Here is a 57,671-nt window from a genome sequence, read left to right on the forward strand (position 1 = left end):
GCGACCCAACTGCTCGATCAGCACCTCTCCAACGCCAAGGCCTTCGTGCCAGCGTCACCCTGAACCTGCTCCGGAAGGTTATGCACCGTTTATTTCGATCGTGCTGCGTGTTCGAGCCGGGAATGTTTCGGCAGTTGCTCTTGCGATGGGGTCACGCACGGCCGTCACACCGCGAGTACATCCCGGACCCGTACCGGCGGCTCGTCTCGAAGGACTGGTTCGCGGCCAGCCCCGTGACCAGGGACCGGGCTCCATCGGCCGCGTCCGCGGCCCGGCCCAGCGGGTCTGGGGCATGCTTCCCGAAGAGGCCGGCGAGCATGCGTACGTCCCCGCCGCCGTGTCCGCCTCGCCGGGTGGCGACCTTCAGCTCGCGCGGCGGCTCCCAGAACCGGCGCAGCAGCAACTCGGTGTGCCCTGCCGTGTCGTCGGCCACCTCGCCGGTCCTTCGAGGTATTTCCGGCCCCACTGGGTTTTGGAACCTCGCAGGTTCACGGTCGGTTGAAACACCGTCATGTGGGAGTTACTCGCTTTGCTGCCGGTAGTGAGCGAGGTGCTGACGGGTCGTGCGGGCGATGGTGTGGTCTTCACCGAGTACGCGGACTTCGTCGGACAGGAGGTCGGTGAGGGCGGCGGCTGCGCGGGCTGGATTGCCTGACGCCCCCTGCCAGCAAGCGATGTTGTGGCGGGTGGCGAGGGTGTCGGGGTGCGCAGCCCCAAAAACGCGAATCAGGTCGGGAAGTAGCTGTTCGTAGGCCCGGGCCGCGCCAGCCGTGTCACCGGCCTGACCGTGCCAATAAGCGAGGTTGACGCGGGTACTGAGGGTGTCGGCGTGGTCTTCGCCCAGAATACGGACCTGGTGCGGTAAGAGATCCTTCAAGGCTGTGATGGCGCCGGTCGCGTCTCCGTATTCTTGCTGCCAGTGGGCAAGGTTCGTGCGGACGGCGAGTGTCTCGTCGTGATCGGGGCCGTGTACCCGCTCATACACGGGTAGCAGCTTTGCGAAGCTGCGGGCCGCGCTGGCTGGGTCTCCGGCCTCTCCACGCCAGTGGGCAAGGTCGGTGCGGGTGGCGAGGGTGTCAGGGTGTTCCAGCCCGCGAGAGGCTGCCTGGTCGGCCATGAGAGTGTGCAGGATACTGATTGCGTCGGCTGTATCCCCGGCCTGACCCAGCCACCGGCCGCGAGCGCGGCGCACGGTGAATGTCTCAGGGTGATCAGCTCCCAGTGCGCTCACCATCAGGGGAATGAGGTCGGCCAAGGCGGCCGCGGCGCCGACTGCGTCCCCGGCTTCGCCCTCCCAATGGGATACGGCGTAGCGCGTGGTGAGGGTGTCGGGATGCTCAAGTCCAAGCACCCGTTCGCGATCGGGCAGAAGGAGCTTGAGCTCGGTGGCGGCCGTTGCCGCTTCCCCGAGCTCGCCTCGGGCCCAGGCCAGCTCATGCCGGGTGGTGAGGGTGTCGGGATGGTCCGCCCCCAAGGCGCGGACTTGTCTGGGCAGCAGCTTTTCAAGCTCGCTGGCCGCTTCGGCCGGGTTCCCGGCCCGGCCCTGCCACACGCCCAAGTTGTGCCGAGTGTTCAGGAAGTGAGGATCGTCCGAGTCCATCAGGCAGACCATGTCTGCCAGCAGGTCCTTGAACTCCTCTACCGCTCCGGCAGCGTCTCCAGCCTGGCCTCGCCGGCGTGCGATCTCGTGGCGAACCACAAGAGTGCTGGCGTCACAGCGCCCGAAGACGCGGACCATGTCCGGCAGGAGGTCCTGCAGGATTCGGGCCGCGCCGTCCACATCTCCGGCCTGCCCCCGCCAGAAGGCCAGTCCCGCCCGGATGTTGAGAGTGACCGGATCGTCGGAGCCCAGAGCCCGCACCGCGGCGGGTAGAAGGTCGCCGAAGGCCTGCTCGGCGCCGGCCACGTCCCCGGCACGGCCCTGCCACCGGGCACGGTTCGCACGAGCAGCAAGAGCCTGCAGATGGCCGGAGCCCAGGCGCTTGACCGCGGCCTGCTCGAGGCGGGCAAAGTAGTCTCCGGCAGCCGTGAACTGTCCAGCTGCGCCGAGACTGAGTCCGTACCGAAAGAGCACCTCATGTCCTTCCGGGCTCCACAGAGCACTGGTGGCATCGCTGCTTTCCAGAGCCAGCGCAGAGGCCCGCAACCGCGACGTTTCCTGCTGGTCGCCTTGGACCTCTGGCCAGGCCGCAAGCAGGGCATCCGCAGCGGTGCGGGCAAGCCGAGCACGCTCACCAGTGGGGACGCGGTCACGAACAGCACGCTGCAGGAGCTGGTGGACGTGAACATCGCCGCCACTGGTGTGCTGGTTCACCAGGCTCAGCCGGTGCAGTGCCCGCAACGCTTTCATGGCCTCGCCCGCAGCGACGGGCACAGGCTGCTTTCGCCTGCGCCGTCGGGACCATCGCCATCGGTTCTTGTCTGCGGGCGCGCCACCGGAAGTCCTGGAGGACGCTCGTCGACCGCCGAGGTAGCTCAGGGCAGGCTCGCTGGTGAGGACGTCCTGAGGGATACCGTTGGAGTCCAGCATGGTGGTCAGGGCGAGCATGGGACGGGCCAGGCCCGAAGGATCCAGGGTGTCGGCGCGGTCGATCGACAGCGACCAGGCGGCGGCCAAGGGGATGGACTGGCCGTCGGGCAGGGAATCGGGGGCGATGTCAGCGAGCGTGGTGGCGCGGTCGGCCAGCAGACGGCGGTAGGTGGCTACGTCGTATCCGCTGTTGATGATGTAGGTGGTGGCCTGGGCCAGGGCAAGGGGCAGATACCCGAGGTCGGCTGCCAGGGCCTCCAACTCGGCGACGGTGGTGTCGCGGCCGTTCAGCGCGTCGGTGAGGTAGGTGAGGGCTTCGCCCCCGGCGAACAGGCCGACCTCGATGGTGCGACCGCCGTCCGCACGGAGGGCGGCGTCCCGGAGCCGGGTGGTCACCAGGGTGCGGCCGTGAGGGCTTGAGGGCGGCCACAGATCGCGTAAGTCGTCGGGGTCCGCAACATCGTCCAGAATGATGAGCCAACGGCACGGATGCGCTCCGGCTTTCGGACTGAGCCAGGCCAGAAAGGACCGGGCGGCGCTTTCCGCATCGTTAGGATCACCCCAGCACAGCTCGACACCGGCCTGCCTGTAGCCGGCCACGATGGCCTGCCGGCTGCTCGCCGTGATCCATACCAGAACATCCAGCTCACCGGACTCGCTCGCCCGCCCGGCGTAGTCGGCGGCGAGCTGCGTCTTGCCCACCCCGCCCATACCGACCAGGAACTGCGTGCGGACCGCGGTCCCGCCGCGCTCCGCCCACAGCGGATCCGTCTCGGCACGATACTGAAAGGGGGCTGCCTTCTTGGGGATGACGCCGACCTGGTGCGGCCAGGGAGCCGGCTCCTGAGGCGGTCGCTGCTGCCGCACATTCAGTGTGCCGATGTAGCCGGTATTGGCGACGGCGCCCCATCTGGCATGCGCGGGCGCGGTGCTGCTCACTGTGATGCCCAAGTCCGCCTCCCCGGGGGCGTGCCGCCGCTTGCCTGCCCACGCCAAGATGGTCCTCCCCACCCCACTGCTGTCCGTGTCTCGGCCGTCCCGGTCAGCTGTAGTCGATCCCGCTGACGGACTCGCTGCCGTCGCGAGCGAAAGCGTTGCCGGTGTCTTCTGCCTTCGCCGACCCACTACCGCGCCCCTGAGGACGCCGCACGCCGGTGACTGCCCTGCTCCCGCTGCGCGCGCGTGGTACGCCCGTGCGCCGGGCTACGTCATCAGCACGGCTGACCGGCTGCTGGAACAGTGCCCATACCAGCGCGGCGATGCCGGCAGCAGCCTGGATCGACGCCCCGGCCATCTGACCCGAATCGGGACTGTCGAGCAGCCAGATCAACGGCGTGGAGGCAATCCCTCCTACCGCCAGCACGATGACAACGACCTTCCACCCCTGCGTCACGGATCCCCCCTGCAGACCGATCGGCTAACAACCTACCCACTTGTATATTCTCGTAGGGGTTCGGCGCGAAACAGGAGAATGCCCGCAATGGGCGCCTCCGGTATTCGCAGCCATCCACCGCTCCGTCCTCGCCGTCGAGGCACTGCTCGGCGCCCTCCTCGCCGTCTGGGTCCTGTTCCACGCGCGGCGGGAGAACCAGAGGCGAAAGGCACGCAGCCTTGGTATCCCAGTTCCCCGCAGCCCGGTGGGCGCCAAGAACTACGTCCGTGTTGGTCACGCGGCATGTCGGTACTCGTGCAGGAGGCCGCCGAGGCGATCATGTCGATGGACATGGGGATGGGCGAACTGGTCGGGGCGGTGATCGGTTCGGGCGCTGGGCGGAGTGGCGCGGCCGCACAACGCGTCCGGGCCCTGCCGCGGGGCGGCCTCGCCCCACACTCGGTTCACCGGCACATCCGTCGGCACCGCTTTACCGGCGTCGACGAGCAACGCCGCCAGCACGTGTCGTTGTCGCGCGTGTCCGGTGGACACCGACGCCTCGTTCCGCCACACCGCGATGGGGCCCAGCACCCCGAACCGTACCGCCGTCCCCGTCCCCATACGGTTGATCATTTGACCAGTGGTTCTACCTGTCGCTGAACCAGCTGGTTCCAGCTCGATTCCAGACTTTCCCAAGGTTTCCGCAAGGTGGCCTCGACACGGTGGGACACCCAGCGACCAAGCAGCACCGACGGTTGGGTCCGGAAGCGGTGCACGATTTTCCAGATCACGTGTTATCCAGTACAGCAGGAGCAGCGGGCCGACATCCCGTCGGCGGGGGCATGCGGCGGACTTGTCGCGAGCCGCGCGCAGCGGGGTGGGCGGGCCAAACGGGGAGGCCGTCTCGTGGCAGATTTACTCGATGGAAGCCAGGTTCGGGAACCGGGCGACGAGATGGAGGCCGTGCCTGCCTCCACCACCGAAGCCCGGCCCAATTCCGTGCCGATCGAAGCCCTACGACTCGGTGAGTCACCGAGGTTGGTCGAGCCCGACCGGCAGCACGTCGAGACTCTGGCCCAGATGGATGAGCCGCTGCCGCCGATTCTGGTCCATTGGCCATCGATGACGGTCGTGGACGGCGCCCACCGCCTCATCGCTGCCCGTCTCCGCGACCAACAGGCCATTGAGGTCTGTTATGTGGAGGGCGACCGGGAATCGGTCTTCGTCGCCGCGGTCAAGGCCAACAGCGCACACGGCCTGCCACTGACACTCGCGGACCGCACGGCGGCAGCCGCTCGAATCGTCCGCTCGTACCCGGCCTGGTCGAACAGGGTGATCGCGGGCATCACCGCTCTCGCCGCGTCCACGGTGGGCGCGATCCGCGAGCGGGAATCCGCGGGAGAGCAACTCGGCAGCCGGGTCGGCCGGGACGGGCGGGTACGCCCGCTCAGCACGGCCGCTGCTCGTGAGCTGGCCGGTACGCTGCTCACCGAGCAGCCGGGTGCCTCGTTGCGGGAGATCGCCACGGCGGTCGGGCTGGCACCGGCCACCGTGCGCGACGTCCGGGAGCGGATGAAGCGTGGCCAGGGTGCCGCACCCGCGAAGGAGCTGGCGAAGGCGACGGGCGGCCGTGGGACCACGGCGGCCGTGACGGGGAAGGTCGTGGCGAGCCGCCGACTCCCCGGGTGGGACGGCCGGGACGTCGCCCAGCCGCTCCAGATCGTCGAACGACTTCGCCGGGATCCGTCGCTGCGATTCAACGAGGCTCGCCGTGAGCTGCTGCGGTGGCTGGGCTCGCATGCCACGGGCATCGCCGAGTGGCACGGATTCGCGAAACAAGTACCGCCGCACGCGACGGTCGCGGTGGCCGCCTTCGCCCGGGCTTGCGCCCGGAACTGGATCTCGTTCGCGGAAGAGTTGGAACGACGCTCGGCCTGACCTGGCTCAGGGGGTGTTCAACTGCTCGGAACGAACAGTTGAACACCCGCGCCCGGTAGGCGGCCGACGGGGTTCAGGCCGTGCCGTCAGCGGCGCGCTCGACGAGATCAGCGAGTTCTTGTTCCCGCGGGCAGGCGCGGAAGGCGGCGACCACCTTGGCCACCGTCTGGGGCGGCTGCTCCTGGCTGAGCTTGAACATGCTGTCGACGCCACGGATCTCCATCTGAGATCCGCCGATCCCGGGCAGCAACCGGTCGAAGTACTCCAGCGAGCCATTCATGTCCCAGCCGGTTCCGACCTCCCGTTCGAAGACGCGCACGGTGGCCCGTACGAGCTGCCGCAGTTCCTCGGGATCGGCGATCACCTTTATTACGCCGTGGACGTGCACCGAGCTGAAGTCCCAGGTGGGCGCGGCGCAGTCGATCCTGGAGCGGACGGCATCAGCAGCCTGCCGGTCCGTCAGCCGCTCAGCGAACTGCATGACCGACACCACAGCCAGCGTCCCCAGAGCAAGACCCGGCCCGCCCCGGGTTGGGAATGCTGCCGCGAAGTCAGGGTCCTGAAACAGCACACCCAGCTCGTCACGGACCCGCATCGCCAGACAGCCCTTGGGAAACGCCGCCCGAGCCACCCGAACGGTCGTCTCAGGGATCTCACGAGCGGGAACAGGACGCAGCGACACCGCGGAGCTCACCGCTGTAGTCCCATCGGCGTGCGACGAGCCTGCGGTGCCAGGCGAGTAAGGTCCCCGGAGCCATCGGAAACACCCGCGCCTAAAGGCTGTCCCGTAAATGATCTTTCACATGCTGGATGACCTGCTGGTTTCTGCGTCACCCGGCAAGGACGAGGTTGTGCAGGCGGGCGATGCCGAGCATGGTGTGGTGGACGCCGTCGTCCTTGAGGCGGCAGTCGCGGAGAATCTTCCAGGTCTTCATGCGGGCGAAGGCGTGCTCGACGCGGGCTCGGACCTTGCGATGGGAGCCGTTGTGTTCCTCTTTCCAGGCCGGGAGTTCGGCCTGGCCGCGTTCGCGGCGGTGAGGGATGACCAGGCCGGTGCCCTGGTAGCCGCCGTCGGCGATGACCGTGGTCTGGCCGACTGCAGCCTTGGCGCCGGAAAGTTCCCACGCCTTGCAGTCGTTGCGGTTGCCGGGCAGTGGCCGGCCGACGGCGACGACGGGCCGGGTGTCGGCGTCGATGACGACCTGGTGATTGGTGGAGTAGCGGTAGTCCTTGGACTGCTCGGCCACTTGGTGGTCGCGGGTGAGGACCAGGGTGCCGTCCACGATCAGCACGGTGTCCTTACGGAACCGCTTGCGTTGCTGGAGCGCGAGCAACGGCCCGAGGTGGTCGATGATGCGGTCGGCGGCGGACTTGGACCCCCCGAACAGCGGGGCCAGTTGTCGCAGTGTCAGGTTCATCCGCCAGTAGGCGGCAACCAGGAGCACACGGTCCTCCAGCGGCAGGCTCCACGGCCGGCGCTTGCGCACCGGATCCGCACCCTCACACCGCAGAGCGGTGATCAGCTTGCCGAACTGGCATGGCCTCAGCCCAGCGAACGGGGCTATCCAGGACGGCTCCGACGCCGTGGTCACACCAGACACGACAAGATCATCTCACCCGTGATCAGCAGTTACGGGACAGCCTTTAGCGCGATCGGGGTGTGAGCGAGGACAGCGCGGCAAACCACAGCCGGTCCGCTGGCTCATAACGCACCGCACCCGCGAGTTGCCGACGCAGCACAGCGTTTTCGTGTCGAAGCACCAGCAGTTCGGCGTCCTTATCTGCCTGTTTGCGTAACAGCACTGCCGGAACGGAGAGCAGCCTCCGCGTCACCTGATACACCAGCGAGACAGTCACCCGGGCATGATCCCAGCGTGCCCACGAGGTCCACCAGAGCCATTATGAGCTGCAGCGACATTTATGAACGGCACATGTCCGAGAGCGACGACTACGCCTTCCCGAAGACGACGCACGTGTTGATGCCGCCGAAGCCGAAGGCGTTGCTCAGCGCGTGGCGCGGCTGGGCCGCTACCGTGTGGGTGGGGGCCAGGCGCAGCGGGTCCGCCTGGGGGATGGGGGCCTTCAGGTTGGCGTTGGCATGCACGAAGCCGAGCCGCAGCTGCTGGACACAGGCCACCGCCTCGATGGCCGCGGCCGCGCCCAGGCAGTGGCCTGTGAGGGACTTGGTGGCGTTGACCCAGACTTCGGGCACGTGCTCCCCGAGCACCTCGCGCAGGGCCTCGGCCTCGGCCTCGTCGCCGAGCGGGGTGGATGTGGCATGGGCGCTCACGTAGTTCACCTGGGAAGCGTTAAGCCCGGCGTCGGCCAGAGCTCGCCGCATGACGCGGATCTCGTCCTCCCGGGAGGGGGACGTCAGCCGGCTGCCGTGGAGGAGGACCGCGCCGCCCAGCATGTGGGCCAGTGGCCGGGCGCGACGCGCGACCGCGTGGTGCGAGGACTCCAGCACCAGCGCTGCGGCCCCCTCGCCGTAGATGAATCCGTCGTGGCCGGTGTCGAAGGGGCGGCTGCGCTCGTGCGCGGGGTCCTGGCACCGCTTCGCCCCGAGCGCCCCGAGGTTGAACAACGCCATCAGTTCGACCGGGGACAGCTCGGTCATCGGGGCGATGACCAGGCACAGGTCCGCGTAGCCGTCGCGAACCATGCGGAACGCGGCGAGGAGGCCGACGTTGCCCGCGGCGGAGGCGCCGCCGGTGGTCAGGCCCTCGCCGAGGACGCCGAACAGCTCGCTCGCCGTGCCCAGCAGGTCGCTGTCCCATAGGTCGATGGCGTAACTCGGCCGCACGAAGGAGGGCGCGGCCCGGTACTTGCCGCCCATCTCCTGGTACAGCCGGTGCGCCTGGTTGCCGCCGGCGACGACAATGCCGGTGCGGGCGGCGTCGCGCGTGGGGGCAAGGCCTGCCTGCGACCAGGCCTCGGCGGCCGCGAGCAGGGAATACTGCTTCGAGCGGGTTGCCCGGCCGAGGAGGGGCCGCAGCCGGTCGCGCAGCTGCGGCTGTGCTCCGGTCAGACGCGTGTCGAGGATCTCGGAGGGTGCGCGCCGCGGGCGCGCCGCCACGCCCAGCGCGGGTGGCAGATCCTCCTCCGGCGGCTCGAACGTCACCCCCGAGACGCCGTCGTGCAGGGCCGCGGTGAACTCCTCGAGGTCGCTGCCCAGGGCGCATTGCACCCCCAACCCGGTGATGGCGACGCCTCGGCTCATGACGACAGGTCCGCCCGCAGAGCCTTGAGGCGGGACTGCTCGGTCCCGAAGGGCGTGATGACGGGGTAGGTGCGGTAGGAGGGGTGGCTGGTCTTCATGATGGCGGACAGTGTCGACGACGGTGTCAGGTCGATGTACCACGCCTCGCCCGCCGCCGGAACGGAGGCGAGGGCGTCGGTGAACGCTATGCGCCGCCGGAGGGCGCCCCAGCTGTCCTCGGGCTGCCTGGCCGTGACGACGTCGGCGGTGGTGGATGAGACGAGGAGCGGGTAGGAGGAGGTGCCGGGGGCCGCGTCGAACGCCAGGGGTGCGGCCAGCCGGGTGATCCGGTCGCGCAGCCCGTCCAGGGCGGAGGAGTGGAAGGCGAACCGCACGGGCAGAGTCACGGCCGTCATGCCGCGTTCCTTGAGAGTGCCGGCTGCGAGGCGCAGCCCGCGGGCCTCACCGCTCAATAGGAAGTGGCCGTCGTGGTTGATAGAGGCGATCTCGGTGTGCTGGTGCAGGGCGGGCAGTTCCTCGTAGACCCTGGGATCGCCGAGCACGGCGAGCATGCCGCCCGGCGGCAGGGATCCCTCCAGCTGGCGCGCCATCTCGATCACGAAGCCCAGAGCGGCGTCCACCGGTACGAGTCCCGCGATCGCCATGGCGGTGAATTCCCCGAGACTGGCGCCCACGACCACGTCCGGGCGGATGTCCTCCGAGCGGAGCAGCTCGCTGAGTGAGTACTCGACCATGAAGATGGCCGCACTCGACATCGCGAGATCGTCGAAGGGGTCCGTCAGGTCGCGTCCGCGGTCGTAGAGATAGCCGGTGACGGACCGCCCGTATCGGCTGGTGCACACGGCGTCCAGGCCGTCCATGCTGCGACGGAACTCGGTGTTCTCCTGGTAGAGGGACGAGGCCATGCCGTAGTACTGCGACCCCTGTCCGCCGAGAAGGTACACCAAGTTACGCACGTCTTGTCCCCCGGTTGATTTTTGCTTTCGTGAAGTCTCGTGCAAGCGGTGGCGGTTGGGTGGATGGACCGCTTCCCATCCGGATAATCGAACGGACATTACGTGAAGGGTGTTTTGCGGGTCAATGCATCCGAGCGATTTTCGAATTTTCTGGATAATTGTTCGATGGTGGCTGAGTCGGAGCGTGGCGCTGAAACGAATCTTCCATTCCGCCGCATAGAGGCGAAGCCCACGGTTCCGGCGTGATGAAACGAAATCGCTGGTTCCTCTTTTCTGGCTGGCTGGACATGAGGCGGAGACGAGGTGTTCCCGGCCGGTCTGAGGCTGCGGCGGCCCGATCTCAATCAAGTAACCGGGTTGTTCCCGGGTTGCGTTGGAAGCCTTTAGTGGGGTGAAATGGCGCGAAGTTGTCCGGGGGCGCCGGGGTTGCAGGCGGCTACGTCTTCTTCTGTACGCATGGAGGGGTCGTACGCCCGTTTGAATAACGTGGAGTTCGCCTCGTCGGTGTATCGACAGGTGGGCGCGCGTCCGCGCACTTCCGTACGTACTTGCGTGCGAATTAGTGCAGCTCAATCGGGGGAATTGATCATGCATCTGACCGGTATCCGTCTTCAACGCGCTGTTCCGCGGTTGCTCGTGCTGGTCGCAGCCGAACCGGAAGATCACCGTCCCGTACACCGCGCCATCACGGTCAGCGGCGGGGTACGGACTCACACGCCCTGACGGCCTTGCGTCCGGCGGACATCGACACCCGCTGTACGCGGAGAGCGGCGAATCGCCGCAGTTCCCGCGTCGCGCGGCCGGCCTGTGATCGCAATGAGTAGCGCACCCGCGAGCGGGTGGTGCTGAACGGCGCCTGCCCGGGGCAGGCATCCCAGCTTCCCAAGGGCGTGTGAAAGGACGGACAACCCATCATGGTGGCTTATCTCTTCCCGGGACAGGGATCCCAGAAGCTCGGCATGGGCGCCGAGCTCTTCGAGGATGCGAAGGAACTGACGGACATCGCCGACGAGATCCTGGGCTATTCGATCCGCTCGCTGTGCCTGGAGGATCCGGACAAGCGCCTCGACCTCACCCAGTGCACCCAGCCGGCCCTGTACGTCGTCAACGCGCTGAGCTACTACCGGTTGCTGAAGGAGGGTGAACCGCGGCCCGACTACGTCGCCGGCCACAGCCTCGGCGAGTACAACGCCCTCCTTGCCGCGCAGGCGTTCGACTTCGCGACCGGCCTGAAGATGGTGAAGAAGCGCGGCGAGCTGATGGGGCGGGCCGTCGGCGGAGGCATGGCCGCCGTCCTCGGCCTGGGCGAGAAGGAGGTCCGCGACGTGCTGAGGGACCACGGCTTCGACGCCATCGACGTGGCGAACCTCAACTCCCCCTCCCAGACCGTCATCTCCGGACTGCGCGCCGACATCGAGCGGGCCAAGGACGCCTTCCAGGCCGCCAAGGCACGTACATACAGCATCCTCCAGGTCAGCGGGGCCTTCCACTCCCGGTACATGTCCGCCGCCCAGCAGGAGTTCGCCGCGTACGTCGACGAGCTGGAGATCAGACCTCCGGCGATCCCCGTCATCGCCAACTCCACCGCGCGCCCTTACCGCCCGGACCGGGTCGCCGAGACCCTGGTGGCCCAGATCGCCTCAGCGGTCCGATGGAGCGAGAGTATCCGCTACCTGCTGGGCAACGACGAGGACGAATTTCTCCAGGTCGGGCCGGGCCGCGTGCTGACCAGCCTGATCCGCAGCATCCGCCGGGACTCCGAGCCGCTCATCGTTGGCGAGGGGGAGGAAGAGCAGGAGACGCGGTCCCCCGCCGACCCACCCGCTCCCGCCCAGGCGGCCACCCCCGCGCCGCCGGTCCAGCCCGCCCGGTCCTCCGTCCCGCCCGCTGCCGCGGGCCGGTTCGCGGTCTCCGCCGCCGACCTCGGCAGTGCCGGCTTCAAGCGGGACTACGGCCTGCGCTACGCCTGCGTCATCGGCGGCATGTACCGCGGCATCGCCTCCCGGGAAATGATCGCCGCCGTGGGGAGGGCAGGCATGCTCGGCTTCCTGGGCACCGCGGGCCAGCCCGCCGAGCGGGTCGAGGCCGACATCCGGTATCTCAAGCAACACCTGGCCGACGGTCAGCCCTTCGGCATGAACCTCGTCCACGACCCCGGCCACCCCGAGCGCGAGGACACCCTGGTCGACCTCTACCTCAAGCACGACGTCCGCACGGTCGAGGCCTCCGCCTTCATCACCATGACCCCGGCGGTGATCCGCTACCGGCTGACCGGGCTGCGCCGGGACTCCGCCGGCCAGGTCGTGCCCCGCAACCGCGTCATCGCGAAGGTCTCTCGCCCCGAGGTCGCCAAGGCGTTCCTCAGCCCTGCCCCCGCCCGCCTCGTGGACCAGCTGCTGGACCAGGGGCGGATCACGGCCGCCGAGGCGGAACTCTCCAGGGAGCTGCCCGTCGCCGACGACCTGTGCCTGGAGGCCGACTCCGGCGGCCACACCGACCAGGGCGTGGCCCTCACCCTGATGCCCGCCATGCGCCGGCTGCGCGACGACATGACGGCCCAGCACGGCTACCATCGACGGGCCCGCCTCGGTGCCGCGGGTGGCATCGGCACGCCGGACGCCGCCGCGGCCTGCTTCCTGATGGGCGCGGACTTCCTCACGACCGGCTCGATCAACCAGTGCACGGTCGAGGCCGGAACCAGCGAGCGGGTGAAGGACCTGCTCCAGGACATCAACATCCAGGACACCGGCTATGCCCCCGCCGGCGACATGTTCGAATACGGCGCGCGGGTTCAGGTCTTGAAGAAGGGCGTGCTGTTCCCCGCCCGGGCCAACAAACTCTACGAGCTCTACAAGCGGTACGAATCGCTGGAGCAGATCGACGCGGCGACGGCCGGGCAGATCCAGACCCGGTATTTCAAGAAGAGCTTCGGCGAGGTCTACGCCGAGGTCCGCGCCCACCATCCCCCGCAGGGGATCGAGAAGGCCGAGAGGGATCCCAAACACAAAATGGCCCTGGTCTTCAAGTGGTACTTCTCCCATTCCACACGCCAGGCGCTCAGCGGCTCGGACGAGGGCCGGGTGGACTTCCAGGTGCACTGTGGACCCGCGCTCGGCGCGTTCAACCAGTGGGTGAAGGGCACCGAATTCGAGAACTGGCGCCGACGACACGTCGCGGAGATCAACTACCGCATCCTGGAGGAGGCGGCGGTCCTCATGGGCCGAAAGCTGGCCGCGGTGGGAACAGACTGAATGGACCTCGAAACGATACGGGTACGGCGCCAGGGTCAGGTGTGCCGTGTGCGGTTCGACCGCCCCGAGCGCGACAACGCCATCAACGACGCGATGATTCGCGAATGCCACGAGACGCTGGACTCCTGTGAGCGGGACGGCTGCACCCTCGTGGTCTTCGAGGGATCGGCCGAGGTCTTCTGCGTCGGCGCGGACTTCACCGCCTTCGCCCCGCCCCCAGAGCCGGGCGCGCCGCGCCCCGACCCCGACACCCCGGACGCGCCTGGCGAGTACGATCCCGCCCCGCTGTACGACCTGTGGCTGCGGATGGCGACCGGTCCGTACATCACCCTCGTTCACGCCCGGGGCAGGACCAATGCCGGGGGAGTGGGCTTCGTGGCGGCCAGTGACATCGTCATCGCCGACACCACCGCCACCTTCGGCCTCTCGGAGCTGCTGTTCGGGCTGTACCCGGCGATGGTCATGCCGTTCCTGGCCCGGCGCGTCGGCTACCAGCGGGCCAACTACCTGACGCTGACGACCCGGACGGTCGGCGCCCGGCAGGCGGCCGAATGGGGCCTGGTCGACTGCTGTGCCGAACGCAGCGGGCCGCTCCTCGCCCAGCACCTCGGCCGGCTGAGCAAGCTCTCCGGGGACGGCATCGCCCGGTACAAGCGCTTCATGCACGCCGAGATCGCCCCGATCCGGCGCCACCGGGAAGCGGCGGTGTCCGCGAATCTGGAGATGTTCTCCGACGCCCGCAATCTCCAGCGCATCACTCGCTTCGTCGAACACGGCATCTACCCCTGGGAACACCACGGCCCGGACCGCGACTTTCGCGCGGATGAGGGAGCAGCATGAGCATCACCGCCCAGGGCTCCTCCCTCGGCACCGGCATGGCCATCGCCGTCACCGGCATCGGCTGCCGGCTGCCCGACGCCCGCGACCACCGGGAGTACGCCGCCAACCTGCTGGCCGGCCGCGCTTCCACCACCGAGATCTCGCCCGACCGCTGGGATCCCGACCGCTTCTACTCGCCCGATGTGGCCGAGCCGGGCAAGACGGTCAGCAAGTGGTGCGGCCAGCTGGCCGGCCCCTACGACTTCGACCACGCCTTCTTCCGCGTCTCACCGCGCGAGGCCGCCCTGATGGACCCGCAGCAGCGGCTGTTGCTGGAGGAGACCTGGCACTGTGTGGAGGACGCGGGGATCCCCCTGGACGCACTGCGCGCCGCGCGGACCGCCGTCTACGTCGGCGCCATGGCCCGGGACCACCTCCAGGAGGCGGCCAGGGACTACGGGGCCGTGGAGAGCCACTCCGGGCTCGGCGGTTACGACTGCCTGATGGCCAACCGGCTGTCGCACACCCTCGGCCTGCGGGGCCCCAGCGTATCCGTGGACGCCGCCTGCGCTTCCTCGCTGGTGGCCGTGCACATGGCGATGCAGGCGCTGCTCGGCGACGAGGCCGACTTCGCGCTGGCCGGTGGCGTCAGCCTCAACCTCCACCCGTGGAAGTACATCTCCTTCTCCAAGGCCCGCATGCTCAGCCCCACGGGACTCTGCCGCACGTTCTCCCAGGACGCCGACGGATACGTACCCGGCGACGGTGTGGGCATGGTGCTGCTCCGCAGGCTGGACGACGCGCTGCGCGCGGGGGACCACGTCTACGGCGTACTGACCGGCAGCGCCGTCAACCACGGCGGCAGCCGGGCCACCATCACCGCCCCCACGGTGGCCTCGCAGCGCGAGGTGGTCTCCGCCGCCCTGGCGCGCGCGGGAGCCGACCCGCGCACCATCACCTACATCGAGGCGCACGGCACGGGCACCTCGCTGGGCGACCCCATCGAGGTGGAGGCGCTCCGCCAGGTGTACGCCGCCGCCTCACCCGACCAGGGCTGGTGCCGGATCGGCTCCGTCAAGCCCAACATCGGGCACCTGGAGGCCGCGGCGGGCGTCGCCGGGCTCATCAAGGTGCTCATGATGACGGCCGAACGTCGGGTGCCGCCGAGCATTCACATCAGCGCCCTGAATCCCCTGATCAAGCTGGACGGCAGCCCCTTCCGGATCACGCGGCGGCCGGCCGACTGGCTGCCCCACGAGCCGGGCGCGGTGCTGCGGGCCGGCGTCAGCTCCTTCGGCATGGGCGGGGTGAACTGCCACGTGATCGTGGAGGAGTACGCGGGGGACCGCTCCCCGGGCGCCGCCCTGCCCACGCCACGGCCGAAGACCGCGGGGAAGAGCCGTGCCCGGACTCCGGCCCGGTACCCGTTCCTGCTGTCCGCCCGCTCTCCGGAGGCGCTCGACGGCCTGCTCGGCCGCTGGCGTGCCATGACCGCCGCACCCCGCCGGGAGCCCGGACCCACCGCGGACATCTGCCACACCCTCGCCGTCGGCCGGGACCATGCCCCGGTACGGGTCGGCGGACTGGTGAGCGGGATGGAGGACATCGCCGCCCTGGTCGCGGCGCCGGCCGTCGTCGAGGCGCCGCCCGTCGAACGGAGATGGCGGCTGGCCGTGGGCCCGCTGCGACCGCCGTCGCGGCAGCGGGTGCGCGAGCTGCTGGCCTCTCCGCTGTACGCCGACCTCGTTGCCGAGTTCCGCGCCGAGTCCGGCGACGCGGCGGCCGCGCTGCGCGCCCTGCGCCAGGGCGAACACGGACCGCGGGCCGAGGTGGTGTTCAGCCTGCTGACGGTGCGGGCGCTGCTGCGCATCGGCATGGCACCGGACGGCGTCACCGCCCACGGCCCCGGTGTCTGGCCGGCCCTCGCCGCCGTGGGCGCGCTGGACTGGCCGGCCGCCGTGGACCTCGCCGAGGGCGGCTCCTCGACGACCGCGACCGTCGAGCCGCGCGCCCCGCGTCTCCCCTTCACCGAACCGCTGACGGGCCGCACCTACCCCGCCCACCCCCTGGACACGGCCTATCTCGCCGATCTGCTGGAGGGTCTCGTCCTCAACGGCGAGGAGACCGCCGCGGTGTGGGCGAAGGCCGGCCGACTCGTCGACGGGCAGCACACCTTCCGCGGCCACCTGCGTGCCTGGAACCAAGAGCTGGAGCGGTGCGGCCGGACCGCGTGGCAGCTTCCCATGGACGGCGCGGCGTGGGCCACGCCGCCGGCCGCGGCGGATCGGCCCGCGGAGGTCTTCCGGGTCCTGGCGGCGCAGCACGCGCTCGACCTGCTGGACCGCAAGTGGAGCCTGCCGCGTGATCCCATGGTGCGCGACCCCCGGGCGCGGGAGGTACTGGAACTGCTGGCGGACGGGGTGCTGACCCGCGGGCATCTGCCGGCGCTGCTCGCCGACGGCCCCGGTGCCCGGGCGGCGGTCGTCTCCGACCTCCGGGCCCGCGCCGTCCCGCTCGCGCCGGACGGGGACTACACGATGCTGCGAGCCCGCGCGGGGATGCCGGCCGGACCGGAACTGCTGCGCGCCTGGGCCGCCACCACCGACCTCGGCGGCGCCGCGGAGGCCCCGCCGGAGACGGCGACGCTGTGGATCGGCGCACCGGGGACGACCGGACCCGCGGACGTGGTGATCGACGGCGGCCGGTCGTTCGCCGACCTGCTGGCCGAGTCGTTGCTGCGCCTGTGGCTGGGCGGCGTCGAGGTCGACTGGAGCCGGTACCACTCCGGGGCTCCCCGCCGTGCGCTGTCGCTGCCCACCACCGAGTTCCTCCGGTCCACGCACCGCGCCACCCGGCCCGAGGCCTCGCCTCCCCCCGAGGCCCCGCTCCCGGACGCGACCCCGCCGACCGATACGGGACACCGCCTGCTGGAGGCGACCGCCCGCTGGACGCGGGCCCAGGGCACGCCGTCACCGGCGCCGGACGGCCCCGTGCTGGTCGTGCTGCCCGACCGCCTGTGGGAGACGGCCAGGCCGGCGTGCGGCGGCGTGTTCCACGGCAGTGGGGTGCGGTACGTACGGCTCGCCGGGGAGTACCGGGACGACGGAGGCGTGTGGAGCCTCCGGCCCGACGCGGAGGAGGACTGGCAGCGGCTGTTCACCGCCCTGCACCGCGAGGGCCATGTGCCGCGGTCCGTCGTGCACGTGGTCATGCCCGACGGCGCCGCGGACGCGGGGCGTCGGCTGGCGGAGACCGTGCACGCCGCCTTCCACCTCGTCAGACAGCTGGTCTTGCGTGAGGGCGGCGAGCGCTGCCTGGTGCTCGGGGTCCGGCCCGCCGTGCCCGGAGTGACCGCCCCGCCCGAGGCCGCGGCGGTCACCGGGATGGCACGCTCGCTGCGCCGGGAGACCAGTCGGGTCAGGATGCGTTCGGTCGTCGCCGGCCGTGCCGTCGACGACCCTGTCCTGTGGCGGCTCGCCGCCCGCGAGTTCGCTCTCGATACCGCGGCGGACGCCGTGCGTTACGAGGACGGCGTGCGGCAGGAGGAGCGCTTCGAGGAGTCACCGTTCCCGGCCGGAGGCCAGTCGGGGCACGAGCCGCATCCCGCGATCCGCTCGGACGGGCTCTATCTCGTCACCGGGGGCGCCGGCGGCCTTGGCCGGCTGGTCGCCCGGCATCTGCTGCGGACCCCGGGGACGAGGGTGGTGCTCATCGGACGCTCGGCGCCCGGCGACCGTGAAAGTCGGCTTCACCAGCTCGTCGCCACTGCCCCGGGCCGAGTGGACTATCTCTCCGCGGAACTCAGCGACCAGGCGCGGACGGACGCGCTGGTCGCCGAGATCCGGCGTCGCCACGGTCGCCTGACCGGCGTGCTGCACGCTGCCGGAGTGCTCAGCGACCGCTTTCTGCGGAACAAGACGCTGCGACAGTTCCGAGACGTGCTGGCCCCGAAGACCCTCGGCACCCTCCACCTCGACCGGGCCACCCGCGAGGAGCGGCTGGACTTCTTCGCCCTGTTTTCGTCCGTCGTCGCGGTGGCCGGAAACGCCGGGCAGACGGACTACGCCGCCGCCAACGCCTATCTGGACGCGTACGCGGCCGACCGTGAGCGCCGGCGCGCCGCTGGCGAGGTATTCGGACGCACGATCAGCATCGGTTGGCCGCTGTGGCAGGACGGGGGCATGGCCGTCGCCGACGAGGTCACCACCGTCTTCCGGCGCGACCGGGGGCTCGCCCCGCTGCCCGCGGCCACGGGGCTGGCGGCCCTGGAGGAGTTGCTGGCCGGGCCGGGCGGGCACCGCGTCCTCGTCTACGGGGAACCGGGCGCCGCAGCGGGACTGCTGACGGGTGAGGAACGGCCCGTACCGACAGAGCCCGCTGCCACTCCAGCGGAGGCGGGGCAACTGGCGGTCCGGTACGCCGTGACGCTGTTCTCCAACCTGCTGGGCGTTCCCGAAGGACAGATCGACACCACCGTCGGCTTCGACGAGTACGGCATCGACTCGATCACGATCGGCCAGTTCAACGCACAGGTCGAGCGGGAGCTCGGCCCGATCCCGCACACCCTGCTCTTCGAGTGCCGCACTGTAGACCAGGTCGCCGAGGCCCTCGCGGGCTACCATCCCGCGGCGCTGGCGACACGCCACGCACAGCCGACCCCGCCACGTACCGAGACGCCGTACGCCCCCGCCGTCGGCAGTGACCTCGGCCGTGTCCCGGACCCCGGTCCGGCAGAGGGCGCGATAGCCGTCATCGGCATGGCCGGCCGCTATCCGATGGCCGACGACCTCGCTGCCTTCTGGGACAACCTGCGCCAGGGAAGAAACTGCGTCACGGAGGTCCCGCCCTCCCGCTGGGACGCGGGCGCCCGCATGGCCCCCGGCCCCGACGGAGACAAGGACACCTACTGTCGATGGGGCGCCTTCCTGGACGATGTGGATGCCTTCGACCCGTTGTTCTTCAGCATTTCGCCGCGCGAGGCGGAGCTGATGGACCCGCAGGAGCGGCTGTTCCTGCAGACCGCCTGGACGGCGTTCGAGGACGCCGGCCACCCACCCCGCCGCCTCGGCGACCCGGACGCGCCGCACGGCCGCTCGGTCGGTGTCTTCGTGGGGGTCACCACCCAGACCTACCAGCTGTGGGGCCCGGACCACTGGCGGGCCGGCGGCAGGGAGATTCCGACCTCCACCCAGTGGTCCATCGCCAACCGGGTCTCGTACTGGCTCGACCTGCGCGGTCCCAGCATGCCGGTGGACACTGCCTGCGCCGCCTCGCTCAACGCCGTTCACCTGGCCTGCGAGAGCCTGCGCCGCCGGGAGTGCCGGATGGCTCTCGTCGGAGGCGTCAACCTCTATCTGCATCCCAGCAAGTACGACTGGCTGTGCCAGATGAACATGCTCTCCCGGACGGGCCGCTGCCACACGTTCGGCGCCGACGCGGACGGTTTTGTGCCCGGGGAGGGAGTCGGCGCCCTGATCCTCAAGCCGCTGCGGGACGCGATCGCCGAAGGCGACCGGATCCATGCGGTGATCCGGGGCACGGCCGTCAACCACGGCGGCCGCACCAACGGCTTCACCGTCCCGAACCCCCGCGCCCAAGCCGATCTGGTCGGTGCCGCGCTGAGCGACGCCGACGTCACCCCCAGCACCGTCGGTTACGTCGAGACTCACGGCACCGGCACACCGCTGGGGGATCCGATCGAGATCGCCGGCCTGAACCGTGCCTTCGCGGACGGCGCGCCCGGCGACGCGACGCCGGGCGACTGCGCCCTCGGGTCGGTGAAGACCAACATCGGCCACCTCGAAGCGGCGGCCGGCATCGCCGGCCTCACGAAGGTGCTGCTCCAGCTCCGCCACCGCCGGCTCGTGCCCTCCCTCCACGCCGAACCCGTGAACCCCCGTATCGACCTGGCGTCCGGACCGTTCCGCATCCAGCGCCACACCACGGACTGGCCCGTCAGGACTGCGGCGGACGGCACCCCGCTGCCCCGGCGCGCGGGCGTCAGCGCCTTCGGCGCCGGTGGGTCCAACGCACATGTGATCGTCGAGGAGTACACCGGGCCGCAGGCCCCGCGGGGCGCCCCCGACGGGACGCACCTCGTCGTCGTCTCCGCCAAAAACGCCGAACGGCTGGGGGAGCACTGCGCTGCTCTGGCCGTCGCGGTGAAGGACGGCGCGGGCCATATACGGCTGTCCGAGGTGGCCTACCAGCTTCAGGTCAGGCGCCAGCCGCTGCCGGAGCGGCTGGCCGTGCTCGCCACCGACCTGCACCAGCTCGCCGACACCCTGACCGCCGCGGCCCAAGGAAGTCCACCCGCGGAGAACTGCTGGACCACCGACCGCGACCCACAGGCCGGCCGACCCCCGTCGGCGGCGTCGCGGGAGACGGTACAAGACGCCCTGCACGGCGGTGACCTGCCGGCACTCGCCGCCGCCTGGGTGTCGGGAGCCGACATCCCCTGGGAGGAACTGCACGACGGGCCGCTGCACCACGTCGAGTTGCCCGGATACCCGTTCGCCCGCGAACGCCACTGGATCCGTGGCGTCGAGGAAGCGGCGGTGACCTCCGCCATCACGGTCGGCGCGGCAGCGCCCCACCCGTCCATCGACAACCAGGAGCTGCGGGGTTTCGTCGAGAGCCTGTTGACGGCCGGGAACCACGCCAAGACGCTGCTCGACCTGTGGGCCGGGGGCGGGCCCGGAGACGCCACGACGGCGGCCCGGGGCCAGGCCGTCGAGGCCCGCCATCTGCACCCCCTGGTCCACGAGAACGTCTCGGACTTCCGCGAGGAGCGCTTCCGGTCCCGCTGGACGGGACAGGAGTTCCTCCTGCGCGACCACCTCGACCATGGCCGTGCCGGCCTGCCGGCCACGGCGTGGATCGAGGCCGCCCGGGTGGCGGTCGCTCTCGCCCACGGGCAGGACGCGGGGCACCTCGGCGTCCGCCTTTCAGACCTGACCTGGCACGAGAGCCACGTCCACCGGTCCGGCGACGACCGGCCGGTCAACATCTCCCTGGTGCAGGGCCCCGACGGGCTCGTCGACTTCGACTGCTACCAGCAGGAGCGGGTCGGCCGGGCCGAGGACGTCCGCCTGTACTGCCAGGGCCAAGCGGCCCTGGTCACCCCGGAGGAGCCCGACCACACCGACCCGGGGCGTTTCACCGACGGAACGGAAGCGTACTGGTCCGCCACGGACATCGAGGCCGCCCTGAGCCGGGCCGGTCTCCGTCTGGGAACCGCGTACCAGGCCCTGACGGCGGTGCGCCGCGGGGAAGCCCACCTGCTGGCCGAGCTGAGCCTGCCCGAGGCGCTGCGCCCGGCGGCCGGGCGGGCGGGGGAGTTCGCCGCCCACCCCGTCCTGCTGACCGCCGCGCTTCAGGCGGCCGCGGCATGGCCCGGCCGTGAGCGGTTCGCCGCCATGACACCGGTCGGCATCGACGAGGTGACCTTCCACGGCAGGTGCGAGGGCGATGCCTACGCGATCCTCACCGCGGGCAGCGCAGCCCAGGCCCTCGACCTCGACCTGCGCGACAGGGACGGCCGGCTGCTGGTCCGTCTGTCCGGCATCCGTTTCGCCCACAGAAAAGAGGGGGCATGCTGAGCAACCCGGACGTGACCATCCCGGACGACCTGCACCTGTTCACCGAGGACTGGGAGGAGGCACCGGCGGTGCCGGCCTCGCCGCCGCACCGGCACCGGTGTGCCGTTGTCTTCCTGTCCGACCCGGGTCGACAGGACGAGGTCCGGCGGCGGCTGACCGCCGATCACCCCGACCTCACCGTGGTCTGCGCCGCCCGGGGCACCGCGTACCGGCGGCTCGCCGCGGACCGCTACGAGGTCGGCGGCGATCTCGCGGAGGCGTACCGTGCCCTGCTGCGGGCCGTCACGGACGACCACGGGCCCATCGACGTCGTCGCCCACCTATGGGCCACCGAACACCGCGAGGGCCAGGACCTGCTCCGGGATCCGGACCCGCTCCGCGACCTGCTGCGGATCATCGCCCGGGAAGGCGGCCCGGAGGGGCGGGCACCGGGCAGGATCGTTCTCGGCGGCACGTTCACCGACGACCTGGAGCGCTGCGCCCTCGAATCCTGGCTGGGCTTCGAGCGGTCGGTCGGCCTCGTCGTGCCCGGCACCTCGCTCACGGTCCTCTGCCTGGACGGCACCACCCCGCACGCCCCCGAACTGCCGGACGTCCTGGCCGGGGAGTTGCGGGCGGAGGAACCGGTCGGCGCCCTCCACACCGGAGGCCGCCGGTACGTCCAGCGCGTACGCCCGGCCACCCTCCAGCCTTCCTCACCCGAGCCGGACCCGCTGCGCCACGGCGGCACATACCTGATCACCGGCGGGGCGGGCGGCCTGGGAACGGTCTTCGCGACCTGGCTCGCCCGCGCCTACCAGGCCCGGTTGGTGCTGCTGGGGCGCCGCCCCGCGGACGCCGCCGCGGTGCGGGAGCGGCTGGCTGCGCTGGAGGCGGCGGGCGCGGGCGGCACCCTGTACTGCCAGGCGGACGTGTGCGACGCGGCGGCCCTGACCGCGGCGGTCGGGACCGCGGCCGCTCGCTTCGGCCGGATCGACGGGGTGTTCCACGCCGCCGGAGTGGAGCAGCACGGCAGCATCGCCAACCGGGACGCGGTGACGTTCGCCCGCGTCCTCGGTCCGAAGGTCGCCGGCACGGTCAACCTGGAGAACGCCCTCGCCCAGGCCCTCACCGGGCCGGGCCGGGCCCCCGACTTCGTGTGCTACTTCTCGTCGAGCGCCGCCGTGCTGGGGGACTTCGGCAGCTGCGACTACGCTGTGGGCAACCGCTTCCAGGTCGGCTACGCCCGCCATCTGGCGCAGCGGGACCCCGCCGGGCCGAAGCGGCTGGCGATCAGCTGGCCGATGTGGCGGAGCGACGGCATGAATTTCGCCGACGCCGACACCGCCGACTTCTATCTGAGATCCAGCGGCCAGCGCTACCTGGAGCCCGCCGAGGGCACCGGCCTGTTCCGCCGCCTCGTCACACAGCCCGACGCCTCCTACCTGGTCCTGGCCGGGCAGGGCGAACGCATCCGCGCCGCGCTCCGCGCCGCCCCCGGCCGGCCGACGCGGCCTCGGCCCGAACCACGGCCAGGGACGGCCACCGCCGACCCGGCCCAGGAACTGCGGCGTGAGCTGAACGACATCGTCAGCCAGATCCTGCGCCTCCCCGTCGACAAGCTGGCATCGGACGAGAACCTGAGGGACTTCGGCTTCGACTCCATCACGCTGGTGGAGTTCGCGGGGGTCCTCTCCGAGCGGCTGGAGGTCGACTTCACCCCGGACCTGTTCTTCAGCTATCCCACCCTCCACACGCTGCACGAGTTCCTGCTCGGTCGCCACCACACACACCTGGCGGACCGCTATCGGGCACCATCCGCTACGGCTCCCCCCGAGGCGCCCGCGCCCGACCGCCGGCCGGCCCCGGCGCACGCCCGCCGCGGAGCGAGGCTCCGGACCCGGCGCGAGGACGCGAGCCGGTTCGCCACCGCCCGGCCGCGGCCGGACCGGCGCGACACCCCGCCGACGCCCGCCTCCTCCGACGAGCGGTTCGCCATCATCGGGATGAGCGGGCGCTTCCCCGCCGCCCACACCGTCGAGGAACTGTGGGCCCTGCTGGCCGAGGGCCGCAGCGCCATCGGGCCGGTGCCGCGCGAGCGGCACGAGTGGTGGGCCGATGGCAAGGAGCGGCGCATCGGCTGGCTGCCCGGCATCGCCGAGTTCGACCCGCTGTTCTTCGAGATCGCGCCCAGCGAAGCGGCGACCATGGACCCCCGGCAGCGGCTGCTGCTGGAGGAGATGTGGAAGGCCCTGGAGGACGCCGGCTGCGCGCGCGAGCAGCTCGCCACCGAAAAGGTGGGAGTGTTCGTCGGCGTCGAAGAGGGCGACTACCGGCTGCTGGCCGCCACCGAGGAGGGCATCACCTCCAACCACAACGCGGTGCTCGCCGCTCGTCTGTCCTACTTTTTGAACCTGACCGGCCCCGGCATCGCGATCAACACCGCCTGTTCCTCCGGCCTGGTGGCCCTCCACGAGGCGTGCCTGAGCCTGCGCCACGGCGACTGCGACACCGCCATCGTGGCCAGCGCCAATCTCATGGCCACGCCCCGCGAGTTCGACGCCATGGTCGGCGCGGGCATGCTCTCCCCCCAAGGGGTCTGCCGCGCCTTCGACCGGCGGGCGGACGGCATGGTGCCAGGTGAGGCCGTCGCCGCGATCGTGCTGAAGCGGCGCGGGCGCGCCGAGCGGGACGGCCACCGCGTCTACGCCGACATCCTCGCCACCGGCATCAACAACGACGGCAGGACCAACGGCATCACCGCCCCCAGCGGACACGCCCAGACGCGCCTGCTCCAGGAGGTCTACCAGCGCGCGGGTATCTCCCCGGACTCCCTGGGCCACCTGGTGACCCACGGTACCGGCACCCGCCTCGGCGACCCCGTCGAGATCAATGCGCTGGCAGAGGCGTTCCGGCCGCACACCGCGCGCACCGGCTTCTGCGCGCTGACCTCCACCAAGCCCAACGTCGGCCACGCCCTGGCCGCCTCCGGCCTGGTCAGCCTGATCGGCTTGGTCCTGGGGATGCGCCACGAGACCATCCCGCCGAGCATCAACTGCGAGGAGATCAGCGACTTCGTCAACTGGGCCGACAGCCCTTTTTACGTCAACCACCAGCCGCGCCCCTGGCCGGAGGACGGGGGCCTGCCGCGCCGCGGCGCGGTCAGCGCGTTCGGCTTCAGCGGCACCAACGCCCACGTGGTGGTCGAGAGCCGTGACACGGCCCGCGGCGACCTCGCACGCCTCGGCGCCCAGCCCGCCCCGCCCTGGCACCTGCTGGTGTGCTCCGCCAGGACCGAGGCGGCACTCACCCGCCAACTGCGCCGGCTGGCCGACCACCTGGCGGCGCTGCCCGGCGACGCGGGGCCCGGGCTGATGGCCTCGGTGAGCCACACCCTGATCGCCGGGCGGCACCACTTCGCGCGGCGGTGCGCGGTGGTCGTGCGCGACCGTGAGCAGGCGGTCGCCGCGCTGCTCCGGGCGGCGGACGGGCAGGACGGCCCGGAGGTGGTGCGCGGCACCGTGCCGCGCGAGTACCCCCTGGACGCCGCCGGGACCCGCGCCCTGCGGGAGCTGGTGGCCGAGGCCGCCGATGGCCAGGAGAGGGAGCTTCTGACCGAGCTGGCCAGGAGCTACTGCCGCGGCCATGAGCCGGCCGCGTTCGCGGGGCTGTGGGGGGATACCCCGCCGGAGCGCATGAGCCTGCCCCCCTACGCGTTCGACAACGCCGAATACTGGGTCTCCGCCGGGGGCGCCGATGCCGCCGCACGTCTGCACCCGCTGGTCCACCGCAACGTCTCCGACGTGACCTGCCAGCGCTTCGCCTCGACCTTCACTGGCCGGGAGAACTGGTTCGGCCGTTCCGCCGGCGGGGTCATGGCGCCCGGGGCACTGCTCGAACTGGCCCGGGCGGCCGTGGTGCTGGGCCTGGGCCTGGGCGGGCGAGCCGTCGCGCTGCACGACGTGAGATGGCACGAGCCGGTCACCCTGGCCGACCAGGGCCGCGCGCCCGATCTCGACCTGCACATCGACCTGCGGCAGGCCGGTGACGGCACGGTCGACTGGGCGGTGTACGTCGACGAGGGCGACGGCGATTCGTACCTTGCCTGCGACGGCGGGGCCGCCCCCGTACCCCCCTCGACCGAGGCGGGACGCCCCGATGCGCTCGACCTGCCCGCGCTGCGGGCGGAAGCCGGCCCGGGACGTCTGTTGCTGGAGCTGGACCCGGTGCCGGACGAGGCGCCCGGCGACGAGCTGGTCCTGCGGCCGGAGCAGTTGGACGCCTGCCTCGCCGTGGTGCGCGGGCACCTGGGCTGGGGAGAGGAGGGCGGCGAGGTGACGGCGGTCGCCGAGGCCGGCTTCGCCGCCCCCGCGCAGCCCGCGCGCTGGGCCCTCGTCACCTCACCCGAGGACGGGGCCGCGGGCACCCGCTCGCTCACCGTCGAACTGGCGGCGGCCGACGGCACCGTCGTCGCCCGCCTCCGCGAGCCGGTCCTGAGCCGGGAGTGGGCACGCCCGCGGCCGGAGCCCGCGACCGACCGGGCGCCCGGCGAGGGCCGACGCCCGCGTATGCGGGGATGGACGGTGCCGCAGTGCCTGGCCTGGGAGCTCGCCGACGCGGCCGGCCAGGTGCTCGGGCTCCCGGCCGAGGAACTGGACGCCGAGGAGAACCTGGCGAACTACGGCATCGACTCGCTCAACATCGCCAAGTTCGCCACGCAGCTGAGCGGTCGGCTGGGCCTCACTGTCACACCCGACCTCTTCTTCAGCCATCCGACGCTGAAGCGTCTGGAGACCCACCTGCTCACGGCCCATGCCGAGCGGATGGACGCCCGCTACCGAGCGGGCTCGGCGGCCCCCTCGGCGCCCCCCGCCGCCGTGCGAGAACGCAAGCGCCGCTCCGACCGCTTCGCCGACGGCGCGCCGGGGCGGCCGGCCGGGCCCGCGGTCGGCGCCCCGGACGAGCCGATCGCCATTGTCGGCATGAGCGGGCGCTTCCCCGACGCGCGGACCGTCGCCGAGCTGTGGTCCATCCTCTCCGAGGGCCGCAGCGTCGTTCGCGAGGTGCCCGAGGAGCGCCGCCCGTGGTGGAACGGCGGCGACCGGGCCGGCTCGCGGCAGCTGCACAAGTTCGGCTGCGTTCCCGGGATCGCGGAGTTCGACCCGCTGTTCTTCGAGATCTCCCCGCGTGAGGCCGAGCTGATGGACCCGCGGCAGCGGCTGTTGCTCCAGGAGATGTGGCGAGCGTTGGAGGACGCCGGATACGGACACCGGACGGTCACCGAGGAGAACGTTGGGATCTTCGTCGGTGTCGAGGAGGGCGACTACCGCTATCTGGTCGACCAGGAGGCCACCGTGACCTCCAACAGCACCTCGATCCTGGCCTCACGGCTGGCGTACTTCCTGAACCTGTCCGGTCCGAGCATGGCGATCAACACCTCCTGCTCGTCGGGGCTGGTGGCACTGCACGAGGCGTGCCTGAGCCTGCGCTACGGCGACTGCGACACCGCGATCGTCGCCGGGGCCGGCCTCATGGCGTCCGACCACGACTGCGCCGCCATGGAGAAGGCCAATATGCTCTCCCCGGACCGGACGTGCTACGCGTTCGATCGGCGGGCCAACGGCCTGGTTCCGGGCGAGGCGGTGGCGGTGCTGGTGCTGAAGAAGCAGCGCGCGGCCGAGCGGGACGGCCACCCCGTCCATGCGACGATCCTCGGCAGCGGGGTCAACTACGACGGCAGGACCAACGGCATCACCGCGCCCAGTGGCGAGGCCCAGTCCCGTCTCCTGAGCTCGGTCTACGACCGGCACGGGATATCCCCGGACACGCTCGACTACGTGGTCGCCCATGGCACCGGCACCCGGCTGGGCGATCCCATCGAGACCAACGCCCTGGTCGAGGCGTTCCGCTCGCGCACCGACCGCACCGGATTCTGTGCGCTGACCTCGGTCAAGCCCAACATCGGGCACACCATGGCCGCGTCCGGACTGGTCAATCTCATCTGTCTGGTGACGGCGATGGAACAGAAGACCATCCCGCCGAGCATCAACTGCCGAGAACTCAGCGACTACATCGAGTGGGAGAAGAGTCCCTTCTTCGTCAACCGCGAGGCCCTGCCCTGGCCCGCCACGCCCGGGCGGCCCCGCCGTGGCGCTGTCAGCTCCTTCGGCATGAGCGGCACCAACGCCCACGTCGTGCTCCAGGCGTACGGCGCGGAGCGCGAGGACGAGGAGCGCCCGACCGGTCGAGCCACCCCGAGCCACCACCTGCTCCTGGTGTCCGCCAAGACCGAGGAGGCGCTGACGGAGCTGCTGAACGGCCTGGCCGACCACCTGGCCGACCACCCGACGGCGCGGCCGGCCGGCGATGCCGGCGCCCGGTTCCTGGCCTCGGTCAGTCGCACACTGATGACCGGCCGGCACCACTTCGCCCACCGCTGCGCCGTGGTCGTCGAGGACGGCGACGACGCGGTGCGGATGCTCCGGGAGGCCGCGGCGGGCGCGAAGATCCCCAACCTCGTCCGCGGGACGGTGAGCCGTGACTTCACCCCCAATGCCACGATCGGAAAGCTGATCGAGGGCCTGGTGCGCGCCGGCCGGACGGTACGGCACGACGCCGTCACATACCCGGACCATCTCACCGCTCTGGCCGAGTTCTACTGCCAGGGATATCCCCCCGAGTTCGAGGACCTGTGGGACAGTCGGCCGCGCCTCGTCGGCCTGCCTGGGTATCCGTTCGCTGCTGAGCACTACTGGGCCCCGGCCGACCCCCGGCGCGCCCCGGCGCTGGCGCATGCGCACACCTCGGACCGCAACGTCATCCACCGCTTCAGCTCGCAGTTCACCGGCCGAGAAGCCTTTCTGAACGACCTGCTGATTCCCATCGAGAACACCACTCGTTGAGCAGCGGCACTTTTAGCAGGAGGAATCGATCCACATGTTCGACGGAATGGACGCCTCGCGTATCAAGGTGCTGCCCGAGGCCGCTCAGCTTGAAATGGTGCGCGCCGCCGCGCTCCTCGCCGCTGAGGAGCGGGGGGACGCTTGGGGCGACGCGGGGCCCCTCGTCCGCCTGACGAACGTGGCGTGGCACAAGCCGGTCGTCGTCGGACCCGGCCAGCAGGTGCATGTGGACCTGCTGGCCGGGTCCGACGGCGGCGCCAACGACTGGGCTGTGTTCGCCGACGCCGGCGAGGACGCCGGCAGCAGCGGGACCGTGACCGTACTGCATGACGCCGTCCCTGAGTACGTGGACGTGGAGGCGTACGGGTCCGGCCGACGGTCCGGGGCGCTGCTGGTCGACCTCGGCGGGCCGGCCTCCTCCTCCTCCTCCTCCGACGGGCGCCCCGACGCCGTGGTGATCCCCGGGCAGCTCGCCGTGGGCCTGTCGGCCGTGGCACAGGACGCCGGGTGGGACGGGCGCGAGGTCCGGCTGCTGGCGGCGGACGAGGTGACGTATGCCGACTCCTCCCGCCACGAGGCGGTGTGGGGCGCGGTCGACATCGCCCACGACCCGGCGGGGCGGCGGGAGGCGACGCTCTCCGTCGACCTGGTGGACCAGCAGGGGGCGAGTCTGGTCCGCTTCCGCGGCCTGCGGATCTCCGCCGAGGGCCACCAGCCGGTGACCGCCCCGGCCGACGCGACGGCCACGGCAACGGACACCGTACAGACGGTGGAGACGGTGGCGGAGGTCCCCGCGGGTCCGGGGCGGCGGTCGGAGATGGCCGGCTGGTCGGTGGCGGAGTGCCTGGAGTGGGAGCTGAAGGACGTCGTCTTCCAGCTCCTGAAGCTGCCGGTGGACAAGCTCGACGAGGCCGCGAATCTCCAGGACTACGGCTTCGACTCCATCAGTCTGGTGGAGTTCGCCGGGGTGCTGGCCGAGCGGCTGGGCGTCGACCTGACCCCGGACGTGTTCTTCAGCTACCCGACGCTGGCCGGCCTGGGCGGCCATTTGCTGCGGACACAGGCCGAGACGCTGGAGGCGTTCTACCGGGAGGGATCGACCGTCACCCGGACGGTCGCCCGCTCCGCCACCCAGCCGGTCGCGCCGCGGCCGGTTTCGCCGAGCACCACGCCGAGTGCCGGGCGGGGGCGGCCGGAGGCCCGTCGGCGGGTGGCGCGGGTGAGCACCTCGGACGCGGCGGTGGACACCGGCGCCACCGGTCCGGAGCCGGTGGGGATCGTGGGGATGAGTGGTCGGTTTCCGGGGGCGCGGTCGGTGGGGGAGTTATGGGGGATTTTGGCGGAGGGGCGGTGTGTGGTCGGTGAGGTGTCGGGTGAGCGGGGTGCGGTGTGGGGTTCGGGGCGGTGGATGGGGGCGGTGCCGGGGGTGGCGGAGTTCGATCCGTTGTTCTTTGAGATCTCTCCGCGTGAGGCGGAGGTCATGGATCCGCGGCAGCGGTTGTTGTTGCAGGAGATGTGGCGGGCGTTGGAGGACGCGGGATATGGGCCGGAGCAGCTGAGCCGGGAGAAGGTTGGTGTCTTCGTCGGTGTCGAGGAGGGCGATTTCGGCGGCCTCGTCGGCGAGGAGGGTGGTGTCACGTCCAACAGCAACGCCATTCTGGCGTCGCGGTTGGCGTATTTCCTGAATCTGTCCGGGCCGAGTATGGCGATCAATACGTCGTGTTCGTCGGGGCTGGTGGCGTTGCACGAGGCGTGTTTGAGTCTGCGCTACGGCGACTGTGACACCGCGATCGTCGCCGGTGCGAACGTGCTGGCCGATCCCCGCAGCTACGACGGGATGGCCAAGGCCGGGATGTTGTCCGAGGGCGGGGTGTGTCGGGCGTTCGACCGGCGGGCGGATGGCATGGTGCCGGGTGAGGCCGTGGCGGTGCTGGTGCTGAAGAAGCAGCGTGGGGCGGAGCTGGATGGGCACCGTGTTTACGCCACGGTGCTGGGCAGCGGGATCAATTATGACGGGAAGACGAACGGGATCACCGCGCCGAGTGGGGTGGCGCAGGTTCGGTTGCTGAAGGAGGTGTATGAGCGGGCGGGGGTGTCGCCGGAGTCGGTGGAGTATGTGGTGGCGCATGGCACGGGCACCCGGCTTGGGGATCCGATCGAGATCAACGCGTTGGTGGAGGCGTTCGGGAACACCACCGAGCACACGGGCTTTTGCGCACTGACCTCGGTCAAGCCGAACATCGGGCACACTCAGGCGGCTTCGGGGCTGGTGAGTGTGATGGCGTTGGCGTTGGCGATGAAGCAGGAGCTGATCCCGCCGAGCATCAACTGCGAGGAGCTGAGCGACTACATCCGCTGGGAGGACAGTCCGTTCTTCGTCAACCGTGAGCCGCGTCCGTGGCCACAGGGGCCGGACGGCGCGCCGCGTCGTGGCGGGGTGAGCGCGTTTGGGTTCAGCGGCACCAACGCCCATGTCGTCCTCGAAGCCCACGGCACGGCCCGGGAGGACCGCGAGGCGGTCGAGGCTGAGCCCGCGGCCCCGGCGTATCTGCTGCCGGTGTCCGCCAAGACCGACCAGGCCCTGACCCAGGCCCTGACCGTACTGGCCGACCACCTCGACACCCAGACCGACGCCGGGCCCGGTTACCTGGCCTCCACCAGCCATACCCTCATGACCGGCCGACACCACTTCACCCACCGCTGTGCCCTGGTCGTGCGGGATCGTGAGGACGCCGTGCGTCTGCTGCGGCAGGCCGCGCAGGGGGAGAAGCCCCGCAAGGTCTACCGCGCCACCGTCACCCGCGACTTCACTCCCAACAGCCTGGTCGGCGACCTCATCGCCGAGGCGCCGCGCAGCCGGCAGGACGGCACGCGGTACCAGGAACTGCTTCTGGCGCTCGCCGATCTGTACTGCCAGGGCTACGACCCCCGCCTCCAGGACCTCTTCGACCAGCCGCCCACTCGCGTCAGCCTGCCCACCTACGCCTTCGCGCGACAGATCTGCCGGCTGCCGGAGAGCCCGGCCGGCGCTGCGGCGGCGGTGGCCAGACGGCTCCACCCGCTGGTCCACGAGAACACCTCCAGCCTGAGCGAGCAGCGCTACAGCTCCCTGTTCACCGGTGCGGAGCCCTTCCTCACCGACCACGTCGTGCACGGCCGGAAGACCTTCCCCGCCGCCGCCTACCTGGAGATGGCCCGCGAGGCGGTCCAGCAGGCGGCCCGCGGGGCCGACGCCGAGGCCGTCCGGACGCGGCTGGTGAACGTGCGCTGGGTGCGGCCCCTGTCCGTCGACAAGGAGCCGGTCCCGGGCGGGATCGCCCTCATACCGGAGCCGAACGGCGACATCGGCTTCGAGATCTTCTCCGGCGAGGACGACGCGGACATCCACTGCCAGGGTGATGCCGTGCTCGTCCCGCCGGCCCAGGCGGACGCCGCCCCCGTCATCGACGTGCCGTCGCTCCGCGCCACGTGCACACGCATCCTCAGCGGCAGGGAGTGCTACGAACTCTTCGCCCTCGCCGACCTGCGCTATGGGCCGACCCATCGCACCATCACCGAACTCGGCCTCGGCGCCGACCTCGTCGTCGCCCGTCTCGCCCTGCCCGACGCGGACGACGGCTACGTCCTCCACCCGGGCCTCCTCGACGGAGCCTTCCAGGCCACGGCCGGGTTCATGGCCGTGGAGGGCATCTCGGCCAAGCTGCCGGTCGCCCTGGACGAGGCGGAGATCTTCGCCCCGGCCGGGACCCCGGCCTGGGCCGTGGTGCGCAGACTTCCGTCGTCCGGCTCGTGGGTGAGCCGCTACGACATCGACGTGTGCGACGACACGGGCCGGATCCGCGCCCGGCTCCGGGGCTTCACCACCAGCCTGAGCAGCCGTGACATGCAGGATCAGGGGTCGGCCGCCCCCGTGACGGGGATGTGGGAGGCGGCGTGGTCCGAACGTCCCCGGGCCGCCGCCGGAACGGGCGAGCCCCGGACATGGGCCCAGCGCCATGTGATCCTCTGCGACGCCGGAACGGCCCCCGCGCCCGACGCCTTCGGCACCGGGCCGGGCGTCCACGTCAGCGCGCTGACCGCCGTCGGCGAGGACACCGCGCAGCGGTTCACCGGCCTCGCCGAGCAGCTCTTCACCGAGGTGCGGGAGATCCTGGCCGCCCGGCCGACCCACGACGTGCTGCTCCAGGTCGTCGTTCCCGGCAGCCCCGAGCACCGTGTGTACGGCGGGCTCTCCGGGCTGCTGAAGACCGCTCAGCTGGAGAACCCCAAGCTCACCCCGCAGCTCATCGCCATGGACCCGCCGTTCGACGCCCCGGCGGCCGTCGCCCGTGTCGACGCCGAGGCGTCCGGCCCGGAGGTGACCCCCGAGGTCCACTACATCGGGGAACGCCGCCTGGTGCCCGAGTGGAGGACACTGTCGGAGCCGGCGGAAGCAGCGGACACGACCCCGGCGCCGCCGTGGCGTACGGACGGCACCTACCTGCTCACCGGCGGCGCGGGCGGGCTCGGACTGATCTTCGCTGAGGAGATCGCCCGCCGGGCCCCCGCCGCGACGATCGTGCTCACCGGCCGGTCGCCGCGGGAAGCCCGCATCGACGCGGCCGTCGCGCGCCTGGCCGGGATGGGCGCCCGGGTGTTGTACCGCAGCCTCGACGTCACCGACCGCGCCGCGGTGACCGGGGCCGTAGCCGAGATCACCGCGAACGGCGGCAGATTGCACGGCATCCTGCACTGCGCGGGCGTCCTTCGCGACGACTACCTCATCCGCAAGCCGCTCGACGACCTGCGCCAGGTGCTGGCGCCGAAGGTCACCGGCCTGGTTGTCCTCGACGAGGCCACCGCCGAGCTGGACCTGGACTTCCTGGTCTGCTTCGCCTCCACCTCCGGCAGCATGGGCAACCCCGGGCAGTCCGACTACGCACTCGGCAACGCCTTCATGGACCGCTTCGCGGCCCACCGCTCCGACCAGGTGCGGGCCGGGCTGCGGCGGGGCCGGACGCTCGCCATCGACTGGCCCCTGTGGCGGGATGGCGGCATGGGCGTGGACGACCAGGTCGTCTCCCAACTCGAGGCGCGCAGCGGCCTGGTGCCCATGCCCCGGGAGGCCGGTGTCGAGGTGTTCTACCGCGCGATGCGAAGCGGCGCCGCGCAGACGCTGTGCCTGACAGCCCGGGACGCGCGGCGGCTCCAGGCCGCCACCGACCGGCTCGCCGCCCATCCGGCCTCGGCCCCGGCGGCCGCCGAGCCGGCCGTCGGCGCCGTGCCGGAGAGCTCGCGCGTCGTCACCCACCTGACGGACGTCGTGGCCCGGGTGATGAAGCTGCCCGCCGAGGCCATAGACGCCGAGGCGTCGCTGGACGAGTACGGGATCGACTCGATCAGCGTCATGCTGCTCACCGACGCACTGGAGGAGGACTTCGGCACGCTACCGAAGACGCTGTTCTTCGAGTACCGGACCCTGGCGGAGCTGAGCCAGTACCTCCTGGAGTCCCACCCCGCCGAGGTGGCGCGGCTGGCCGGCGTACCCACCCCGGTCGCCGCCCCCGTCCCCGCCGCCCCCGCCATCGAGTCGGCCGCCCCCGAGCCGGCCGCCGGGCGCCGCCGGGGCCGCTCCCGCTTCCTGCCCGCGACCACCGACCCGGCCGCGGTCGCGGCGGCGACGGGGTCGCCCGACATCGCCGTCATCGGGCTGGCCGGCCGCTACCCGCAGGCCCCCGACCTCGACACGTTCTGGGACAACCTGCTCAACGGCCGCGACAGCGTCACCGAGATCCCGGCCGACCGCTGGGACCACCGCGCCTACTACCAGGACCGCGTCTACTGCCGGTGGGGCGGCTTCCTCGACGGCGTCGACCGCTTCGACCCGCTGTTCTTCAACATCTCGCCCCGCGACGCCGAGCTGATGGACCCGCAGGAGCGGCTGTTTCTGGAGTGCTCCTACGCCGCCCTCCAGGACGCCGGGTACACCCCGCAGGACCTCGACGGCGGCGACGGCACCACCACACGCGCGGGCGTGTTCGTCGGGGTCATGACCTCCGACTACCAGTTCTTCGGGCTGGAGCGGCAGGCCGCCGGCACACCCGTCGCCACCAGCGGCCACTTCGCGTCGATGGCCAACCGGGTCTCGTACCACCTCGACTTCCACGGCCCCTCGCTGTCCGTCGACACCATGTGCTCCTCCTCCTTGACGGCGATCAGCCTGGCATGCGAGAGCATCCGCCGTGGCGAGAGCGACGTGGCGCTCGCGGGCGGGGTCAACCTCACCCTGCACCCGAACAAGTTCCTGCATCTGTCACAGAACAAGTTCGCGTCCAGCAACGGTCGCTGCGAGTCCTTCGGCGACGAGGGCGACGGCTACGTCCCGGCCGAGGGCGTCGGCGCGGTCCTGCTGAAGCCGCTGGACCGGGCGGTGCGCGACGGCGACCACATCTACGGCGTGATCAAGGGCACCGCCCTCAACCACGGCGGCCGGACCAACGGCTACACCGTCCCCAACCCCAACGCCCAGGGCATCGTCATCGGCGCGGCGCTGCGCCAGGCCGGGGTCGACCCGCGGGCGGTCAGCTACGTGGAGGCCCACGGCACGGGTACCAAACTCGGCGACCCGATCGAGATCCGGGGCCTGGGCCAGGCGTTCGACGGCGTGGAGGAGCGGGGAGCCTGCGCCATCGGCTCGGTGAAGTCGAACATCGGCCACGCCGAGGCCGCGGCCGGCATCGTCGGGCTCACCAAGATCCTTCTGCAGATGCGGCACGGCATGCTCGTGCCGTCCCTCCACTCCGACGTCCTCAACCCTTTCATCGACTTCGATGACAGACCGTTCGCGGTGCAGCAGACCGCCGCCGAATGGGGCCGGCCGGTCGTCGAGGTCGACGGACAGCTGCGGGAGTACCCCCGCATCGCCGGACTGTCCTCCTTCGGCGCCGGCGGCTCCAACGCCCACCTCGTCATCGAGGAGTACCGGCAGTCCGCCGCCGCGGCAGGCGGGCGCGCGGCCGGGCACACCGGCCCGGCGGCCGTCCTCCTGTCCGCCAAGACCGAGGAGCGGCTGCGCGCCTCGGCCGAACGCCTGCTGGCTGCGGTGCACAGCGGGCGCTACGAGGACGCCGACCTGCCGTCGATCGGCTACACGCTCCAGGTCGGGCGCGAGGCGATGCCCCACCGGCTCGGCTTCCTGGCCCAGGACCTGGCTGAGGCGTCCCGGAAGCTGGCCGCCTACCTGGACGGCTCGGGCGAGACCGCGAACGTCGTCGCCGGCCAGGCCGGACCGAACGGCGGCGGCGAGGGCGCCGAGGCCGACGGCGCCCACGGGCAGCTGGAGACCCTCATCAGGTCGTGGGTCAAGGGCGTGGACGTCGCCTGGGGCCGACTGTACGAGGGGGAGGGCGGCACACCGGGACGGATCAGTCTGCCCGTCTATCCCTTCGCCGAGGAGTCCTACTGGCTCACGGGCGGCGACCGGCAGCCAGGCCGGGCAGGCGGCCGCGTCGCCCGCCTGCACCCGCTGGTGCACGAGAACACTTCGGACCTGACCTGCCAGCGCTTCAGCTCGCGGCTGCCGGACGCGCCGACGCCGGCCGCCCAGCTGGAGATGGCGCGCGCGGCGGTCCTGCTGGCCACCCCTGGTGCCGAGGAGAGCATGCACCCGGTGCGGCTGACCGGTGTCGCCTGGCACGGCACCCCGGCGCGGGGTGCGGACGGGCTGACCGTCCATGTGTCGCTGCTCCCCGCCTCGGGCGGAAACGTGGAGTGGACGGTGTACGCCGATCAGCGGGGCGGGCCCGACGAGGAGCCGGTGGCCGGCGAGGGCGTCGCAACCGTCCTCCCGGCCACGGCGGACGCCGCCGAGCGGATCGACCGGGACACGGTGGCCGATCGGGTGATCGAGCTGACCGCCTTGGCTCCCGCCGGGACAGGCCACCCGGTGATGGCGCTCGTGCGCGCGCTGGAAGCCTGCCTCCCGGCGGGGGAGGGCGTGCGCGCGGCGCGCGAGGTCCTCTTCACCCCGGTCACCTCGCCGGAACAGGCCCCGGCCTGGGCGGTGGTCGACCGACGCGCGGCGGACCTGGATATCGCCGTGTGCGCCGCCGACGGCACCGTGCTGCTGCGTGTGCGCGGCCTGGCGTACGGCACCGACGTGCCGGATGAGACGGCCGGGGCGGTGCACGCCGCCGAGGTGGCCGCGGGTCCGGGGCGGCGGTCGGAGATGGCCGGCTGGTCGGTGGCGGAGTGCCTGGAGTGGGAGCTGAAGGACGTCATCGGCCAGATCCTGAAGCTGCCCCTGGACAGGATCGAGGACGGAGTCAACCTCCAGGACTACGGCTTCGACTCCATCAGCCTGGTGGAGTTCGCCGGGGTGCTTGCCGAGCGGCTGGGCGTCGAGCTGACCCCGGATGTGTTCTTCAGCTATCCGACGGTGGCGGGTCTGGTCGGCCACTTGCTGGAGGCGCACGCCGAGACGCTGGAGGCGTTCTACCGCGAAGGCGGGAGTGAGGGCACCGGTGCGGGCGCTGTGAAGCGGTCCTCGGCCGGGGTGGTGGCGCGTCGTCGGGCGGTGTCCGGGCGGGTCCTGGCTCGAGGTGTGATGCGCGGTGTGGAGGCCGGTCCGGAGCCGGTGGGGATCGTGGGGATGAGTGGTCGGTTTCCGGGGGCGCGGTCGGTGGGGGAGTTGTGGGGGATTTTGGCGGAGGGGCGGTGTGTGGTCGGTGAGGTGTCGGGTGAGCGGGGTGCGGTGTGGGGTTCGGGGCGGTGGATGGGGGCGGTGCCGGGGGTGGCGGAGTTCGATCCGTTGTTCTTTGAGATCTCTCCGCGTGAGGCGGAGGTCATGGATCCGCGGCAGCGGTTGTTGTTGCAGGAGATGTGGCGGGCGTTGGAGGACGCGGGATATGGGCCGGAGCAGCTGAGCCGGGAGAAGGTTGGTGTCTTCGTCGGTGTCGAGGAGGGTGATTTCGGCGGCCTCGTCGGCGAGGAGGGTGGTGTCACGTCCAACAGCAACGCCATTCTGGCGTCGCGGTTGGCGTATTTCCTGAATCTGTCCGGGCCGAGTATGGCGATCAATACGTCGTGTTCGTCGGGGCTGGTGGCGTTGCACGAGGCGTGTTTGAGTCTGCGCTACGGCGACTGTGACACCGCGATCGTCGCCGGCGCGAATGTTCTCTCGCATCCGGGTAGTTATGACGCTTTGGCGCGGGCCGGGATGTTGTCCGAGGGCGGGGTGTGTCGGGCGTTCGACCGGCGGGCGGATGGCATGGTGCCGGGTGAGGCCGTGGCGGTGCTGGTGCTGAAGAAGCAGCGTGGGGCGGAGCTGGACGGGCACCGTGTTTACGCCACGGTGCTGGGCAGCGGGATCAATTATGACGGGAAGACGAACGGGATCACGGCGCCGAGTGGGGTGGCGCAGGTTCGGTTGCTGAGGGAGGTGTATGAGCGGGCGGGGGTGTCGCCGGAGTCGGTGGAGTATGTGGTGGCGCATGGCACCGGAACCCGGCTTGGGGATCCGATTGAGATCAACGCGTTGGTGGAGGCGTTCGGGGAGGATGCGGAGCGGACCGGGTTCTGTGCGCTGACGTCGATCAAGCCGAACATCGGGCACACTCAGGCGGCTTCGGGGCTGGTGAGTGTGATGGCGTTGGCGTTGGCGATGAAGCAGGAGCTGATCCCGCCGAGCATCAACTGCGAGGAGCTGAGCGACTACATCCGCTGGGAGGACAGTCCGTTCTTCGTCAACCGTGAGCCGCGTCCGTGGCCGGAGCGGCCGGACGGCGGACCGCGTCGTGGCGGGGTGAGCGCGTTTGGGTTCAGCGGCACCAACGCCCATGTCGTCCTCGAAGCCCACGGCACGGCCCGGGAGGACCGCGAGGCGGTCGAGGCTCAGCCCGCGGCCCCGGCGTATCTGCTGCCGGTGTCCGCCAAGACCGACCAGGCCCTGACCCAGGCCCTGACCGTACTGGCCGACCACCTCGACACCCAGACCGACGCCGGACCCGGTTACCTGGCCTCCACCAGCCACACCCTCATGACCGGCCGACACCACCTCACCCACCGCTGTGCCCTGGTCGTGCGGGATCGTGAGGACGCCGTGCGTCTGCTGCGGCAGGCCGCGCAGGGGGAGAAGCCCCGCAAGGTCTACCGCGCCACCGTCACCCGCGACTTCACTCCCAACAGCCTGGTCGGCGACCTCATCGCCGAGGCGCCGCGCAGCCGGCAGGACCACAGCCGCTACCAGGATCTGCTTCTGGCGCTCGCCGACTTCTACTGCCAGGGCTACGACCTCAGCGTCGAGGGACTCTTCGACCAGCCGCCCATCCGCGTCGGCCTGCCCACCCACCCCTTCGCCAGGGAGCTCTACTGGCCCTCGGAGGCGAGCCTCACCTGGCGGGAACTCTCCCGGTCCGAGGTCGTGCTCGATGAGGTCGACGAGGTTGATGGGGCCCCCGAGCCGACGCAGGTCGCCGAGGTGGCCGCGGGTCCGGGGCGGCGGTCGGAGATGGCCGGCTGGTCGGTGGCGGAGTGCCTGGAGTGGGAGCTGAAGGATTCGGTCTCCCAGCTGTTGAAGCTGCCGGTGGACAAGCTCGACGAGGCCGCGAATCTTCAGGACTACGGCTTCGACTCCATCAGCCTGGTGGAGTTCGCAGGGGTGCTTGCGGAGCGGTTGCGCATCGAGCTGACGCCGGATGTGTTCTTCAGCTATCCGACGCTGGCCGGCCTGGGCGGCCATCTGCTGGAGGCGCACGCCGAGACGCTGGAGGCGTTCTACCGCGAAGGCGGTGTTGGTGCTGTGAAGCGGTCGGCGGCCAGGGCGGTGGCGCGTCGTCGGGCCGTGTCCCGGCGGGCCGTGGATCGGAGTACGGAGGCCGGTCCGGAGCCGGTGGGGATCGTGGGGATGAGTGGTCGGTTCCCGGGGGCGCGGACCGTGGGGGAGTTGTGGGGGATTCTGGCGGAGGGGCGGTGTGTGGTCGGAGAGGCGCCGGTCGATCGGCGTCCGGAGTGGGGTTCGGGGCGGCGGATCGGGGCGATTCCGGGGGTGGCGGAGTTCGATCCGTTGTTCTTTGAGATCTCTCCGCGTGAGGCGGAGGTCATGGATCCGCGGCAGCGGCTGCTGCTCCAGGAGATGTGGCGGGCGCTGGAGGACGCCGGATACGGGCCGGAGCAGCTGAGCCGGGAGAAGGTCGGTGTCTTCGTCGGCGTCGAGGAGGGGGACTATGTCTTCCTCACCGGCGAGGAGGGCAGCGTCACATCCAACGCCAACTCGATTCTCGCGTCACGGCTGGCCTACTTCCTGAATCTGTCCGGGCCGAGTATGGCGATCAATACGTCGTGTTCGTCGGGGCTGGTGGCGTTGCACGAGGCGTGTTTGAGTCTGCGCTACGGCGACTGTGACACCGCGATCGTCGCCGGTGCCAATGTTCTCTCGCATCCGGGTAGTTATGACGCTTTGGCGCGGGCCGGGATGTTGTCCGAGGGCGGGGTGTGTCGGGCGTTCGACCGGCGGGCGGATGGCATGGTGCCGGGTGAGGCCGTGGCGGTGCTGGTGCTGAAGAAGCAGCGTGGGGCGGAGCTGGATGGGCACCGTGTTTACGCCACGGTGCTGGGCAGCGGGATCAATTATGACGGGAAGACGAACGGGATCACCGCGCCGAGTGGGGTGGCGCAGGTTCGGTTGCTGAAGGAGGTGTATGAGCGGGCGGGGGTGTCGCCGGAGTCGGTGGAGTATGTGGTGGCGCATGGCACGGGCACCCGGCTTGGGGATCCGATCGAGATCAACGCGTTGGTGGAGGCGTTCGGGGACGCCACCGAGCACACGGGCTTTTGCGCACTGACCTCGGTCAAGCCGAACATCGGGCACACTCAGGCGGCTTCGGGGCTGGTGAGTGTGATGGCGTTGGCGTTGGCGATGAAGCAGGAGCTGATCCCGCCGAGCATCAACTGCGAGGAGCTGAGCGACTACATCCGCTGGGAGGACAGCCCGTTCTTCGTCAACCGTGAGCCGCGTCCGTGGCCACAGGGGCCGGACGGCGGACCGCGTCGTGGCGGGGTGAGCGCGTTTGGGTTCAGCGGCACCAACGCCCATGTCGTCCTCGAAGCCCACGGCACGGCCCGGGAAGACCAGGAGATCGTCGAGCCTCAGGCCCCCGCCCCGGCGTATCTGCTGCCGGTGTCCGCCAAGACCGACCAGGCCCTGACCCAGGCCCTGACCGCGCTGGCCGACCACCTCGACACCCACACCGACGCCGGACCCGGCCACCTGGCCTCTACCAGCCACACCCTCATGACCGGCCGACACCACCTCACCCATCGCTGCGCCCTGGTCGTGCGGGATCGGGAAGACGCGGTGCGTCTGCTACGCCAAGCCGCGCAGGGGGAGAAGCCCCGCAAGGTCTACCGCGCCACCGTCACCCGCGACTTCACCCCCAACGCCGCCGTGGACAAGGTTGTGCAAGAGATGATCGACGAGGCGGCGGGCAGCGGCCAGGACGTCGGCCGTCACCAGGAACTGCTCCTCGCGCTGGCCGACTTCTACTGCCAGGGCTACGACCCCCGCCTCCAGGACCTCTTCGACCAGGCGCCCATCCACATCAGCCTGCCCACCCAACCCTTCGCGGCACGGGATTGCTGGGTCGGCGGCCACCGGGCCCGGATGGCGGCGGCGTCCGCCGTGTCACCGGCGACGCCGCCGGAGCCTGCCGCCGTCGAACGGCCGGTGGAGCAGCCGGTGTCCATCGCGCCGGTCCCCATCGCGCAACCGGTCCCGACCGGGCGAGCGGTGGCCCAGGGACAGGGCGGCGTGGTGGGCCTGCGCCCGGTGGCCGAGATGGCCGCCGACATGGCCCGTAAGGACTCGTCCTCGGGCACGGCACCGCGGCGGATCACCCTCCAGCCGCTTCCCGAGCCGACGCCCGAGTCAGCGCCTGGGCCGGCGTCCGTTTCCGAGCCCTCGCCCGCCGCCGGTGCCGCGAAGGAGCTGGTGGGTGCGTTGCGGGAGAGTCTGGCTCGGGAGTTGTTCGTCGAGGTGGAGGACATCGATGCCGGGCGCAGCTTTACGGAGTTGGGTTTGGATTCGGTTGTGGGTGTGGAGTGGGTTCGTGCGGTGAATCAGGAGTTCGGTACGTCGGTCAGTGCGACGAAGATCTATCAGTATCCGAATGTCTATGAGTTCGCGGAATTCCTCGCCGGTGAACTTCCCCTGACCGGGCCCGCGAAGGAATCGGAGCCCGGGCCCGTGGCGGCAGCGGCGCCTGCCCGTGTGGCGGAGGGACTGGTGGGTGCGTTGCGGGAGAGTCTGGCTCGGGAGTTGTTCGTCGAGGTGGAGGACATCGATGCCGGGCGCAGCTTTACGGAGTTGGGTTTGGATTCGGTTGTGGGTGTGGAGTGGGTTCGTGCGGTGAATCAGGAGTTCGGTACGTCGGTCGGTACGACGAAGATTTATCAGTATCCGAATGTCTATGAGTTCGCGGAATTCCTCGCCGGTGAGCTTCCCCCGCCGGCCGATGACGCCGACCTCGACGAGGTGCTCGCCAAGGTCTACGAGGGCGAGATCGATGTCTGGCAGGCCGAGGCCCGCCTGTCCGCACAGGCGAAGGAGGCATGACCGATGAACCGCCAGGAGATCCTGGCCGCGCTGCGCGAGAAGCGGCTGACCCCGGAAGAGGCCCGCAGGCTGCTGCGGGGCGAGGCCGTCGCTTCCCCCGCTCCCGCGCCCGTCGCCACCCCCGCCCCCGCACCCGTCGCGGAGAAGACACCTGCCCGGAAGAAGGCACCTGCCCCGGAGAAGAAAGAGGGGAACGTCCAGCCCTCCCCGATCGCGATCGTGGGCATGTCGGGCCGGTACGCCTCCGCCGAGGACCTGGAGCAGTACTGGCGGCTGCTGGACGAGGGACGTGACGCCGTCCGTCAGATCCCGCCCTCGCGCTGGCCGATGGAAAAGTACTACGACCCGACGGTCGGCAAGGAGCGCTCCATCTACTGCCAGTGGATGGGCCTGCTCGACGACATCGACTGCTTCGACTCCTTCTTCTTCGAGATCTCCCCCTCCGAGGCGGAGATGATGGACCCCCAGCACCGCATCTGCCTGGAGGAGGCCTACCGCGCCTTCGAGGACGCCGGGTACCCACGGCAGCGCCTGGACGGCAGCAACTGCGGCGTCTACTTGGGCTTGACGAGCAGCGATTACTACACTCTCTGCCACCGAACGCTCGAGCGGCGGCAGGGCGATGACCTCCCCAGCGTGACCAGCGTCAGCAACGCCATCGCCGCCGGGCGGCTCGCGTACTACCTCAATCTGAAGGGCCCCGCCCTGACGGTTGACACGGCCTGTTCCTCCTCGCTGGTCAGCGTGCATCTCGGCGTGCAGGCCCTGCAGCGCGGGGAGGTCGACATGGCGCTCGCCGGCGGCGTTTCCCTGTATCTGAGCCCGGAGTCGTACATGCACATGTGCGCGGCCGGCATGCTGTCTCCGGACGGCCGGTGCAAGTCCTTCGACAACGGTGCCGACGGCTTCGTGCCGGGCGAGGGCGCGGGGGCCGTGGTCCTCAAGCGCCTGGCCGACGCGGAGCGCGACGGAGACCAGATCCACGGCGTGATCACCGCGAGCGGGATCAACCAGGACGGCAGGACCAACGGCATCACCGCGCCCAACCTCGGCAGCCAGATCGAGCTGGTCCGGGCGGTCTACGAACGTCATGGCATCGACCCGGAGACGATCGGCTACGCCGAGCTCCACGGCACTGGGACCAAGTTGGGCGACCCGATCGAGCTGGAGGCGCTGGCCACCGCGTTCCGAAACTGGACGGACCGGCGGAATTTCTGCGCGATGGGCTCGGTGAAGTCCAACATCGGCCATATGTCCGCGGCGGCCGGCGTCGCCGGGCTGCACAAGATCCTGCTGTCCCTGCGGCACCGCAGGCTCGTGCCGACGCTCCACGTCCGCTCACCCAATGAGCACTTCGACTTCGAGAGTTCGCCTTTTCTGCTGAGCACCGAGTCTCGGGAGTGGCAGCCCTCGCCGGGTGCGCCCCGGCGGGCCTGCCTGAGTTCCTTCGGCTTCAGCGGCACGAACGCGCACGTCGTCGTGGACGAGTACGTCCCGGTCGCCGCGCGGCGCCCCAGGCCCCGAAGCGGCGGTGACCGGGAGCGCACCTTTGTACTGTCGGCCAAGGCGGAACCGCGGCTGCGGGAGTACGCGGGGCGGCTGGCCGCCCACCTCACCGCGCACCCGGAAGCGGACCTGGACGATGTGGCCTACACCTTGCAGACCGGCAGGGAGGCGATGCGGGAACGCCTGGCCATCACCGCGCGGGACCGGGAGCGGCTCATCGACGCCCTGGACCGTTTCGCCCGGCTCGGCGAGATCGGCCCGGATGTGCGGCGCGGGCGCGCCACGGGGCGGTCGGCGGACGGTGGGTGGGCCGAGGGCGCGTCCGTGGACTGGTCGCGGGAGTGGGAGGCCCTGTCGCCGCGCCGGATACCACTGCCGACGTACCCGTTCGAGAAGAAGCGCCACTGGTATCCGCAACCGGTCACCGACGACACCACCGAGGGCGCCGAGGAGCCGATGGGCAGCGGCGGGGCCGCGCTCCACCCGTTGGTGCACGAGAACGTCTCGGACTTCACGCGCCAGCGCTTCCGCTCGGCCTTCACCGGTCGGGAGTTCTTCCTCGCCGACCACCGCGTCGGCGGCCACCCGGTGCTGCCCGGTGCCGCCGTGGTGGAAATGGCGCGCGCGGCGGGCGAGCTGTCCGCCCACCAGCCGGTCACCCGGATCAGCGAGGTCGTCTGGTCTCGGCCGGTCACGGACCCGACCGTCGAGATCGCCCTCTTCCCGGCGGCCGATTCCGACGCCGATTCCGACGCTGACTTCACGGCCGGCTTCGAGGTCCGGGACGGGAACGGAACGGCGTGCGCCGAGGGCAAGCTGGGCTTCGGGCCGGCCACCCGGCCGCCGTCCCTGGACATCGCGGCCATCCGCGACCGCTGCGAAGCCCGCCTCGACCACGCGGTGCTCTACCCCGACACGCCCTCCCACCAGGACTCCGGAGTACGGTACGGCCCCGCGTTCCAGACCCTCCGCGACCTGTCGTACAGCCCCACCGAGGCCCTCGCCACTCTGCGACTGGACTCGGAACGGAGCGGGTTCGTCCTGCATCCGGCCCTGCTCGACGGCGCCTGGCAGGCCATCCGGCCCTTGCTGGGCTCGGAGGGGCGAGTCCACCTGCCCTTCGCGGTGGACAGCATCCGCTGCTTCGCGCCCCTCCCCTCCCCGGCATACGCCCACATCCGCCCGGCGGGGGCCGACGCCCCCGGCAGCCGGTCGTTCGACGTCACGATCACGGATGCGCACGGCACTGTGGCCGCCGAGATCGCAGGGTTCACGGTCAGGCCGATGGGCCGGCCGGAGCGGGCGGAACCCGTCTTCCTCACTCAGCGCTGGGACGAGGTTCCGGCCCGGCACCACGGCGACGACGCCGGCCGGGCCCGCACCCTGGTGCTGTTCGCCGACGAGGAACCAGACGCCGACATCGCCGCCGACATCGCCGCCGACATCCAGGTCGGCGCGGGTACGGGCTTCACCGTCGACGAGACCGGGACCCGGTTCACCCTCCGGCCGGCCGAGCCGGACGACTACGCCCTCCTGCTGGACGAGCTGCGGCGCCGTGACCGGCTCCCGGACCGGATCGTCCTGGTGGGCGCGGAGCCGGGCGACGGCCCTCACGCTGTGCACGCCCTGGCCCACGCCCTGGCGGTCGGCGGACCCCGGTGGCCGGTGGACCTGCTGTACGTCTACCCGGTGACGGATCAAGAGCCCCGCCCCGAGCACCGCGCCATGGGCGGCTACCTGCGGTGCCTGGCGAAAGAAGACCGGTTCGTCACCGCCCGGACGGTGGGTGTCACGGCCGGATCCGATGTCGCCGGCCTCCTCCGCCGGGAGTTCGCCGCCGACCCGGCCGAGGCACCGGACATCTGGTGGGACGGTGGGACCCGCCGGGAGCTGCGGACAGCGGAGGCCGCCGCGAGCGCGGTCGGCGAACCGCCCTTCCGCAAGGGCGGGGTGTACCTGATCACCGGCGGTCTGGGGGGCCTCGGCCTGGTCTTCGCGCGGTACCTCAGCCGTGAGTACGAGGCGCGCCTCGTCCTGGCCGGACGCCGCGAGCCGAACGGCACCCCGCTCCCAGGCCGGGAGACTCTGTATGTCCGGGCGGACGTCTCCCGTCGCCGGGACGTCGACGCGCTCGTCGCGCGGGCGAAGGAGCGCTTCGGGCGGATCGACGGTGTGATCCACTCCGCGGGCACGTTGCGGGACGCGCTGATCCGCAACAAGTCCGCCGAGGACATGGCCGCCGTACTGGGCCCCAAGGTCGCGGGCACGCGCCATCTCGACGAGGCGCTGCGCGACGAGCCGCTGGACGTCTTCGTGCTCTTCTCGTCGATGTCCGCGGTACTCGGCAACGTGGGCCAGAGCGACTACTGCTTCGCCAACGCCTACCAGGATGCCTTCGCCGGGGCGCGCGAGCGGCAGCGGCGGGACGGCCGGCGCTCGGGCCGGACCCTGTCCATCGGCTGGCCGTTCTGGACCGACGGCGGCATGACGATTCAGCCGGACGCCGCCCGTCGGCTCCGGGAGCAGCTCGGCATCGCGCCGCTCGCGGCGGAGGAGGGCTGCCGGGCCCTGGAACGCGCCCTGCGGCTGCCGGAGCCGCACGTCGTGTACGCCGGCGGAGACGCGGCGGCGATCCGCCGCACCTTCGGCATCGAGCGTCCGGCGCCGGCAAAGGCCCCGGCCACGCCAAGCGGGTCCGCGCCGAGCGAGTCCGTGCGGAACGAGTACCGGTCGGGCGAGTCCGCGTCGAGCGCGGGCCTGAAGGAGCAGATGGGCGCGTACCTCACGCGGATCATCAGCGAACGCACGAAGAGCGACGCGGACAAGATCGACCCCACGGACGACTTCGAGCTCTTCGGCATTGACTCGATCATCATGATGAGCCTGACCCGGCGGATGGAGGAGGACTTCGGGGAGCTTCCCAAGACCCTGTTCTTCGAGTACGCGAACATCGACGAACTCGCCGCCTACTTCGTGGCCAACCGCGCGGAGGACCTCCGGCGCCTCTTCAGGATCTCGGAGGAGAATCAGGAGGGCCCCGCCTCCCCTGTGAAGAGCGCGGAGAGGGGCACAGAGAGCGGCACAGAGAGCACAAGCAGCCCGGAGAGCGCGGCTCCTCGTTTCCGGGAAGGGGCAGGCCCGGGGAAGGAAGCCCCTCGCCCCACTCCGGCCGCCCCCGCCACCCACGACATCGCCATCATCGGCATCAGCGGCCGCTACCCCGACGCCGACGACTTACCGCAGTTCTGGGACAACCTGGCCGCGGGGACGGACGCCATCCGCGAGGTCCCCGAGGACCGCTGGGACCACACCCGGCACTTCGCCCCCGGGGGCAGGACCCCCGGCAAGGCCTACGCCAAGTGGGGCGGCTTCCTTCGCGGCGTCGACCGGTTCGACCCCCTCTTCTTCAGCATCTCCCCGAGTGAGGCCGACTTCCTCGACCCCCAGGCCCGCCTCTTCCTCCAGACGGCCTGGCACGCGGTCGAGGACGCCGGCTACACCCGCGTCGGCCTGGCCGACCAGACCGTCGGGGTCTACGTGGGCGTCATGTACGGGATGTACGAGCTGTTTCAGGGGGAGATCCGAGGTGAGCCGGTGCCGGTGCCGTCCTCGTTCGCGTCGATCGCCAACCGCGTGTCGTACTTCATGAATCTACGCGGACCGAGTATGGCCGTCGACACGATGTGCTCCTCATCGACGACCACCATCCACCTGGGCTGCGAGAGCATCCGCAGGGGCGAGAGCGACGTGGTCATCGCGGGCGGGGTCAACCTGACCATCCACCCCAACAAGCTGATCCTGCTCAGCCAGGGCAACTTCGCCTCGACCGACGGCCGGTGCCGCAGCTTCGGGGAGGGCGGCGACGGGTATGTGCCAGGCGAGGGCGTGGGCGCGGTTGTGCTGAAGTCCTTGGACCGCGCGCTCGCGGACGGGGACCACATCCACGCGGTCATCAAGGGCAGCGCGATCAACGCCGGCGGCAAGACCAGCGGCTTCACGGTGCCCAATCCGAACGCCCAGGCCGAGCTGATCCGGGCCGGTCTCGCGGACGCAGGGGTCGACGCGCGGACCATCTCCTACATCGAGGCCCACGGCACGGGCACCACCCTCGGCGACCCGATCGAGGTGACCGCGCTCACCAACGCCTTCCGCGCACACACACCGGACACCGGGTTCTGCGCGATCGGCTCGGTGAAGTCCAACATCGGCCATCTGGAGTCGGCGGCCGGCATCGCGGCCCTGACGAAGGTCGTTCTCCAGCTGAAGCACCGGCAGCTGGTGCCGTCCCTGCACTCGACCACCCTCAACCCGTACATCGACTTCGCGCACAGCCCATTCGTGGTCCAGCGGGAGCCGGCCCCCTGGGTTTCGCCGGGAGGCCACCCGCGGCGAGCGGGGATCAGCTCGTTCGGCGCGGGCGGGGCCAACGCCCACCTCGTCGTCGAGGAGTTCGTCGAGGAGTCCGTCGAGGAGCGGGCCCAGCCCGCACCGCGGCCCCGGCCGGCGGGCGCCGGACCACAGCTGTTCGTCTTCTCCGCCCGGGACGAGGACCGGCTGCGGGAGCTGGTGGCCCGCAACCTCGCCGCGGCCCGGAACGCGTACGACGACGCGGATCTCGCGTCCGTCGCCTACACCCTCCAGGTCGGCCGGGAGGCCATGGAGCGGCGACTGGCGGTCGTAGCGGACGGCCTCGGCGAGCTGACGTCCCTGCTGGAGGCGTACTTGGCAGGGGACACGGACTCCGCGCGGTTCTTCACAGGGGACGGCCGCGGCGCGAAGCAGCAGTCGAAGCTGCTGGTCGGGCTGATCGAGGACTCCGACATGACGTCCCGCCTGCTGCGGGAGCGGCGACTGGACAAGACCGCCGAGCTGTGGGTCGAGGGCATCGCCATGGACTGGCCGCTGCTGTACGGGGACCGGCCTCCCCGGCGGGTGCCGCTGCCCGGTTACCCGTTCGCACAGGAGCGGTGCTGGGTCACCGGCCCGGCGGAGACCCGCTCGGCCGCCGTCACGGGCGCCGACCGGCTCCACCCGCTCCTGCACCGCAACAGCTCGACCCTCGAAGGGCTGCGCTTCAGCGCCACCTTCACCGGGCGGGAGTTCTTTCTCGACGACCACCGGGTGGGCGGCAAGAAGCTGCTGCCCGCCGTGGCCTGTCTGGAAATGGCCCTGGCCGCGGTGCGAGCCGCGCTGCCCGAGCGGGCGCGGGGCGAGGGCCTGCTGGTACGCGACGTGGTGTGGACGCGCCCGTTCACCGTCGACGAGGACGAGCGGACCGTGCACGTCACGCTGACCCCGGCGGACGGTGCGGACGTCGTCGACTTCCGGATCCATGCCGAGCACGTGCACTGCCAGGGCGCCGTCCAGCTGACCGGGGCGGCCGCGCCGCCGGCCGCGACGCTGGACCTGGCCGCGGTGCGGGCGCGCTGCACTCGCCCCCGGGTCGAGGGCTCCTGGTGCTACGAGGCGTTCGCCCGCATGGGCATCGACTACGGGCCGGCCCACCAGGCCGTCGAGACCGTGTACCGGGGATCGGACGAAGCGTTGGTGGCGCTGCGCCTGCCGGCGGCCGTCTCCGCCGACGCCGACCGCTACACGCTGCATCCCTCGCTGCTCGACGCGGCGTTGCAGGCGACGCTTGCCCTGGCCCTGCCGGAGGACCCCGCCGCGCTGCCCGAAGCCGCGGGGGCCTCGGCCGAGCTGCCTTTCGCCGTCCGGGGAGTGGAGGTAACGGGCGCGATGGCGCCGGTGATGTGGGCTCATTTGCGCCCCGCCCGCACCGTCACCGGAGGGGACCGGCTGAAGAAGATCGACATCACGCTGTGCGACGACTCCGGCCGGGTCGCGGTCCGCCTGGACCAGGTGGCGTTCAAGACCTACAGCTACGACGCGGCCGAGGAAGACGCGGCCGCGGATGACGGAGGCGTGCCGGAACGCCTGCTGTTCGCCCCCCGCTGGCGGGAGCGGGCGCCGGGGGCGGGCTCGGAGGGTGCGGCGCACCTCGACCGGTGGGTCGTGCTGGTCTGCGACCCCGCTGAGGGGCTGCTCGCCGAGCTGGCCCGACTGCTGCCCGGGGCCGACTGCCGGGCGGTCTCCTCGGACGCGGCGCGGCCCCAGGACCGGTACCAGGTCCTCGCCGTGGACCTGCTGCGGCAGACGCGGCAGCTTCTCCAGGAGAGTCGCGGGCAGCGCCTCCTGGTCCAGGTCGTGGCGAGCGATCCCGCTTCGGACGGGCTGGTCGGCTTCCTCCGGACGCTCCGCGGCGAGCACCCGGCGGTGTGTGCCCAGCTCGTCCGGTGCCAGGACGGGCCGCGGCCGGCCGTGCTGGCCGAGCGGCTGCGCGCCGAACGCGCGTGGCCGGCCGACCAGGTGGTCCGCTACGCCGCGGGCGGCCGACGCGAGGTCCGGGAGTGGGCGGAACTGCCCGCGCCCGCGGACGGCGGCGGCCCGCTGTGGCGCGACGGCGGGGTCTACCTCGTCACCGGCGGGGCCGGCGGCCTCGGCCTGCTGATGGCCGACGAGATCGCCCAAAGCGTCCGGCGTCCGCGGCTGGTCCTCACCGGCCGGTCCGCGCCGGGCGCGCGCACTGCCGAGGCCCTGGAACGGCTGCGAGCTCTGGGCGCGGTGGCCGAGTACGCGCAGGCCGATGTCACGGACGCCATGGCCTGCCGCGAGCTGATCGCGCGGATCGGGTCCGAGCACAGCGGGCCGGACGGAATCCTGCACTGTGCCGGGGTCACGCGGGACCGCATGCTCACGGGGAAGACGGCGGAGGACGCCCGGGCGGTGCTGGCGCCCAAGTCGGCCGGGCTGGTCGCCCTCGACGAGGCCACCGCCCACCTGCCACTGGAGTTCTTCCTGCTCTTCTCCTCCGTGGCCGGTGCCCTGGGCAACGTCGGCCAGGCCGACTACGCGGCCGGGAACGCCTTCATGGACCACTACGCCGCCCACCGCGAGGAGCTGGTGGCCCGAGGCGAGCGCCACGGGCGGACGCTGTCCGTCAACTGGCAGCTGTGGCAGGACGGCGGGATGGGGCTGAGCGCGGAGCGGACGCGGGCGGCGGCCGACACCGCGGGGCTGGCCGTGCTGGACCGGGCCACCGGCCTGGGCGCGCTCGCGGCCTGCGTGGCCAGCGGGGAGAGCCAGGTCCTGCCACTCGTCGGCGACCCCGCCAAACTGCGCGCCTACCTGCGGGCGCAGACCGGCAACACCCCGGTCCGCGCGCCGGAGCGAGCCGTGGCGAGCCGACCGGACGAGAGTGAGCGTGAGCAGGAGCCGACGGACCGGGCCGAGCTGCTGGCCGCCGTCCTGAAAGACGTCATCGCCGAGGAGATCAGGCTTGACGCCGGGCGCGTGGACGCCCATGTCCCGCTGGAGAACTACGGCATCGACTCGGTCGTCATCATCAACCTCACCCAGCAGCTGGAGCGGAGCTTCGGGCCTCTGCCGAAGACGATCTTCTTCGAGAACCAGACCGTGATGGAGTTGGCCCGCGCGCTGTGCCGGAGCCATCCGCAGCAGGTCGCGGAGCTGGTGGGGCCGCGCACGGCGGCCCCGGCCCAGGCCGCCCCGGCGATGCCCGAAAGCGACCCCGCACTGCCGCCCGCCGGCTGGTCCCCGCTGTGGACCCGCGGCGGTGCCTCTGGCGCCTCCGGTACCCCCGCCGTACCCGAGGCCACCGGCAGCCTCGACATCGCCATCGTCGGCCTGGCCGGGCGCTATCCGCAGGCCGAGGACATGGCGGCGTTCTGGGCGAACCTGCGCCGGGGCCGGGACTGTGTCACGGAGATCCCCGACGACCGGTGGGACCACGCCCTCTACCACAGCCCCGAGCCGGGCCGGCAGGACCGGACCTATGCCCGGTGGGGCGGGTTCATCGAGGACGCGGTCTGCTTCGACTCGCTGTTCTTCAACATCTCGCCCGGCGAGGCCGAGGTCATGGACCCCCAGGAGCGGATCTTCCTGGAATGCGTCCACCACACCCTGGAGGACGCCGGCTACAGCCGGCGCTCGCTGGCTGGCCGGGACGTCGGGGTGTATGTGGGCGTGATGTACGAGGAGTACCAGCTGTACGCGGCCCAGCGGCAGTTGCGGGGCGAGATGATCACCCTGAACGGCAGCGCGGCCTCCATCGCGAACCGCGTCTCGTACCACTACGGCCTCCACGGGCCGAGCCTGGCCGTGGACACCATGTGCTCCTCGTCCCTGGTCGCCATCCACCTGGCCGCCCAGAGCCTGCGAGCCGGGGAGTGCGAGGCGGCGATCGCCGGTGGAGTCAACCTCTCCCTGCACCCCAGCAAGTTCCTGATGCTGGGCAAGAACCACTTCGCGTCGACCCGCGGCCGGTGCGAGTCGTTCGGCAGCGGCGGCGACGGCTACGTCCCCGGCGAGGGCGTGGGCGCCGTACTGCTGAAGCCCCTGGCCCGGGCGGAGGCGGACGGCGACCACATCTACGGCGTCATCAAGGGCACCGCGGTCAGCCACGACGGGAAGACCAACGGCTACACCGTCCCCAACCCGCACGCCCAGACGGCGGTGATCCGGCGCGCCCTGGAGCGGGCGGGTGTCGATCCCCGCGACGTCTCCTATGTGGAGGCCCACGGCACCGGCACCCGGCTGGGCGACCCGATCGAGGTCTCCGCGCTGACCAAGGTGTTCGGGACCGACGCGGCTCGGGCACGGCGCTGCTACCTCGGCTCGGCCAAGTCGAACATTGGCCACTGCGAGAGCGCCGCCGGGATCGCCGGGGTCAGCAAGGTGCTGCTGCAACTGCGGCACCGGGAGATCGCACCGTCGCTGCACTCGGCGGAGCCGAACCCGGAGATCGACTTCGCGGCCACCCCGTTCACCGTGCCCCAGGAGGTGACCCCGTGGGAGGCGCCGCCGGGGCGGCCGCGCGTCGCCGGGATCTCCGGCTTCGGCGCGGGCGGCACCAACGCCCACGTGGTGATCGCCGAATACCGGGGACCCGCGCGGCCGAACGCCGTCGGCGCGGGTGGGCCGGTCCCGGTCATGCTCTCGGCACGGCGTGAGGAGCAGCTGCGCGGCGTCGCCGAACGCCTGCTGGACGGGCTGCGGGGACGCCGCCTCACCGCCGCGGAGCTGGCCGACGTCGCCTACACGCTCCAAGTGGGCCGCGACGCGTTCGAGGAACGGCTCGGTTTCGTCGTCGACTCGCAGGACGGCCTCGAAACCGGCTTGGCCGACTTCCTGGCCGGGCGTCAGATGCGGTACCGGGGCCATGTCCCGACGCCCGTTCCGCCACCGCGCGGGCGCGCGGCCCAAGAGGTCCGCGCCCGGTACGCGGCGGGGGAGTACGGCGGCCTGCTCGACCTGTGGGTGGGCGGCCAGGACCTGGACTGGGAGGCCCTCGCCCCGCCCGGGACCCGGATCCGTGTCAGCCTTCCGGCCTACCCGTTCGCCCGCCAACGGCACTGGATGCCCTCCCGGGACGCGGCGACACCCCTGACGTCCCCGGGGACCGCGCCGACCGCACCGCGCATCCACCCGCTGCTGCACCAGAACCGCTCCTCCCTCTTCGAGCAGCGCTTCACCGCGACGTTCACCGGCCGCGAGCCCTTCCTCGACGGCCATCGCGTCGGCGGCGAGAAGGTGCTGCCCGGGTCCGTGTCCCTGGAGATGGCGCGCCTGGCCGGGGCGCTCAGCCTGGAGCAGGACGTGTGGTCCGTCCGGGACGTGCTGTGGCGGCACCCCGTCGAGGTGGGCGAGGAACCGGTCGAGGTGACGGTGCGGCTCTTTCCGGAAGGGGATTCCGTCCGGGTCCACGTCGGCCTCGACGAAGGGCCGGGAGACGCGCGCGTCTGCATGGAGGCCTGGATCGACCTGGCGGCCGGGCCGGCGGAGCCGTCCGGCGGGGCGCGGCCGCTGGACCTCTCCGGCATCATCGCCGACTGCGACCGCAAACTCTCCGGTGCCGTCGGCTACGCGGCCATGGCCGCCGTCGGCCTGGACAACGGGCCGGAGTTCCAGGTGATCGAGGAGGTGCTGTTCCGGGACGGCGAGGCGGTGGTCCACCTCGCGTTGCCGCCCTCGGCCGACCGGGACGGCGCGGACGTTTTGCACCCCGCGCTGGTCAACGGCGCCTTCCAGGCCGTCGTCGCCCTCATGGGAGACCCGGACGGCGCAGCCGGCCACCACCGGCTGTTCCTGCCGTTCTCCATCGCGGGCGTCGACATCCGCGGGCCGCTGCCCGAGGAGTGCGTCGCGCACCTGCGCCGCACCGGCGACCCGGGGTCCGGCCGGACCGCGATCGACCGCTTCGACATCACCCTGACCGACCTGGCCGGCAACGCCCTCGTCGTCGTGAAGGACTACGCCCTGAAGTCGTTCTGGACGGGGGCCGAGAACAGGTGAATGAGGATATGACCGAGCATGTCCGGTACTGGACCCCAGAGTGGCAGCCCGTCCGTGAGCCGCACGACACGGGGGGCCCCGCCCCGCGCGCGGGCGGCCGCATCCTGCTGTTCACCACGGAGGACGACGTCGAGCAGGGCTTCCGCCGGGCGCTGGCGCACCACGACGCCGACGCCACGCTCGACGTGGTGCGCACGGCGGACCGGCTGGCCCGAGCGGTGCGGCAGGGGTCGTTACCCGACCGGATCCTCATCTGGCGCGGGCCCGCGGTGGAGCTGGGCGACCCGAGGACCGCCGAGGCCGCCGAGCGGGAGTACTTCCTTCTGCATGAGGTGACCCAGGTGCTGCTGCGGGAGCGGCCGGAGCAGGACATCAGGCTCATCCACGCCTTCGCCGAGGACGGGGGCGACGGGAGGGGCCCCGGGCCGGAGTACGCCGCCGTCGGAGCCTTCGCCCGGACCGTCCGGCTGGAGAAGCCCACCTTCCGCTATCGCAGCGTGGCCCTGACCCCGCGACCGGCCGAGGCCGCAGCCGCCACGCTGCTGGCGGAGTTCGACCGGCAGGACGAGGCGGTGGAGGTCCGCTACGACGGCGGGAGCCGTGCCGTACGGCGCCTGCGCGCCCTGGCCACGCCGCCGGACGCCGAGCCCGGCCCCCTCCCGGTGCACCCGGGCGGGACGTATCTCGTCACCGGCGGCCTGGGCGGCCTCGGCCTCGTCTTCGCCCGGGAGCTGGCCCGGCAGGCCCCGGTCCGGCTGCTGCTCACCGGCCGCCGCCCGCCGGCGGACCGGGGGCGCGCCGCCCTGGCCGGACTGGCCCGCTGCGGCGCGCAGGCGCGGTACGTCCCGGCCGACGTCAGCACGTCCGACGGGGTGGCCACGCTGGTGCGCGAGGCCCGGAGCGCCTTCGGACCGCTGACCGGCGTCATCCACTCCGCGGGCGTGCTCCGGGACTCGTTCCTGCTGAAGAAGACCCGCGAGGAGGCGGCGGCCGTGCTCGCCGCCAAGGTCCGCGGCACGGAGCTGCTGGACGAGGCGCTGCGCGAGGAGCCGCTGGACTTCTTCGTGCTCTTCTCGTCGCTGGCCGGCACGATCGGCAACCTCGGCCAGGCCGACTACGGCTTCGCCAACGCGTACCAGGACCACTACGCCCGCCGGCGCGAGACACTGCGGCGGCGCGGGCTGCGCTCCGGCAGGACCCTGGCCGTCGGCTGGCCGCTGTGGGAGGAGGGCGGCGCCATGCGCGCCGCCGAGGGGTCCGAGGACCGGGCCAGGGCCCATCTCGGCCTGCACCCGCTGAGGACGGCTGAGGGCGTCGCCGCGTTCCGCGCGGCGCTGGCCTGCGACGCGCCGCACGTGGTGGTGGTCAAGGGCGAGCCGCGCACCTGGGAGCTGCTGGAGTCCGGCCCCGGCCGCGCCGAGCCGCGCGGGCGGCAGGAGGAGGCGGCGCCGGACCGGGCGAGCGAGGACGCCGACCCGGCGCTGCGCACCAGGGCGCGGGACCACCTGCTCCGGCTGGTGTCCCGGTTCACCAAGCTGCCCCCCTCCGAGATCAGGACGGACGCCTCGTTCGGCCGGTACGGGGTCGAGTCCGTCATGATCATCGGGATGACCCAGGAGCTGGAGGGCGAACTGGGTCCGCTCGCCAAGACGTTGTTCTTCGAGTACGACAGCATCGACGAGCTCACCGCCCATCTGGTCCGCACCAAGGGACCACAGCTGCGCGCCCGCCTCGGCCCGGCGGCGACCGCGACCCCCGAGACCCCCGCGACCCCCTGGGCGAATCCCGACCCGCCCCCCGCCGCCACGTCGCTGTCAGGCAAGTCGCTGTCCGGCAAATGGGCCCTGCTCCAGGCGCGCGGCCGGGCCGACCGGCCGGCGGCCGGGCTTCCCCCATCCGTCGAGCGGGAGCGCGACTTCGACCAGGACATCGCCGTCATCGGCCTGGCCGGCCGCTATCCGAGCGCCGCCGACCTGGACGCCTTCTGGGAGAACCTGCGGAACGGTACGGACTGCGTCACCGAGATCCCGCCACGCCGCTGGGACCACACCCCCTACTTCGACCCGGAGAAGGGCAAGCCGGGCAAGTCCTACAGCAAGTGGGGCGGCTTCCTCGACGGCGTGGAGCTCTTCGACCCGCTCTTCTTCAGCATCTCCCCCGTGGAGGCCGAGTACCTGGACCCGCAGGAGCGCTTGTTCCTGGAGACGTCCTGGCAGGCCATCGAGGACGCCGGCTACGCGCCGGGCTCGCTCGAGGGGAAGAAGGTCGGCGTCTTTGCCGGAGTCATGTTCGGCCTCTACCAACTGCTGGCCACGGACAAGCACGGCGGCTGGCTCAACGGCAACTCCTCGTACGCCTCCGTGGCCAACCGCGTCTCGTATTTCTTCGACTTCCGCGGCCCCAGCATGACGATCGACACCATGTGCTCGTCCTCCCTGGTCGCCGTCCATCAGGCCTGCACCGCCATCCGCGGCGGCGAGTGCGAACTGGCCCTGGTCGGCGGGGTCAATGTGATGGTCCACCCGTCCAAGTACGTCCAGCTGTCCCAGGGCGGTTTCCTGTCCGCCGACGGCCGCTGCCGCGCCTTCGGCGCGGGCGGCGACGGCTACGTCCCCGGCGAGGGCGTCGGCGCCGTGATGCTCAAGCCGCTGCGCAAGGCGCTGGCCGACGGCGACCACGTCCACGCCGTCATCAAGGGCTCGGCCGTCAACGCGGGCGGGCGGACCAGCGGGTACACCGTGCCCAACCCGCAGGCCCAGGCCGAGGTGATCAGCGAGGCGCTCGACCAGGCGCGGGTCGACCCGCGCAGCATCTCCTACGTCGAGGCGCACGGCACCGGCACCTCGCTGGGCGACCCCATCGAGATCACCGCCTTGACCAGGGCCTACCGCCGCGCCACCCAGGACCGGCAGTTCTGCGCCATCGGTTCGGTGAAGTCGAACATCGGCCACCTGGAGTCCGCTGCCGGGGTCGCCGCCCTGACCAAGGTCATCCTGCAGATGCGGCACCGGCAGCTCGTGCCCTCGCTGCACACCACGACGCTGAACCCGCTGATCGACTTCGAGGACACCCCCTTCTCCGTCCAGCGGCGGCTGCGCGACTGGACGCCGCCGGTGGGGCCCGACGGCCGGAGCCTGCCCCGGCGCGCGGCGATCAGCGCCTTCGGCGCGGGCGGCACCAACGCCCACCTCGTCCTCGAAGAGGCGCCGGCGACTGAGTCCGGGAACGCCGGCGACGAGGGACGGCAGCAGCTCTTCGTGCTCTCCGCACGACACGCGGAGAGCCTGACGGCCGCCGCCCGGCGGCTGCTGTCCCACCTGGACCGCCACGTCGGCCCGGCCCTTCCCGTCCCCACCGCCGCCGAGGCGCCGGACGCCGACGCGGCTGTGACGGAGGACGGCGTGCGCGAGGGCCTCCGCGCCGAGGTCGCCGCCGCGCTCGGCCTGCGGCCCGCCGACATCGACGACGACGAGCCGTACACCGACCAGGGGGTGGGAGCCTACGAACTGGTCGCCTGCCACGAGCGGCTGCAGGAACGCCTGGGGCTGAGCTTCCCGGTGGAGGTGCTGCACGAGCAGCCCACCGTCTCGCGTACGGCCGCCCACCTGGCCCGGCCGTACGGCCCGCAGACCACC

General features: G+C 71.5%; 18 protein-coding genes and 1 pseudogene (2 of these 19 running past the window's edge). 9 read left to right on the top strand and 10 right to left on the bottom strand.

The window, feature by feature from the left end; all coding sequences use genetic code 11:
• Positions 1 to 63: the 3' portion of a GntR family transcriptional regulator gene (locus ACWY4P_RS45625; protein WP_456206723.1), read on the top strand. The gene continues 585 nt to the left of window position 1, outside the view; the window shows 63 of its 648 coding nt (coding positions 586-648); the start codon falls outside the window, past its left edge; the stop codon is at positions 61 to 63.
• An 88-nt stretch (positions 64 to 151) separates the two neighbouring features.
• Here the strand turns inward: ACWY4P_RS45625 and ACWY4P_RS45630 are convergent, their stop codons facing one another.
• The 4 genes from ACWY4P_RS45630 to ACWY4P_RS45645 form a co-directional block, all read right to left on the bottom strand.
• Positions 152 to 433, bottom strand: coding sequence for a hypothetical protein (locus ACWY4P_RS45630; RefSeq protein WP_456206724.1), 282 nt, complete (start codon positions 431 to 433; stop codon positions 152 to 154).
• 87 nt (positions 434 to 520) lie between these two features.
• Positions 521 to 3,481, bottom strand: coding sequence for a tetratricopeptide repeat protein (locus tag ACWY4P_RS45635; protein WP_456206725.1), 2,961 nt, complete (start codon positions 3,479 to 3,481; stop codon positions 521 to 523).
• 91 nt (positions 3,482 to 3,572) lie between these two features.
• Complete coding sequence (locus ACWY4P_RS45640) at positions 3,573 to 3,923, bottom strand: hypothetical protein (RefSeq protein WP_456206726.1); 351 nt, start codon at positions 3,921 to 3,923, stop codon at positions 3,573 to 3,575.
• A gap of 273 nt (positions 3,924 to 4,196) precedes the next feature.
• On the bottom strand, positions 4,197 to 4,523 hold the full coding sequence (locus ACWY4P_RS45645) for an AfsR/SARP family transcriptional regulator (protein ID WP_456206727.1): 327 nt from the start codon (positions 4,521 to 4,523) through the stop codon (positions 4,197 to 4,199).
• 285 nt (positions 4,524 to 4,808) lie between these two features.
• Here ACWY4P_RS45645 and ACWY4P_RS45650 point away from each other — a divergent pair, with 285 nt between their 5' ends.
• The gene (locus ACWY4P_RS45650; RefSeq protein ID WP_456206728.1) at positions 4,809 to 5,840 is read left to right on the top strand and encodes a hypothetical protein; all 1,032 of its coding nucleotides are present in this window, start codon (positions 4,809 to 4,811) and stop codon (positions 5,838 to 5,840) included.
• 73 nt (positions 5,841 to 5,913) lie between these two features.
• Here ACWY4P_RS45650 and ACWY4P_RS45655 read toward each other — a convergent pair whose 3' ends face one another.
• The 6 genes and pseudogenes from ACWY4P_RS45655 to ACWY4P_RS45680 all read right to left on the bottom strand — a co-directional run bounded on the left by ACWY4P_RS45655 (position 5,914) and on the right by ACWY4P_RS45680 (position 10,016).
• Positions 5,914 to 6,228: an FMN-binding negative transcriptional regulator gene (locus tag ACWY4P_RS45655; protein ID WP_456213276.1), complete on the bottom strand. Its 315-nt coding sequence runs from the start codon at positions 6,226 to 6,228 to the stop codon at positions 5,914 to 5,916.
• A 30-nt stretch (positions 6,229 to 6,258) separates the two neighbouring features.
• Positions 6,259 to 6,522: pseudogene (locus tag ACWY4P_RS45660) on the bottom strand (IS1182 family transposase); the annotation flags it as partial.
• A gap of 148 nt (positions 6,523 to 6,670) precedes the next feature.
• Complete coding sequence (locus ACWY4P_RS45665) at positions 6,671 to 7,441, bottom strand: transposase (RefSeq protein ID WP_456206729.1); 771 nt, start codon at positions 7,439 to 7,441, stop codon at positions 6,671 to 6,673.
• Positions 7,442 to 7,484: 43 nt separating this feature from the next.
• The gene (locus ACWY4P_RS45670; RefSeq protein WP_456206730.1) at positions 7,485 to 7,697 is read right to left on the bottom strand and encodes a hypothetical protein; all 213 of its coding nucleotides are present in this window, start codon (positions 7,695 to 7,697) and stop codon (positions 7,485 to 7,487) included.
• Between the two features lie 91 nt (positions 7,698 to 7,788).
• On the bottom strand, positions 7,789 to 9,060 hold the full coding sequence (locus ACWY4P_RS45675) for a beta-ketoacyl synthase N-terminal-like domain-containing protein (RefSeq protein WP_456206731.1): 1,272 nt from the start codon (positions 9,058 to 9,060) through the stop codon (positions 7,789 to 7,791).
• Positions 9,057 to 10,016, bottom strand: coding sequence for an acyltransferase domain-containing protein (locus ACWY4P_RS45680; RefSeq protein ID WP_456206732.1), 960 nt, complete (start codon positions 10,014 to 10,016; stop codon positions 9,057 to 9,059). The genes ACWY4P_RS45675 and ACWY4P_RS45680 overlap by 4 nt, the downstream gene beginning before the upstream one ends.
• A 914-nt stretch (positions 10,017 to 10,930) precedes the next feature.
• Between ACWY4P_RS45680 and fabD the strand changes: the two genes are divergently transcribed.
• The 7 genes in view from fabD to ACWY4P_RS45715 are tightly spaced (at most 48 nt apart) and all read left to right on the top strand, a layout consistent with a single transcriptional unit that may run on beyond the window.
• Positions 10,931 to 13,267 carry an ACP S-malonyltransferase gene (gene fabD / locus ACWY4P_RS45685; protein WP_456206733.1) on the top strand — a complete coding sequence of 779 codons (2,337 nt, stop codon included), beginning with the start codon at positions 10,931 to 10,933 and terminating at the stop codon, positions 13,265 to 13,267.
• A 48-nt stretch (positions 13,268 to 13,315) separates the two neighbouring features.
• Positions 13,316 to 14,107, top strand: a complete 792-nt coding sequence (locus ACWY4P_RS45690; RefSeq protein ID WP_456206734.1) for an enoyl-CoA hydratase/isomerase — start codon at positions 13,316 to 13,318, stop codon at positions 14,105 to 14,107.
• Positions 14,104 to 21,687 (top strand): SDR family NAD(P)-dependent oxidoreductase, encoded by a 7,584-nt coding sequence (locus ACWY4P_RS45695; RefSeq protein WP_456206735.1) that lies wholly within the window; start codon positions 14,104 to 14,106, stop codon positions 21,685 to 21,687. The genes ACWY4P_RS45690 and ACWY4P_RS45695 overlap by 4 nt, the downstream gene beginning before the upstream one ends.
• Positions 21,681 to 28,568: an SDR family NAD(P)-dependent oxidoreductase gene (locus tag ACWY4P_RS45700; protein WP_456206736.1), complete on the top strand. Its 6,888-nt coding sequence runs from the start codon at positions 21,681 to 21,683 to the stop codon at positions 28,566 to 28,568. The genes ACWY4P_RS45695 and ACWY4P_RS45700 overlap by 7 nt, the downstream gene beginning before the upstream one ends.
• A gap of 34 nt (positions 28,569 to 28,602) precedes the next feature.
• Entirely contained in the window at positions 28,603 to 42,156 is a 13,554-nt protein-coding gene (locus ACWY4P_RS45705) for an SDR family NAD(P)-dependent oxidoreductase (RefSeq protein ID WP_456206737.1), read from the top strand.
• Positions 42,157 to 42,159: 3 nt separating this feature from the next.
• On the top strand, positions 42,160 to 54,036 hold the full coding sequence (locus ACWY4P_RS45710) for an SDR family NAD(P)-dependent oxidoreductase (RefSeq protein WP_456206738.1): 11,877 nt from the start codon (positions 42,160 to 42,162) through the stop codon (positions 54,034 to 54,036).
• Between the two features lie 8 nt (positions 54,037 to 54,044).
• Positions 54,045 to 57,671, top strand: the start of a protein-coding gene (locus ACWY4P_RS45715; protein WP_456206739.1) for an SDR family NAD(P)-dependent oxidoreductase. It continues 4,644 nt past the right edge of the window; the window shows 3,627 of its 8,271 coding nt (coding positions 1-3,627); the start codon lies at positions 54,045 to 54,047; its stop codon lies off the right edge, out of view.

It is taken from the genome of Streptomyces sp. LZ34, assembly GCF_053890475.1.

Excerpts from the sequence above, each read along its gene's own strand:
- fabD (WP_456206733.1), top strand. The coding sequence starts at position 10,931 with ATGGTGGCTTATCTCTTCCCGGGACAGGGATCCCAGAAGCTCGGCATG.
- ACWY4P_RS45705 (WP_456206737.1), top strand. The coding sequence starts at position 28,603 with ATGTTCGACGGAATGGACGCCTCGCGTATCAAGGTGCTGCCCGAGGCC.
- ACWY4P_RS45695 (WP_456206735.1), top strand. The coding sequence starts at position 14,104 with ATGAGCATCACCGCCCAGGGCTCCTCCCTCGGCACCGGCATGGCCATC.
- ACWY4P_RS45645 (WP_456206727.1), bottom strand. The coding sequence starts at position 4,523 with ATGGGGACGGGGACGGCGGTACGGTTCGGGGTGCTGGGCCCCATCGCG.
- ACWY4P_RS45710 (WP_456206738.1), top strand. The coding sequence starts at position 42,160 with ATGAACCGCCAGGAGATCCTGGCCGCGCTGCGCGAGAAGCGGCTGACC.
- ACWY4P_RS45675 (WP_456206731.1), bottom strand. The coding sequence starts at position 9,060 with ATGAGCCGAGGCGTCGCCATCACCGGGTTGGGGGTGCAATGCGCCCTG.
- ACWY4P_RS45700 (WP_456206736.1), top strand. The coding sequence starts at position 21,681 with ATGCTGAGCAACCCGGACGTGACCATCCCGGACGACCTGCACCTGTTC.